The sequence below is a fragment of the Hymenobacter metallicola genome (genome assembly GCF_004745645.1).
GTDB lineage: Bacteria > Bacteroidota > Bacteroidia > Cytophagales > Hymenobacteraceae > Hymenobacter > Hymenobacter metallicola.
The window spans coordinates 228,520-286,190 of record NZ_SRMB01000002.1 but is presented as its reverse complement, the minus strand read 5'-3'; the positions used below and the strand labels follow the sequence as shown (position 1 = coordinate 286,190).

Here is a 57,671-nt window from a genome sequence, read left to right as displayed (position 1 = left end):
TGGCGTTGTATTTGCCAGCTCCGCTTCTATGACCATAATCCGAACCCTCAGAGCCTGGCGCCGCGCCGGCGTCCTGCTGGCCGTGTGGCTTTTGTTGGCTGTGCCCGCAGTAGCTCGTCCTTCGCAGGTGCAGGTGGCCCGGCAATTTCTGCTCGCGGTGCTGCGGGGCGACTACACCGTAGCGTATCGGCTGCTAGCGCCCGAAACCCAGGCTACGCTAACGGCCAAGGAGTTTCGGGCGGCAGCGCGGCCGTTGCACGCGCAGGGCCAGCGGCGTGGCCAGCCCATCGACCTGTATAAGCTTGGCTACCGCATCGGGGAAACCCACGAGGTGACTAGTTTCTACAGTTTCATGTTCAAGAGCGACACCCTGGCCCGCCTGCCCCAGGTGCAGCTCGATGTTACGTTCCGCGACTCTACGGCCACGGCCATCATGGGCTTTGGGCTGATTCCGGCTCCGCAAACCAAACGGAAGTAACCGGCTGCTTACTGCGGGAAGGATATTTTGCCAAGACTAACAGCAGGCACCGCCTGAATGCCGTTGCCAATGGGCAGCGCGTTGCCTACCAGGGTTTCATTGGCCAGAATAGCGAATAGCACGGCTTCTTTGGCATCGGGAGCAACACCCAAGTCGGCAGTAGTGGCGAAGCGGCAGTGGGGCAGCTCCCGTTGCAGGGTTTCCATCAGCGTGGGGTTGTGCATGCCGCCGCCACTGGCGTAGATGGTAAAAGGCCGGGCCGGGCCGAAAGCCTGCTGCACGGCCCGGCCTACGGCCGCGGCACTGAAAGCGGTTAGCGTGGCCAGCAAGTCGGTAGGAGGGAGGCTGAGCGTGTCGGTCTGGCGCTGAGCGGCCCGTACATAGTGCTTGCTGAAGAGCTCTGGTCCGGTTGTTTTGGGCAGGGGTTCCCGGAAAAAGCTGTGGCTTAGCAAGGCCTGTAATAACCCTTCGTGTACCCACCCCTGGGCTGCCAAGGCGCCATTTTCGTCGTATTGCGTGCCCGGGTACAGCTCGCGCACGAAGGCATCGAGCAGGGTATTGCCGGGGCCGGTATCGGTGCTGAACACCGCCGCCGCATCGAGGCTGCCCGCCAGGTACGTGAAGTTGGCAATGCCGCCCAGGTTAAGCAGCAGCCGGTCCTCCCCGGCCTGGGAGAAAATCAGGTAGTCGCCGTACACGGCCAACGGAGCGCCTTGCCCACCCGCGGCCACGTGTTTTTGGCGAAAGTCGCTCAGGGTAAGAATACCAGTGCGCACGGCGAGGTGGTCGGCGTCGCCGAGCTGCAGCGTGGCATTGGGCCACTCAGCTAGACCGTGCTGGTGTTGCGGGGCGTGAAACACCGTCTGGCCGTGGCTGGCTATAGCATCGACTTCGGCGGGCTGCACCTGCCACTGGTCCAGGCACCGCAGCACTAGGTCGGCGTGCAGGGTGCCCAGCCAGGCGTGAAGCAGAGTAAGGTGCTGCAGCTCAACCTGCGGCTGGGCAAACACCCGGCGAATTTCGTGGCGTATGGCCTCCGTATACGGCACCGTAGCAAAGTGCTCGACTCTTACCTGCGTGGCCGCGCCGTGGCCTGCAAACCGGCACAGGGCCACATCCAACCCGTCGAGCGAGGTGCCCGACATCAGCCCAATGATGCGGCGAACTGGCTTTTGCGCCGCCGCTACCAACCGGGTAAGATTTGCATTCATGGTAATGGCAGTGAAGTAGAAAAAGGGGGATACGACAAGAGGCGGTAAAACTTAAGGTGCCTTAAATTCTACCGCCTCTTATTGAGCATGTGCAGTCTATTCAATCTTTTTGCCGGTCATAGCCTGCTTGATGGAAATGTTCATCACCCGTTCGGCGAAGGGGCTGGTGAGGTGCTCCAGCTCGTCAACGGCCTTAAGAATGGTATCCTTATCGTTGGTTTCCAGGCTTTCGCGCAGCACCTGGGTCTGGGCGGCGGTCAGCGTGATTTCGTCTTCGGTCAGGTACTGGGAGTTTTTCTCCACGAAGCGCTCCACCTGATACAGCATCTGCTCGGCCACGGTGCGGGCCTCAATGACCATGCGGGCGGCCACATCCTCGCGGGCGTGGGTGAGCGAGTCCATCAGCATCTGCTCCACCTGCTCGTCGGTGAGGCCGTATTGGGGCTTAATTTCCACCGCCTGCCGGGTATTAGAGCGCAGCTCAATGGCTTCGACCTGCAGAATACCATCGGCGTTGAGCAGGAAGTTGACATCAACTTTCGGCAGGCCGGCGGGCATGGCCGGAATGCCGCGCAGGATAAACTCGGCCAGCTTGCGGTTTTCCTGCACCAAGTCCCGCTCGCCCTGATACACGGAGATTTTCAGATTCACTTGCCCGTCGACCGAAGTAGTATACTGCCGGCCGGCCTTGGTCGGAATCTTGGAATTGCGCGGAATAATGGAATCCATCAGTCCGCCCAGGGTTTCGATGCCCAGCGTCAGGGGCGTCACATCGAGCAGGAGCACGTCGCGGCGGTTGCCGGCCAGGATGTCGGCCTGAATGGCGGCCCCCAGGGCAACTACCTCGTCGGGGTTTAAAGAACTGTTGGCGGGCTGCTGAAAAAACTCGGACACCGAATCGTAAACCAGCGGCACCCGGGTAGAGCCGCCTACCAGCAATACGGCGTCGAGGTCGGCGGGCGTGAGTTTGGCGTCGGCCAGGGCCTGGCGGCAAGAGGCAATGGTGCGCTCTACCAACGGCTGCACCAGCTCGTTGAACCGGGCTTTGGTCAGGGGCAGGAGGGTGCCTTCAAAATCGGCTTCAAACGAATCGTTGCTGCTCAAGTGCCGCTTGGCCTGCTCGGCCAGTAGCCGCAGCTGCTGCTGGGCCTGGGGGTTCTGGTAAAGCACGGTGGCCAGCTGGTAGTCCCCGGTCCAGTAGTCGATAATGGCGCGGTCGAGGTCGTCGCCGCCCAGATAGGTGTCGCCGTTGGTGCTCAGGACTTCGAAAATGCCCTGCTGAATGCGCAGAATGCTGATATCGAAGGTGCCGCCGCCCAAATCGTACACGGCTACTGTTTTCTCCTCGTCGGGGCTCAGACCGATGCCGTAGGCCAGGGCTGCCGCTGTCGGCTCGTTCACGATGCGCAGCACTTCGAGGCCTGCCAGGCGGCCGGCGTCGCGGGTGGCTTGGCGCTGGGAGTCGTTGAAATACGCCGGCACGGTAATTACGGCCCGGTTGACGGGCGTTTTCAGGGCGTGTTCGGCCCGGGCCCGCAACTCTTTCAGAATCTCGGCCGATAGCTCGATAGGCGAGTAGAACCGGTCGCCGACCCGGATTTTAACCAAACCCTCCGAGTTGTCGTCGATTACTTTATAGCCCAGCTGAGCGGCCTGTTCGCCCAGGTCGCGGTACGACTTGCCCAGCAGGCGCTTAACCGAATAAATCGTGTTCTGAGGCTCGGTTAGCAGATATTGCTTGGCGTCGGTGCCCACAATCGGGTCGTTGGCATCGGCCGGGAAGTGCACGACCGACGGCACGATGGTGCCCCGGCCCTGGTCGTTGATGGCTAGCGGCTGGCGGCTGTCGGGATGGATATAGGCTACCAGGCTGTTGGTCGTGCCCAGGTCAATGCCGACGATAATTTCTTCCTGCTGAATGCTCCCCGTAGAGAGGTTGATTGCGACTTTGGCCATGGGGTAAATAAACCGGCGCGCCGAAACGCGCGATAAGCGAAACGAGAGAGAAAAGTAGTGCTACTTCTCCCTACGATGAGGGGGCAAAAGTAGCGAAGAAATGCGGCTAGGGCAGCTAACAAACCATTGACGGAGTTGGCTTTGCCGGCAGTTCTATTTTTTTAGAAAAAAAGTTCCATTCAACACAATCCAGGCACGGCAGTAGTTGCGTATAGCTCAACAACTCCGCCCCGCTTTCTCAGCACCCGAGTTGCTGAGCGCTATGCTCATGCCACTACGCTCACACCAGCGTGTGGCTTCTGCCCCAGTAAGGGCCTCACGGCCCGTTTTGCGCGTTTTTTCGGCTTCTTTTTTTAAATGCCTCCTGGCATGCCGGGAGGAGTACGCTTTCTTTTTTCCACTCAACCTTTTCACCATGAAGAAGACCTTTACGCGTCCCATACTCCATATGGGGTTAGCGGCCACTGCCATTGTCGGCGCCCTCGCCTGGAGCGGACAGAACACCCGAATAGAAGCTTCCAGCCACCGGGAAGCGCCGCTGATTGCCGACGACCCGCTGGCCGACAACACGGACTTGTACGCCTTCCGCGACCCGAACAACGCGGAGATGATCAATATCATCGCCAACTACATTCCGCTGGAGCTGCCCCAGGGTGGCCCGATTTACAACACGTTCGGCGAAAATATTCGCTATGAGATTCACATCAAGAACAAAACAACCACGACGGGTGATGACCTGACGTACCGGTTTACGTTCACGCGGACCAACGAGGACCCCACCACGTTTTTCCGCACCCGCTTGGGCAAGGAAAATCAGAAAACCACCTACCGGGCCGAGCTGAGCGTGAACGGTGGCGCCTTCACAACCATCGTCAACAACGGCGTGGTGCCTCCGCCCAACATCGGCCCCCGCTCCATTGAGGGGGCTGCCGGTCTGGGTACTCCCTACAATACGCTCATGACCAATGCTATTCAGACATTGGCCAATGGCACCAAGGTATTCTGCGGCCCGGTCGACGATCCGTTCTTCGTGGACCTGGGAGGTATTTTCGACCTGGGTGGCGTACGCCAGACCGGGGCCCGCGACGGGGTAGCGCGTAAAAACACCCACACCATTGCCCTGCAAATCCCGATTTCGGTGTTGCAGAAAGACGGCAAGACCGGTGCGCAGGCAGCCAACATTCTCGACTCGGATTACATCATCGGCGTATGGGCTTCGGCCAGCCGGCAGGCTATCCGCACGCTCAACGTGGACGGTACCCAGACGCAGTCGGGCAACTTTGTGCAGGTGTCGCGCCTGGGCATGCCGCTGACGAACGAAGTGGTGATTCCCATCGGGCAGAAAGACGAATGGAATGCGGGCAACCCGTACGGCGCCGTGGCTAAGTTTGACGAAAACGCCATGAACCCCGAGCTGGCCCTCTACATGGACGACAGCCGCTTCGGTGGGGCCGTGCCCGGCCTGGGGGATCTGCGCATCCAAACCAACTCGTTGCAGGCATTCGACTTCCGCAACGGCAAGGACGGCCTGGCCAACCTGACGGCCGCCCAACGCGCCAACACCGTATTTGCCGACCCCACGTTTGGCCCTTACCTGCTGCGCGCCGGCAAGCCCCGCTCGGTCGACATTCTGCCCATCTTCCACACGGGCGTGCCCAACCTGCCGCCCTACCAGCTGGCCACCGGCAAGCCCCTGCGTAATCCGCTGGCCGCTGGCAAGCCGTTTATCAACAACTTCCTGCCCACGTTGGGCGACATGCTGCGCCTGAACATGGCCGTGCCCGCCACGCCCCGCACCCTGGCCAACGGCACTCCGAACCCCGAGTTCAGCTCCGAAGGCCTGCTGGCCGCCGCCGTGCTGGGCCTGACGGACTCCCGCTTCAATGGTAGCGCGGCCCTGCAGGCTATTCCGAACATGGACGGCTTCCCCAACGGCCGCCGTCTGGAAGACGACGTAACCCGTATCGAGCTGCAGGCCGTGGGTGGCGCCGTACTGGCCGCCATTGGCCTGTTCTATGATGACTTCTCGGCCACGGCTGCGAGTCCGCTCACGCCCCAGCTGCTGCGCGTGGTGAACTTCCGGACCGGGGTGGAAGCCAACGACACGACCCTGCGGGCGGCTTTCCCCTACATGCAGACGCCTTGGCGCGGCACCAAAGCCCAGCCTACGGTTACCTCGCAGCGCGGCAACGTGGGCCTGGGCCTGATGGCCTCGCCCGTGGAAGTAGCCCAAAACTACCCCAACCCCTTCACCGATAAAACCACGATCCGCTACGAAGTGGGTGTGAAAGGCCCGCTGACCATCGTAATTACCGACATGATGGGCCGCCCGGTGAAGACACTGGTAGATAACAAGGAGCACAAGCCCGGCACCTACGAAATGTCGTGGAAAGTGCAGAACCTGGCCGCCGGTACCTACATTGCCACGGTGAAATCGGGTGAGACGGTGCTGCAGTCCATCAAGCTGGTGCACACCAACTAAGAAATTGACTGCTTCAGAACGGCCGGGTGAAGCTTGCTCCGGCCGGCCGTTTTGGAAGTAGCCTCTCTGCTAGCCGAACCCGGGTGAGTTCGGCTAGCTTGCTGGTAACTAGTGAGCCTGGCTTCGGCTGGGCTCATTTCCCATCTTCTAGCCCCTGCTGCTTTGCGTAAATATTTTTACCCTGTACTACTCGTTTGCTTTGGCCTGGCCGTAGCAGCGCTGTTTTTCTTCCGCAAGCCCGAGCCTATTCCAACCCTGAAGGAACGGCACGGCGACCTGGCGCTGGGCGGCGAGTGGCTGAACACCAAAAACGCCATTGGTGGTCTGCTGGCCCAACTGCGCGATAAGCCCGACGATAACAAGGCCAAGCTCATGCTGGCCCAGGCCTACATGCAGGAAGCCCGCGTCACCGGCGACCATCCGTACTACGACATGGCCGCCATGCAGCTGCTCAACGGCATTCTGCAACAGGAGCCCGAAAACTTTGAGGCCCTGTGCTGCAAGGCTTCCCTGTGCCTGACCCAGCACCACTTCTCCGAAGGCTTGGCTGTGGCCGAGCAGGCCGTGGCGCTGAACCCGCACAATGCCTTCGTGTACGGCTTGCTTTGCGACGCGAATGTAGAGCTGGGCCGCTACCCCGAAGCCGTGAAGATGGCCGACAAAATGAACCAGGTGCGCCCCGATTTACGCTCCTACTCCCGCGTGTCTTACCTGCGCGAAATCCACGGCGACTATCCGGGCTCCATCGAAGCCATGGACATGGCCGTGAAGGCCGGCTACCCGGGCCTGGAGCAAACCGAATGGTCGCGCACGACGCTGGGCCACCTCTACGAAAGCACCGGCGACCTGGCCAACGCTGAAAAGCAGTACCAGATGGCCCTGCTGCAGCGGCCCTACTACGCCTATGCCCTGGCGGGCCTGGGGCGGGTAGAAAAGGCCCGGAAAAACTACCCGGCCGCTATTGAGTACTTCCGCAAGGCCCGCGCCACGGTGCAGGACTACGCGTTTGCCGACGAGCTAACCGACTTGTATCGCCTCAACAAGGAGCCGGCCAAGGCTACTCAAATGGCCAAGGAAGCCATCAGCATGCTGGCGGATGATGCCAAAGAAGCCGATGACAACGAGCAGATGGGCCACTACGCCGACCGGGAGCTGGCCTATGCCTACCTGAAAGTAAACGAGCTGGATAAAGCCCTGGCGCACGCCAAAATTGAGTACGAGCGGCGGCCCGACAACATCGACGTCTGCGAAACCCTGGCTTGGGTGCATTACAAGCGGGGCGAGTACAAAGAGGCGCAGAAGCTGATAACAACGGCCCTACGGACTAACTCCCAGAACCCCACGCTGCTGTGCCGGGCCGGGCTGATTGCCTCCCGCAACGGGCAGGCCGAAAAAGGCCAGGCCTTGATCCGTCAGGCCCTGACCACGAATCCCTATCTGAACTTCGACCTGGCCGACGAGGGGAAGAAGCTGCTGGCGTTCAACTAACCGACTTGGCCTGACTGTTATGAAGGCAACCTCCGGGCAATTCTCCTGGCTCGTGCGTGGTGCGGGGCTGCTCCTGCTGGCGCTGTTGCTGCCCCAGCTGGCCGCGGCCCATGTGCTGGATGTCGACGTGAGCAAACTCTCCCGTACCGACATTATCAGTACCTACCTTAAGCTGGGCTACACCCACATTCTGCCGCTGGGGCTCGACCATATTCTGTTCGTGCTCAGTATTTTTTTTCTGGAACCCCGCCTCAAACCCGTACTCTGGCAGGCCACGGCTTTTACCATTGCGCACTCCATCACGCTGGGCCTGGCCATGTACGGACTGATTTCGCCACCAGCCTCCATCGTTGAGCCGATTATTGCGCTGTCCATCCTGTTTGTGGCCATCGAAAACATCATGGCCGACAAGCTCAACCCGTGGCGGGTGGCTATTGTCTTCGGCTTCGGGCTGATTCACGGCATGGGCTTCGCCAGCGTGCTGACCTCGCTCGGGCTGCCGCGGGCCATGTTTGTCGAGTCCCTGATTTCCTTTAACGTAGGCGTCGAGCTGGGGCAGGTAACGGTGATTCTGCTGGCCTGGCTGCTGGTGGGCCGCTGGTTTGCCGACAAGCCCTGGTACAAGCAGCGCGTGGTCGTGCCCATGTCGGTCCTGATTGGTCTTATTGCCGCCTACTGGACCGTAGAGCGGGTATTTTTTGCTTAAGCTAACCTTCTCCGATTCTATCTAATGCTGCGCTTCTGGCTCGTGTTGCTGTTGCTCGCCAACTACCTTCTGGTGGTAGGAGCCGGCCTCGTGAACCGGCCCGAAGCGCCGCGCTACTCCGCTGCCCACCCCTACGTGCACAGCGCCGACTGCCAGCAGAAGCATTATCTGATGGTCGACTGCTTTGACCAGTGCAACGGCGACCAACTAGAAATTCATAAGCGCACGGCTGGGCAAAATGCCCAACATCTGCTCTTGGTTAGCAAAGGTGTGGATGCGCATTGTCTGGGCGAAACGGTGCAGGTACCGTTAGGCCATTATCCTACTACCTCTCTCTTGCCCGCTGCCCGCCACGAAGCGGTAATAGCCGGGTACCGGGCGCTGCTAGATGCGCCGCCCCGTCGGGGATAAGCCGAGTCTGGTTCCAAACCGGACCAGCAGACTGCGCGTCGAGTTATCCGCGCGGCTCGTCTTATCTTAAAATTTGCTGTACTGACGGGCGAAGTATGCCCGCATTGCAGCGCATCTGCGACGGTATGAATTGCTTTGCTACTTCCTGCTCCTTTGGGGCTGCCTTCGGGCAACTTACGGTTTCTCAACACTCATCAATACCTTCCCAGGTAGTTTCGCCTTCGGGGCTGCCTACCACATCTCCCGTTCGGCAAGCCTACAAGTCGCGCGAATTTGCCAGCCAGGCAGCACACCGGGCGCAGGTGCTGGCCCGGCGCCGGGGGGCTATTCCTACGTCTGCTAAACGCTGGTAGGAATGAAGCCTGATTCTACTCTTGCCTCGCTGAAGGCCTTGCACCCACCCCTTGGCTGCGCCGCACTGTTAAGAAGTCTGTCGTTCCTCCTGCTGTTAAGCCTGACCAGCCTGCCTGCCTTGGCCCAGCGGGTAGCTGGCGCGGCCGTGCTGCGCGGTATCGTCGTCGACTCTACCTCCGGCCAACGTTTGCCTGGCGTGGGCATCCGGCTCGACGGGCAGTCGGCAGGTACGGCTTCGGATGCCTTGGGCGCTTTCCGGCTCGATAACCTGCCGGCCGGTAGCTACACCCTGCGGGCCACCGCGCTGGGCTACCGCAGCCCGGCCCTCACCGTGACGCTGGCTCCGGGAGCCACGCAAACCGTGACGCTACCCCTGGCCACGGTGGCCCTGAACCTGCGGGAAGTTACCGTGTCGCAGCCCCGCGACCCGAACCAGTCACTGGCCACCATCACCCAAATCGACCGGGTGCTGCGGCCCCTGAACTCGGCCCAGGATCTGTTGCCGCTCGTGCCGGGGCTCTTCATTGCCCAGCACGCGGGTGGGGGCAAGGCCGAGCAGATTTTCATCCGGGGCTTCGACGTAGACCACGGCACCGATTTCAACGTGAGCGTCGACGGGCTGCCGGTCAACATGGTCAGCCACGCCCACGGCCAGGGCTACGCCGACTTTCACTTCACGATTCCGGAAACGGTAGAGGCCTTGAAAGTTTACAAAGGACCCTACACAGCCCGGTTTGGTGATTTTGCCACGGCCGGGGCCGGCGAGTTCAGCACCAAAACCAGCCTGAGCCAAAGCCAGGTGAAGCTGGAAGTAGGCCAATTCGATACCCGGCGCGCCCTGGTACTGCTCGATTTGCTGCCCAAAGACAAGCACCTGCTCACCCAGAACACCGAAAGCGCCTATCTGGCCACCGAGTACTATTTCAGCAACTCCTACTTCGATGCCAAGCAGGACTTCAGGCGTTTCAACGGGCTGGCCAAGTACACCGGCCTGCTGTCCGACCGTACCTCGCTGATGGTACTGGGTTCTCATTTTACTTCCAGCTGGGATGCTTCGGGCCAGGTGCCGGAGCGGGCTATCCGGGAAGGCAAGATTTCGCGCTTCGGCAGCATCGACCCCAGTGAAGGGGGCCGTACCGACCGCACCAACGCCACGGCCGTGCTTACGACCACTTTGCCCCACGATGCCGTGCTGCGCCAGCAGGCCTACTTCGTCAACTACAACTTCAATCTATATTCCAACTTCACGTTCTTCCTGGAAAACCCTGACGATGGGGATGAAATTCGGCAGAAAGAGCACCGCAACATCTACGGCTATTCGGCCGCCTACGAGCGTGACACACCGGTGGGCAGCCGCACGCTGCACTCGGTGCTGGGCGTAGGCACCCGCCTCGACGACCTCGACGTGGCCCTGCAAAACACGGTGAATCGGGCGGTGCGCGACACCATCGTGTCGGGCCACGTCTACGAGCAGAACTTCAACGCCTACCTCGACGAAACCCTGTCCCTGACGGATCGGCTGACGCTGAACGCGGCCCTGCGCTTCGACTACTTTCGCTTCAACTTTCAGGAGCAGCGCGACCCGGCGCAATCGGGCCGGGCCGGTAAAGGTCGGGTTAGCCCCAAGCTGAATCTCTACTACGACGTGACGCCCGGCGTGCAGCTGTTTGCCCGCTCGGGTTTCGGGTTTCACTCCAACGATGCCCGGGCCGTTGTGGTAAACCCCGAGGCCAACGTGCTGCCCCGGGCCATTGGCTACGAGGTCGGCAGCACCTTCAAGCCCGTACCGAGCCTAGTGGTGAATACGGCGCTGTGGGCCTTGCACCTGCAGGACGAATTGGTGTACGTCGGCGACGGGGGCTTTACCGAAAGTGCCGGCCGCACCCGCCGCTACGGCCTGGACCTGGCCTTGCGCTACCAGCTGACCCGCACCCTGTTTCTGGATGCTGACCTCAACTACAACCACGGCCGCCTGGTGGAAGCTCACCCCGATTCCAACCGGATTCCGCTGGCGCCTACGTTCACCAGCATCGGCGGCCTCACGCTCAAGCAGCCTACGGGCCTGAGCGCCAGTCTGCGCTACCGTCACATCAACGACCGGCCCGCCAACGAATACAACTCAGTACGGGCCCGGGGCTACTTTTTGCTCGATGCCGTAGTGAGCTACACGCGCCGGCACTTCCAGGTGGGCGCCAGCATCGAGAATCTGCTGAACGTGGAGTGGAACCAGGCCCAGTTTGACACCCAAAGCCGCCTACCCGAGGAGGCCGCCGAAGGGGTATCCGAGCTACACTTCACGCCGGGTACGCCGTTTTTTCTCAAAGCCAACGTCAGCGTATTCTTCTAAACGCTGCGTATTCTGGTCGAAGAAGCAGGAGAAGTCGGAAACAAGGTTCGTACTTTGGGAGAGAATGAACCGCTTGCTTATGCCCGCCCTGTTGCCCCTGCCCCGAATCAGCCACCGTTGTCAGCCCGTAAAACAGCCCTTGCTGGTGCTGCTGGCGCTTGGCCTGGGTACAGTGCTGGCCGGATGCCAAGCCGTGGAAGACAACGGCCGGGAGGCAACGGCTGCCGGACACGCGGTGCAGCAGCTTCCTGTCGCCGCCGATACCTCCCGCGCGGTAGCCACTGCCGCCGTCGATTCTCTGCGGCCGGTAGCCCTGGCGCCGGTTCCGGATTTGCCGGCTTCGTTGCGGCAGGAAGTAGCGGCCTTGCACCAACAGTTGGGCCCCGAGGCCCAGGGACTGCGACTAAGTGTGCTGGAGCGGGCCTGCGTGGGCTATCTGGCGCTGCGCCAGCAAGGCCGGATTCAGCGCCCGGGTGTGCTGGCCGTGGCCGATATGGACCTGCCTTCCACGGAAAAGCGGCTGTGGGTGCTGGATTTGCGGGAGCAGAAAGTGCTGCACCATAGCTACGTGGCCCACGGCCGGGGCTCGGGGCAGCTGCGGGCCCGGCGCTTTTCCAACCGCATCAAGTCGGCCTGCACGGCCCTGGGCTTCTACCGCACGGCCGATACCTACGGCGGCAAGCACGGTTTGTCGCGCCGCCTGCACGGCCTCGACCCCGGCCAGAACAGCAATGCCCTGGACCGCTACGTCGTGCTGCACGGGGCCGACTACGCCGGGCCCGAATACATTCAGAGGCACGGACAGCTGGGCTACAGCCGGGGCTGCCCGGCCCTGCCGCCCGAGCAGTACCGCGCCATTATCAAATCGGTGGGAGAGGGAGCCTGTCTGTTGTTGAGCGGCCCTACCCTGGAATCGAAGTGGCTGGATGGGGCCGCGGCCGGCCGGCAGTTTGCGGCCCGGGGCTGGCGCTAGGTTTCCTGGCAAAAGCCATTTTCCGCTGTTCAGCTGCAAGCTGGGCCGTTGCAACTTCCGGTTTTTCAGGGCGTAAGCAGGTATTCAGATCTATATCCCCCACATCCAAAACCTGAATTGTCATGGCCCAGTTAAAAGATTTGCACGACCTGCTTTGTCACGAAGTACAGGCTATGTATAGCGCCGAAACCTTAATCGTAGCCGGCCTGCCCCGCATGATTGAGAAGGCCTACAACGAAGAACTCAAGCACGCCTTCCGCAAGCACCTGACCGAAACCCAGAAGCAAGTAGAGCGTCTGGAAGAAGTAGCCAAGCTGCTCGACATCGATGCCGATGGCGACGGTAACCCGGGTATGAAGGGCATCATTGCCGAAGGGGAAAAGGTGATGCAGCAAAACTCGGAATCGGAGGTGCTGGATGCCGCCCTGATTTGCGGCGCCCAGAAGATTGAGCACTACGAAATTGCCGGGTACGGTACGGCCGTTTACTTAGCCAAAGAACTCGGCCTGGACTCGGTAGCCCGGATTCTGGAAGCGACGCTGGAAGAAGAGAAAACGACCAACGAGATTCTCAACAACCTGGCTAAAAACACGGTAAACCCCATGGCTGAGTAGGTCCCGGCTCCTTGGGTGAAAACAAAAAAAGCCTCCCCGAAACCGGGGAGGCTTTTTTTTGAGTTGAAGCGGCTATTTTATTACCAGCTTCTGCGTCAGGCCAAACTCAGCTACCGTTACCTGATACACGCCAGCTGCCATGGTTTTGGCGGGCACCAGGTGTACCTGGTTGGAGCCGGGGTAGAGGCGTACCGTTTCTTGGTGCACCTGGCGGCCCATCACGTCGAAAAGACGCACCGTGGCCGTTTTCTCCAGGGTAGTTTGCAGCACCAGCTCGATGCGGTCGGCCGTGGTCGGGTTGGGGAAGAGCTGCATTTCCGCCTTCAACTGCGTGGATGCCGCGGCCGTCGGCGTCGAGGTGGCCAGCACTTCCCGGGCGCTCATCGAGCCGCTCACCACCGTGGGGGCCGTGTATGTGGCTTTCACAAAGGCCCGCTGAGCCGGGTTGGTCGATACAGCATTTTTGGCGCGTAGCGTAATCCAGCCAGCCGTCGTGGGTGTGTAGGTTCCCGTCAGGGTACCCGTGCCGGTTTTGCTGCTGACCAACGTACCGGCGCTGTTGTAGAGGCCCACAGTCAGGCTGCGCGTAGCATCGGTGGGAAACAGCGTATAGGTAATAGCTTTGTTGGCATCGGCGTAGATGCGGCCCGCCGTGCGCAGGGCCGTGGAGTTGGCCGGCAATTGCCCGCCCTGCTGCAACGAGCGGGTGTCACTATCGCCTAGGTCGTCGGCCAGCTCCCATTCCTGGGTGGTAGCCATGGCGGCCCGCACGTAGTTGGTGCCAATATTAACCGGTGCCCACACCGAGTAGCCCCGGCGCCCCCCGGTGGCAGTGCCATTGCAGGGCGGCGTGTTGATGGCCACCGTCTGCGAGCCGCTGACCGTTACAGTGGCCGTTCCGTTGGCGCCCGAGTAGTCCTTCAGCACGGTGCCCGGGGCAAAGTCGCACGAGACGGTGCTATTCTGCCAAGCCGAGAAGTTGTCGTTAATACCGATGATGGCTTTGGTGCTGCGTTCAATCACGAGGTGGTCGGCCGCCTGCCAGCGCACTTTGTAGGCGCCGTCCTTGAAGCGCAGGTTCTGGTGGCACCAGATCAGGTTTTCGATGTCGGAGCGGGTGGGCAGGTCTACGCTGCTCTTGGGGCTGTGCGAGTAGCGCTTGCCCGTGTTGCCGATGTTAAAGAGGTCTTCAAAGAAAATCTGGGGCGAACCATCCACGGCTAGGGCCGCCGCGTAAGCTGCCGACAGGCGCGGGTCGAAGGGGTCGATGTGGGGGGCCAGCTCCGAGCCCGTATTCCAGCCCGTGTAGTTACCGGTGCTGCTGACCTGGGGGCGGAAGGTGTCGTGGTTGTTGACAAACGGCACCGTGCGGTGCACGTACTGCCCGTTGATCAGCACCACGCGCGTGCCCTGCTGGTAGCCCGGCAGACTACCGATATCGAAGTTGCCGCCGCCGCTAACGATGTTATACAGGCCGTTGCGCAGGGAAAAGTCGAAAGTGCCGGCCCGGTTTTGCACGTTGCTTACCCAGCCGTCCATTTGGGCGCTGGAGCCTACCCATTCGCCTACGGCGTACATGCTGGTGCCGCCATTGGCCCAGCCGGCATTGCTTTGCAGGTTGTAGAGGAAGTCTTCCATGGCGAAGTCGGGGAAGTGCTTCACGGCATCGAGCCGCACGCCGTCGAAGCCGACCTGCTTTTTATACCACACCAGCCAGTTGCGGGTGTTGTTGCGCATGTAGTCGGCGCTCTGGGCCGGGTTAAACGTGGCGTTGGAGCTCGTGCCGTACGAGCCGTTGTAGTAGCTCACGTCGGGCCCGAAATACACGGCGTTCCAGTCGCCGGAGTACGAGTTGTTGCCGGGGTTGGGGTTGAAGTTCTGCCAGTTTTTGGAGAAGCGGCCGTTGCGGGCCAGGTAGTTGGCGGCCGTTTCGTCGGTGGCGGGCTTGGTGTAGCTCACGTACCGGAAGTTCTTGTACTTGCTGGTCGTGTAGTCTTCCCAGGCGGCCGGGTCCTGCCCGCCCTGGCCAGTAGCCGAACCAGCATTGTCGACGTGGTTGAGCACAATATCCTGCACGACCTCAATGCCGTTGGCGTGCAGAATGGCCACGCCGCGCAGGAGTTCATCCTTGGTGCCGAGGCGGGTGGGCAGAAAGCCCTTCTGGTACTTATCCCCGAGGTCGTAGTTGTCGAACGGGGAGTACCCGTTGCCCTGGTTGCCGTTCTTGATAGAGGGTGGCATCCAGACCGCGTCAATGCCCATGGCTTTCAGACGCGGAGCCAGATCGGCTATGTAGTTGGCCCAGCCGTTGGGGTAGTTGGTGTTCCAGTAGTCCCACCAGAAGCCCTGGAGTACTACTTTTTGGGCGCGTACCGGACTGCCGGTCAGCAACAGGAATAGGGAAAGTGCGGCCAGCAGCCAACGGCTGGGTCGGAGGGTAAATCTTTGCATGCGTATTGTGGGAATTGGGTTGGAAAAGGAGCGAGGCGAACTAGATTACTTGCGTAATTTATTTCGCCTGTAAGGTAATGCGTTATAGGAATAAAGCAATAAGCTAGGCTGCTAAAAAGATTATGTCGTCCCCCGCGTAACCCCTGGGTGGGGAATCATTTATATAGGGTCATCGTTGTATATCTGTGGCCTAGTGGTTTTCACCCTCGAGGCCTGTTTCTACGTATAGTCTGTTATTCAGGGCTTTTGCCCTCTATAGTGACTATATCTCGACAACTGAAATCGATTAGCTACATGGAAAAGCCAAGTGTAACCCAGCGTAAGCGACTCAAAATCCGGGCGCGTCGGCTGACCCGCCGGGTGCTGCCGTTTGTGGCTTCGTTGTTTATGGCTACTCCGCTGGCCTCGCCCATTGCCCACACGACGGCCGCCGGCATGGAAACCAAACTGCCTTCGCCCCGAGATCTGCAGGCTGCTTTCTTCGACCAGCGCCTGCACGACCTGTACCGCGACCTACAGGTAGAGCAGCAGGGCCTACGCTACGATGTATTTGAAAAGGCCGTAACGGGCTACTTCAACCTCAAAAACGAGGGCAAGCTTAATGAGAAGCAGCTGCTGACGGTGGTGGATTTTAGTCTGCCTTCCACGGAAAAGCGCCTGTGGGTGCTGGATCTGGCCGGCAAACAAGTTGTGTTCAATACCCTGGTAGCCCACGGCCACAATTCCGGCGAAAATATGGCAACCAACTTCTCTAATGAGAACGAGTCGAACATGAGCAGCCTGGGCTTCTACGTGACGCAGGCCGAGTACGTAGGTAAGCACGGCCGTTCGCTGAAGCTGAACGGCGTGGATGAAGGCTATAACGACAACGCGCTGATGCGGTCCGTCGTGATGCACGGCGCCGATTACGTGAGCGAGGAGTTTATTCGCCAGAATGGGCGCTTGGGTCGTAGCCTGGGCTGTCCGGCTTTGCCCATGGACCAGTATGCCCAAATTATTGATACGGTTGGTAATGGCACCTGCCTATTCCTGAACGGGAACGACACATCATACTCCTCGAAATACCTGGATCAGGCCACGGCCCAGGATGTAGCCGTAAATACGCTGCTGAGCTTCAATAGCTAAGAGTTGATTACGCAAAAAAAGGCTGCCCGTGCAAAACGGGCAGCCTTTTTTTGCGGGTCTGTTTCGGCTTCACAGCGCTACGCCAAACTTCTTACCTACGCTTTCCAGATCCTGAATTACTGGGTCGAGCAGGGGAATACCATCCAGCAGGCGTTGCTGGGCCATTACCCGTTCCGGGTCGCCGGGAATGATAACCTGCTTGCCTTCCACGGCCTGCGCCCCTCGGAAGGTGCTGATCCAATTATCCATATGGGCCTTGAACTCGGCGGCGGGCCGGAAGGCATCCACGCGCATGGCCCCGAAGAAGTGGCCGATGCCCTGACCAACCGGGTCGGCCGGGGGCTGCAGGAAGGCCACGAAGGGCGGTACCCAGGGCCCGTAATTAGCACCCGACAACACGGCCGAGAAAATATCGACAATGCTGCCCAGGCAATACCCCTTGTGGGAGCCGGTTTCGCCACCCAGCGGTAGCAGGGCACCCCCGTTTTTCACCGCGTTGGCATCCGTCGAACTGCTGCCGTCGGCATTCTGCACCCAGCCTTCGGGCACGGGAATCTGCTTGCGTTGGGCAATTTCCAGCTTACCGTTGGCCGCGGTGGTCGTCGCAAAGTCGGCCACAAAATCAGGCTGTTCCCCGGCCGGAATGGCTACGGCAATGGGGTTGGTGCCCAGCAGGCGGTCCAGGGAATAGGTAGGCGCTACCAGCGGGCTGGCGTTGGTCATGGCCATGCCGATCATGTCGTGGGCCAGGGCCTTCATGGCGTGGTAGCCGGCTATGCCGAAGTGGTTGGAGTTCTTGACCGACACCCAGCCCGTACCGGCCACCCGGGCTTTTTCCAGGGCAATGGTCATTGCCTTGGGTGCTACGACCAGCCCCAGGCCGCCGTCGCCGTCCACTACGGCCGTGCTGGGCGTTTCGTGCACAATACCCACGCGCGGCGTAGCATTGATCCGGCCGGCTTCCCAGAGGCGCACGTAACCGATGAGGCGGGCTACGCCATGCGAATCGATGCCGCGCAGGTCGGCGGAAAGCAGGACCTCGGTGGCGAGAGTAGCATCCTCGGCGGGGCAGCCGATGCTCAGAAAAACAGCCTCAGTGAAAGTGAAAAGCTGGTTGTAGGGAAGAATATGGGTCATAGAAAAGGGCAAAGGCAACGGGTAGAGCGTCGTGCTAAGCGCAGCCGGAGCATCTCCACCCTTTGTTGCAGTAATAGGTAATCAGCCTTGCGGGAGGTTTTGCTTCACAGGCAGCCGCCGAGGCTAGCAGGGCACAGGATTTGCTTACCTACTGCGTCAGCATTTCCTGCAGCAGGCCTTCTTTCAGCGCATAGGCCGAGGAGCGAATGTGGAGGAAGTCGTAGGTTTTGAGCACGAAGTCGATGAGCACGCAGGCTACCACTATCATATCAGCGCGCATGGGCGTCATGCCGGGCATAGCTACGCGCTGCTCGTGGGTGCTGTGCAGCACCTGGTGGTAGCTCTGGTAGAAGCTGTCGAGGGAAATCGGTGTTTCCGGGGGCAAGTTATTGCCGCGAGGCTGCCCGTCGCGGGCAGCCTGCAGGTCGCCGAGCGTGTCGAACGTACCGGAGGCACCTACCAGAGCCGAAGGGCGAAAGTGCTGCACGGCCGCGGTCAGGGCGGTGAGCTTGCTGGTCAGATATTCCTGCAGGTCGCGCACGTCCTCGGTGCTGAGCGGGTCGTGCTTGTAGAACTTGTCGAGCAGGCGCTGGGCTCCGATTTCAAAGCTCTGCTTCCAGAAAATGGTGTCCTGATTGGCCACGATAAACTCCACGCTGCCCCCACCAATATCCATAATAAGATGCGGCTCGGGGCCCAGCGGTACGGCCTGACGCACCCCCTGGCAAATCAGCTCGGCCTCGCGGGCCCCGGGAATAATTTCCACCCGAATACCGGTCTGCTCGAAAATGTCGTGCACCAAGGCCTGGCCGTTGTTGGCATTGCGCACGGCGCTGGTTGCGGTGGCCCGCACCTCCGTTGCTTGGTGCAACTCAATTTCCTCTTGAAAAGCGGCCAGGGTGTGCAAGGCCCGGGCGTAGGCCTCCGGCGCTATTTCGCCTTTGCTGATACCGTCTTCGCCCAGGCGCACGCCCACTTTGGTGCGCAGCAGCACTACCGGCTCGGGGTGGCGGGCTTCGGGCAGCTCTACGATCATCAGATGAAACGTATTGGTGCCCATATCAATCAGGGCCAGGCGTCGGTGTCTTGGCGTAGTCATTCAGGCAATACTTAGAGGCAGCAATAGCAACAACCTACCCTTGGATAGGGCAGCGCGGTTGCCGGCAAGGTACGTAGCCAGCAACCAACCCGGTAAGATTTAGTTTCCGGTGCTGAAGCGGCAGAACGTGCCCAGCGGTAGCTTGCGCTGGCCCCGGTCGTGCAGGTAGATTTCCCCGATTTCGCGGTTCGTGTACTTCTTAGGAAAGATTTCCGTCACCAGATTGTCCAGAATCAACGCTGAAAAGCCCAGGGAGTAGAGGTTAATCAGGAAGAAGTGGTCTTCCGGGTCGAGCAGCTGCTGGCAAAGCTTGAGCATCTCGTTGAGCTCATCTTCCAGCTGCCATTTCTCCCCATTAGGCCCCCGGCCATAGGCGGGCGGGTCCAAGATCAGGCCCTGGTATTTATTGCCGCGCTTTACTTCGCGCTGCACGTACTTCATAGCGTCTTCTACGAGCCAGCGCACCCCATCCAGGCCCGATGCCTCCATGTTGTCGCGGGCCCAGAAGTTGACTTGCTTCACCGAGTCGAGGTGGGTCACGTCAGCCCCGCCGGCGCGGGCGGCCAGGGTAGCGGCCCCGGTGTAGGCAAACAGATTCAGCACCCGCGGCACGGCGGCTTTGCGCTGCTTGGTTTGTTCGTAGATAAACTGCCAATTGGGGTCCTGCTCCGGAAATAACCCCACGTGCTTAAACGACGACATGCCCAGGCGAAACCGCAGCTTGAGCCCGTTTTGCCCGTAATTGATGATCCACTGCTCGGGCGTACCGGGCTTGATCTTCCACTGGCCTTTCTCCTGGCTGCCTTTTTCGCGGGTAAACGTAGCGTTGGCCCGCTGCCACTCGCTGGCGGGCAGGTGGGGGTCCCAGATGGCCTGGGGCTCGGGGCGGGCCAGGACGTGCTTGCCAAATCGTTCGAGCTTTTCGAAGTTGCCCGAGTCGATCAGCTCGTAATCAGGCCAGTTGCCGGTCGTCAGAAAGGAATACATACGGATGCGCTAAAATGCCGGGCTGCGGCCCCTCAAAGGTAGGGCATCCGATTTGAACGGCGGTTGTTGCCGCCCAAGGCAGTATATTGAGGTCAGCCCATACCCCGTGTTGTTTCCAGTACCAGCTACCCTTCTACCATGAGCGAAATCACCCGCATTCACGACCAGCTATGCGCGGCTTTCGACGGCGAACCGTGGTCGGGTCCTTCGCTGCTGGCCACACTGGCCCACCTTACGGCCAGCCAAGCCGCCGCCCGACCCGTTGCCGGGGCGCATAGCATCTGGGAAATCGTCCTGCATCTGACTTCCTGGCTGCATACTGTGCGGCAGCGCGTCGAGAGCCGAAGGGTGGTAGCATTGTCGGCCGCGCAGGACTGGCCCCCGCAGCCGACCACGCTCGACCAGGAACTGTGGGAAAATACCTTGCAGCAGCTGCGCGCAGCTCACCAGCAGTTGATTTCCTACTTGCTCTCCGTCCCGGATGCTGAGCTGCACGACAGCGTAAGAGAGGAGCCGGCCGGTGAACCGGGCACTGGCTACTCGGTTTATGTGTTGCTGCACGGGCTGGCGCAGCACAACCTCTACCACGCCGGCCAGATTGCCCTGCTGCGCAAAGCCCTGGGCCTGCCGCAGCCATCCTGAATTTGCTTCGCTCCAACCCGCCATTCCTGCCATCTTTGCACCTGTTATGACCATGACCACGCTTACCTTCCATAAATACCAGGGCACCGGCAACGACTTCGTGATGCTGGACGACCGCGCCCAACAGTTCGACGAGCACAACAACCGCCTCGTGCGCCACCTCTGCGACCGGCGCCTGGGCATCGGGGCCGACGGCCTGATCTTGCTGCGCAACCACAGTGAGTACGACTTTGAGATGGTGTACTTCAACGCCGACGGCTTTGTGGGCTCAATGTGTGGCAATGGGGGCCGCTGCACGGTGGCCTTTGCCAAATACCTGGGCGTGATTGAGGAGAAAACCCGGTTTCTGGCCGCTGACGGGCCCCACGAAGCCCATGTGGACGAGCAGGGGCTGGTGCACTTGCGCATGCAGGATGTGCACGGGCAGCAGGAAGTGGAGGGCCACGGTATTTTCCTCGACACCGGCTCGCCTCACCTTATCCGGTTTATGCCCAACAGCTCTTTGGTTGATTTGAATGTTTTTGCTGAAGGCCGGGCCATTCGCTACAGTGAGTTGTTTCGCGAGAAAGGCACCAATGTCAACTTCGTGGAAACGCCCGTTACGGCCGACCAACCCTGGCAGGTGCGGACTTACGAGCGGGGTGTGGAAGACGAGACCATGTCCTGCGGTACGGGCGTTACGGCGGTGGCGCTGGCCGCTTCCCGGCGCGGGGCCAGCAGCCCGGTGCACCTGCGCACCCGGGGCGGCGATTTGCACGTGGCCTTCGAAGCCCGGCCCGATGGCTCCTTTACCAATGTGTACCTCAGCGGCCCCGCGTTGCGGGTGTTTGGCGGCACTATTGAAGTTTGACTGAGTAAGGTGCACCTGCCCCGGAGGCGCTTAGGTTCTAAGGCTGCCTCTGGGGGCTTTTTATATCTGGAATAATGCTGCAGCGCGGAGACATATCCTTACGAGCACTGGAAGAGTCTGACCTAGACTTTCTCTATGCCCTGGAAAACGACCCCAGTATCTGGGGCGTTTCCGATACGCTGGCACCGGTTTCGCGCTTTACGCTACGCCAGTATCTGCAGCACGCCGGCGCTGATTTCTACGAAGTGCGCCAATTGCGTCTCGTTGTCTGCGCCGGGGGCGCGGCGGTGGGAATAGTGGATTTATTTGGTTTTGAGCCCTTGCATCAGCGGGCTGGTATTGGGATTACTATTATAAAAAGTGCGCGTCGTCGGGGATATGCGCAACGCGCGTTAGGACTTATGCTAGAATATGCCCAAACTACTTTGCGTCTGCATCAATTGTACTGTACCGTGGCGCTTGACAATAAACCTAGCCTAAAGCTGTTTCGGCAGGCCGGGTTTCGACGGGTTGGAGTCCGGAAAGAGTGGCTACGCAAAGATTTTTTCTGGCAGGACGCCGTAGAACTGCAATATATTCTTGGCAAAAACTCAGCTGATACCGAATAAGTTAAGCTATGGCTCTGCCTAACCCTAAGTGGTAGTGTCGAGCTTGTATTATATGAAGATTACCGCTCGTGGGTCGAGCATGTATCCTTTTTAGAAGTCTTTGCGTAAAAAAGTGTGCCGCGGGGATTGGACTTGTGTTGAACACTTTTTCCGCGGCGCATCTACCTTTCCAGCTTCTTTGATATGCCGCTATCTACTCCGGCGGAGGCACCACCACGCGCTTCCTCGACTACCACAGCCAACCCGAATTCTGCCGCTAAGGCAGCTGTTGTTTCTTCCGAATTTACATATACGCTACCCGATTTTGTGTGCTTTGCGCACTTGTATTGGGATTTTGTATGGCAGCGGCCTCAGCATTTGTTGTCGCGCTTCGCCCAGCACGGGCGGGTGTTCTACGTGGAAGAGCCTTTTCTGCACCACGACCAGACCGCGCCGGAATTTGCGCATTTCGAAGTCAAAGAGCGTCAGGACGGCCAGATTAAGGTGCTGGTGGCCCACTTGCCAGTCGGCTTATCCGAAGAGCAGGCTGACGAGTTGCAGGCCCAGTTGCTGACCAAGTATTTTGCCGACAACAATATCAACCAGTACGTTTTCTGGTACTATACGCCGATGGCGCTGAGCAAGTCGCGTCATCTGAAGCCCTTGCTTACCGTGTACGACTGCATGGACGAGTTGGCGGCTTTCAAGTTTGCCCCGCCCAAGCTGCGCGAGTTGGAGCAGGAACTGTTTAAAAAGGCCGATTTGGTGTACACCGGCGGTCAGAGCCTCTACGAAGCCAAGAGCTTGCAGCACCACGATGCCCACTCTTTTCCCAGCAGCATCGACAAGGCTCACTTTGGCCAGGCCCGTACCAACCTGCCCGAGCCTGCCGACCAGGCCAGCATTGCTCACCCCCGCGTTGGGTTCTTCGGCGTAGTCGACGAGCGTCTGGACATCGAATTATTGGGAAAATTAGCGGAGGCGCATCCCGAGTGGCAATTCGTCATTATTGGCCCCGTAGTCAAGATTGACCCCGCGGTACTGCCTCGCTTCGCCAACATTCATTACCTCGGCGGTAAAGAGTACAAGGAACTCCCGGCATATTTATGTGGTTGGGATGTAGCAACGCTTCTTTTCGCCGACAACGAAAGCACGAAGTTTATCTCACCCACCAAGACGCCCGAATACCTCGCGGCCGGTAAACCAGTGGTGAGTACTCCTATCCGCGACGTTGTCCGCCCCTACGGCGACCTGAACCTGGTTCATATCGCCTCTACTGCCGAGGAATTCGGCCAAGCCATTGCCAAAGCCCTCGTTCAAAAAGACGACCAGGACTGGCAGAAGCGTACCGACGACTATCTGGCCACCATTTCCTGGGATCTGACCTGGCAACGTATGGTAGAGCTCATGCAGGACAAGCTGAAGCACAAACAGTAAGCTCGACCGAACAGAGACTTCATATCCTTCGTATTGCCTTCAACTATCCTTTCCACAACTGCACTTTTCAGCCACCAAGACACGCAGCACTATGTTTGACTATCTCATCGTTGGGGCCGGATTTGCCGGCAGTGTACTAGCCGAGCGGCTTGCTACGCGTTCAAATAAGAAAGTGCTTATCCTGGATAAGCGCAACCACATTGCTGGTAATGCCTACGACCACTACAACGAAGAAGGCATTCTGGTCCATAAATACGGTCCGCACATCTTCCACACCAATTCCAAGGACGTATTCGAATACCTCTCCAATTTCACTGACTGGCGCCCCTACGAACACCGGGTACTGGCCTCCGTTGACGGCCAGATGGTGCCCATGCCCATCAACCTCGACACCATCAACAAACTGTACGGCCTCTCGCTGAACAGCTTCGAAGTAGAGCAGTTCCTGGAGTCCTTGGCCGAACAGATTCCGGTTATCAAAACGTCGGAAGACGTGGTAGTTAGCAAAGTAGGCCGCGAGTTGTACGAGAAGTTCTTCCGCAACTACACCCGCAAGCAGTGGGGCATGGACCCCTCGGAGCTGGATAAGTCGGTAACGAGCCGCGTACCTACCCGCACCAACCGCGACGACCGGTACTTTACCGACACCTACCAGGCCATGCCCCTGCACGGCTACACCCGCATGTTTGAGCGGATGCTGGACCACCCCAACATCAGCATCATGCTGAACACCGACTACCACGACGTGGTGGATTTCATTCCCTTCAAGGAAATTATCTTCACCGGCCCAGTAGACGAGTACTTCGACTTCAAGTTCGGCAAGCTGCCCTACCGTTCGCTCGAGTTCAAGCACGAAACGCTGAACACCGAGAAGTTCCTGGCCGCCCCGGTCGTGAACTACCCCAACGAGCACCTCTACACCCGCATTACGGAGTTCAAGGCCCTCACCGGCCAGCAGCACCCCAAGACCAGCGTGGTGTACGAGTATCCCAAAGCCGAGGGCGACCCTTACTACCCCATTCCACGCCTCGAAAACGCCGAGTTGTACAACAAGTACAAGAAGCTGGCCGACGAGACGCCCAACGTACACTTCGTAGGCCGTTTGGCTACCTACAAGTACTACAACATGGATCAGGTGGTAGCGCAAGCCCTGACCCTGTACAAGAAGCTCACCGATAAGGCCGAGAAAGTGGCCGATAAGCCCTCAATCACCGGTTCGGCTTCCATTATGGAGAAGCTCGTACCCCGTGACCCGGCCAAAGAGTAATATTTAAATACACCGACGTATGTCGGCCGCAGGTGTACTGTCATCCTGCGCAGCAAGCAGCACTTTTTCTGCGTCCTGAAGTAAAATCAGCGCAGAAAGCAGGACTGTAGGGCTGCGCAGGATGACAGTCCTGTTTTCTGCCCGCCTTAACTGAACACTACGGCAGGGTCGACACACCACTACGAACCGACAACTGTGATGGAGAAAGTAGAAGTATGGGGTGGAGTAGAGTGTACCATTCGGCGGGTTGGCAATGGCTACACCGACCAACTCGTGAGCAGTGGCCACCGCACCCGCATTGAAGACCTCGACGCGTTTGCCGAGCTCGGCATCCGCAAGCTCCGCTACCCCATCCTGTGGGAGCAGGTGGCTCCTGAGAGCCTCGATACCCCCGACTGGACCTGGGCCGATGAGCGTATGAACCGCCTGCGGGAGCTGGGTATCGACCCAATTGTAACTTTGCTGCACCATGGTAGCGGCCCGCGCTATACGGCGCTGAACAAAAAGAACTTTGTGCCGCTGCTGGCCCGCTTTGCCCGTATGGTAGCCGAACGCTACCCCTGGATCAAGCACTACACGCCCGTCAACGAGCCCCTGACGACAGCCCGGTTCAGCGGCCTCTACGGCATCTGGTACCCGCACGCCCTGGACGACAAGACTTTCGTCCGCATCCAGCTCAACCACATCAAGGGCACCCGGGCCGCCATGCAGGCCATTCGGGAAGTGACGCCCGATGCCCTGCTGGTGCAAACCGAAGACCTGGGCAAAACCCACTGCACGCCTAAACTGGCCGAGCAGGCCGAGTTTGAAAATAACCGCCGCTGGCTCACCTACGATTTACTGTGCGGTAGGCTCGGCGAAAGTCACCCGCTGTGGGGATACCTGCGTCAGCACGGCGCATCCCAGCGCGAACTGCTCGATTTAAAGGCAACACCTTGCCCCCCGGATATTCTGGGAATCAACCACTACGTCACCAGTGAGCGGTTTCTGGACGAAAACCACCACTACTTCCCAGCCCACCACCTCTGCCAAAGCGAAGCCCGCGTGGATTACGCCGATGTGGAAGCCGTGCGCGTGCGGCTCGTGCAGATGGCGGGTTTCCACGACCTGCTACTCGAAGCCTGGGAGCGGTACCGCCTTCCGATTGCTATTACGGAAGTGCACCTCGACTGCACCCGGGAAGAACAGATGCGCTGGGTACAGTATGCCTGGGATGCGGCTAATAAGCTCAAAGAAGAAGGCGTGGACATGCGCGCCATTACCATCTGGTCGTTGCTCGGCGCCTACGACTGGAACACGCTGCTAACCCAGGAAGGAGCCTTTTACGAAAGCGGCGTATTCGATATGCGCGGCGGTAAGCCTCGACCTACGGCGCTGTTTAAAATGGTCAAAGGCCTGGCTACGCAAGGTTACTACAATCACCCTCTGCTCCAGGGCAAAGGGTGGTGGGAACGGGATGACCGTTTCCTCTACCACCACCTCAGTCCCACTTCCCAATCCACCACCTAAGCTATGAAAATTCTTGATCTACAGGAGTTGAATACGGGGCCCGTGCAGCCTCCCGTTCAACCGCTGCTCATCACCGGTGCCAACGGTACCCTCGGGCGGGCTTTTCAACGCATTTGTGCCATCCGGGGCATCGAAACCGTGGCCCTAGGCCGGCAGGAGCTTGATATTACTGATCCGCAATCGGTAGAGCGGGCCCTGACCCAGCACAATCCCTGGGCCGTGGTCAACACGGCCGGCTACGTAAAGGTAGATGAGGCCGAAAAAGACTTTGCCCGCTGCTACCGCGAAAACACGACCGGCCCGGCCATTCTGGCGGCCACCTGCGCCTACCGCGACCTGCATTTCCTGACTTTCTCTTCCGACCTGGTCTTTGACGGGAATAAGTCGGCAGCCTACGTGGAAAGCGACACGCCCCGCCCGCTTAACGTGTATGGCAACAGCAAGCGCCTGGCCGAGCGCGACGTGCTGGGTTGTATGTCCAAGGCTCTGGTGGTGCGTACCAGCGCCTTTTTCGGACCCTGGGATGAGTACAACTTCGTGTACAACGCCCTGAAAGCCGGCCATCAGAAACAAGCCTTCGAAGCGGCCGACGACGTGCTCATCTCGCCTACTTACGTGCCTGACCTGGTAAATGTAGCCCTGGACTTGCTCATCGACGAGGAGCGGGGCGTGTGGCACTTGGCCAACCAGGGCTCTTATACCTGGGCTGATCTGGCCCGGCTGGCCGCTGATATGGGCGGCCTGGATACCTCCTTCGTCACGCCTCGCTCTATGCGAACCTTTGGGCTGGCCGCCGCCCGGCCCGTATACAGCGTGCTGGGCAGCAAGCAGGGAAATTTGCTGCCCAGCGTAGAACAGCGGCTCCATGGCTGTGTAACTGAAATGATGCACCTGCTCCGCACGACGCCGGAAGAGCCGATGGCCGTGGCCTCCTAAGCCTAAAGCCCGTCATTTCTAGCATAAACTGCCTTCCCGACCTTAAAATACCTGACATCTTTTCTTTCGCAGAAACCCCGCACACTCTTTGAGGTGGCGGGGTTTTGTCGTTTAAAGGGTCGGAGCGACGCTATGGCCGGGGAATTCCCAAAAAACGCCGTAAATTTGGAGTACGCCCCGGCGTTTCAGTTAAAAACTAGCAGCATGTTTGATTTTTTTGGGAAGACCGTCGCCAAGCTTTTCGGTACCAAAGCGGACCGGGACTTGAAGGAGATTATCCCGTATGTGGCACTCGTTAATGCCGAATATGCCAAACTGGCACAGCTATCCGACGATGAGCTCCGCCAGCAGACCGACGACGTGCGCAGCCGTATCGATGCGCACCTGAAGGGTATCGACGACCAGATCGGGGCATTGCACCAGCGCATCGCCGATGATCCAAATCTGGATATCACGCAGAAGGAGCAGGTCTTTGACCAGATCGACGCCCTGGAAAAGCAGCGCAACAAGGAGCTCGAAGTAGTCTTGTTGCAGGTACTGCCCAATGCGTTTGCTATTGTAAAAGAAACGGCCCGCCGCTACACCCAAAACGGGCAGCTGGTAGTAACGGCCACTGATTTTGACCGCGAAATTGCTTCGCGCAAAAGCAATGTTACCATTCAGGGTGACAAGGCCATTTGGTCGAACAAGTGGACCGCGGCCGGCGCTGAAATCACCTGGGACATGGTGCACTACGACGTGCAGCTCATTGGCGGCGTAGCACTGCACCAAGGCAAGATTTCGGAAATGGCCACGGGTGAAGGTAAAACCCTGGTTTCGACCCTGCCTTCGTTCCTGAACGCCCTGGCCCGCCGCGGCGTGCACGTAGTAACGGTGAACGACTACCTGGCCAAGCGGGACTCGGAGTGGAACGCGCCCTTGTTCGAGTTCCACAAAATCACCGTGGACTGCATCGACAAGCACCAGCCCAACACCGATGCCCGCCGCAAGGCCTACGCTGCCGACATCACCTACGGTACCAACAACGAATTCGGCTTCGACTACCTGCGCGACAACATGGCCCGCGAAACCAGCGAGCTGGTGCAGCGCAAGCACCACTACGCCATGGTCGACGAAGTGGACTCGGTGCTGATTGACGACGCCCGGACCCCGCTCATCATCTCGGGCCCCGTGCCCCGCGGCGACGTGCACGAGTTCTACCAGCTCAAGCCCCGCATTCAGATGCTGGTGGACGCCCAGCGCAAGCTGGTGCAGAATTACCTCGTCGAAGCCCGCAAGCTTATCAAAGAGGGCAAAGACGGCGTGAAGGAAGGGGAGGGCGGCCTGGCCTTGTTCCGCGCCTACCGCGGCCTGCCCAAGAGCAAGCCCCTGATTAAGTTCCTGTCGGAAACGGGGGTGCGCTCGGTGCTGCAAAAGGTGGAAAACCACTTCCTGCAGGACAACTCCCGCATGATGCCCGAGGCCGACCTGCCGCTGTACTTCACCATCGACGAGAAGAACAACCAGATTGAGCTGACCGAAAAAGGCATCGACCTGATTACGGCCCAGGGTGAGGATCCGCACCTGTTCATCATGCCCGACATCGGGATGGAAATTGCGGCCATCGAAAACAACAAAACCCTCAACAACGAGGACAAGCTGCACCAGAAGGAGCAGCTCATGGCCGACTACAACGAGAAGTCGGAGCGGGTACACACCGTGAACCAGCTGCTGAAGGCCTACACCCTGTTTGAGCGCGACGACCAGTACATCCTGACCGAAGACGGCAAGGTGAAAATCGTGGACGAGCAGACCGGCCGCGTAATGGAAGGCCGCCGCTACTCCGACGGCCTGCACCAGGCTATTGAGGCCAAGGAAAACGTGCGCGTGGAAGACGCTACCCAGACCTACGCCACCGTAACGCTGCAGAACTACTTCCGCATGTACCACAAGCTCTCGGGCATGACGGGTACGGCCGAAACGGAAGCCGGCGAATTCTGGGAAATCTACAAGCTGGACGTGGTGGTCATCCCGACCAACCGCGGCATTCAGCGCAAAGACGAGCACGACAAGGTTTACAAGACCGTGCGTGAGAAGTACAATGCCGTAGCCGAGGAAATCCAGACGCTGGTGAAAGCCGGCCGCCCGGTACTGGTAGGTACCACGTCGGTCGAAATTTCGGAGCTGGTGAGCCGCATGCTCAAGCTGCGCAACATCCCGCACCAGGTTCTGAACGCCAAGCAAAACCAGCGCGAAGCCGAAATCGTGGCCGCCGCCGGCTACCCCGGTACCGTGACCATTGCCACCAACATGGCCGGCCGGGGTACCGACATCAAGCTGCGCGAAACCTCGAAAGAGTCGGGTGGTTTGGCCATCATCGGTACCGAGCGCCACGAAAGCCGCCGCGTGGACCGGCAGCTGCGGGGCCGCGCCGGCCGCCAGGGCGACCCGGGCTCTTCGCAGTTCTTCGTGTCGTTGGAAGACAACCTGATGCGCCTGTTCGGCTCCGACCGCATTGCCAAGCTCATGGACCGCATGGGCCTGGAAGAGGGCGAAGTGATTCAGCATTCGATGATTACGAGCAGCATCGAGCGGGCCCAGAAGAAAGTCGAGGAAAACAACTTCGGCACCCGTAAGCGCCTGCTCGAGTACGACGACGTGATGAACGCCCAGCGCGAGGTGGTGTACAAGCGCCGCCGCAACGCCCTCTTCGGGGAGCGTTTGGAACTGGACATCTGGAACATGATTTACGACGTCTGCGAAGACATCGTAACGGGCCACAAGGTGTCGGGCGACTACGAAGACTTCAAGCTGGCCATCATCCGCGTATTTGGCTACGATACCTACATTACCCCGCAGGTATTCGGCTCGCTGCAGGTTCCGGCCCTGGTGCAGAAGCTCTACGACGAGGCCATGGGCTACTACCAGAGCAAGAACGAGCACATTGCCGGTAACACCCTGCCCCTGGTGAACGACTTGCTGGCCAATAACGCTCCTTACGAGAATATTGCCATTCCCTTCACCGACGGCCGCAAACAGGTAACGGCCGTCGCCAACCTGCGCAAGGCCCAGGCCAACGGCGGCCACGAGGCCATCCGGGGCATGGAAAAAGTCGTGGTGCTGGCCATCATCGACGAGGCCTGGACCAAGCACCTGCGTGCCATGGACGACCTGAAGCAAGTGGTGCAAAACGCCGTGTACGAGCAGAAGGACCCGCTGCTGGTGTACAAGTTCGAGTCGTTTGAGCTCTTCAAGCAGATGATTGGCAAAGTGAACGAGGAAACTGTATCCTTCCTCTTCAAGGCCGACATTCCGATGAACCAGGAAGCCGGCCACACCGACGAGGTAGAGTACTTCGTGGAGGATGAGCTGCCGGCCCCAGCTCCCGCACCCAAGCTGAAGGCGCAGAAAGAAGTTTCTTCTGTGTCGCTTGGCGCGGGCCCCGAGGACATTGGGCCCGAAGACATGCCGGTAGCCGAAAAGCAGGTGCCTATACGCAGTCAGAAAGTGGCCAACCGCAACGACAAGGTGAACGTGCAGTACATGGACGGCCGCATCGTGCGCGACGTGAAGTACAAGAGCGTAGAGGACGACCTGCTCAACGAGCGGTGCGTGCTGGTCGACTAAGGTAAGAGTCGGCGCTTTTCGCCAGCAGTAAAGCAAGGCCGGTGGTTTCTTCGGAAGCCACCGGCCTTTTTGTGCATCTTACTCTCAAATTTCATTTTTATACAGCGCGCTTATGAATCAGAGCTACGCACAGTGGTGGTACTTTGTCCGGATCCTGACGCTGCTGCTGCTTGGCCCCGTCGTGGCCCACGCCCAGGCCCCTGCGTGGCAAGGCCTCGTTACCCCGACCCAGGCGTATGGGGAAAACACAGCCTTTGTGGAAGGAACCGCGGCGGATGCTAATGGAAACGTCTACATGGTGGGGACGTTCAGGGGCACCGTAAAGTTTGGTACTGTTACGCTGGTAGGAGGTGGCCCCACAAATGCAAAGCTTTTTGTTGCCAAGTGGAGCAAGTCCAGCAACTCCTTTGTGTGGGCACAGGCTATAGGGGGCAACAGCGGCATTAATATATACGACGTGGCCGTCGATGGAGCCAACGTTTTCATCACGGGTTCTTTCAGCCAGGGCAACGTGCAGTTTGGGGCTACTACACTAACCTTGACAACGCCCTCTGGCAGCGCGTTGTATGTGGCCAAGCTGGTGGATGCTGGCAGCACCGCCAGCTTCACCTGGGCCCAGCAGTCGGCCAGTTCCAGCACAGGTTCCATTTCGGCGGGCTCCATAGCCGTAGCTGGCACCAATGTGTACCTGGCCGGTTCGCTGCGCGGAACTATTGACCTCGGAGGGGAAGCCCTGAGCACGTCTACCCCTGATGACGTCAGTTCCGGTGCCGATACCGATGGATTTGTCGCTAAGTTCACGGATGCTGGAACTACGGGCAGTTTTGTATGGGCCCAGCAGATCCGTGGCGTATCCACTGCCGTGATTGGCGATGTGGCCACGGGCCGCAACGGACTGGTGTACATCTGCGGCTCGTTTAGCGGTCAGGCTAGTCTTGGTAGCTTAAGCCTAACCAGCGCCGGGGACTATGATGGGTGCGTGGCCAAGCTCACTGACAATGGTGCAAGCGGCAGCTTTACCTGGGCCCAGCGCCTGGGTGGCCCCGAAACAGATATGGCCAGGGCACTGGCTGTTAGCGGTTCGGCAGTATACGTTGCGGGTTCTGCCGAGCAAAACGCTGAGTTTGGAAGCATCCGGCTAAGTAATCAAACAGGCGAGCAGATGTTTGCCGCCAAGCTTACCGATGAAGATGCTACCAGCAGCTTTACTTGGGTTCAGGAAGCGTATGCCGAATGCAACGATATTGCCGTAAAGGACAACAACGTTTACCTCACGGGTCGCACAGGATATCCGGGCTATTTTGGTACTATCTACTCTCCTCGCTCCGGCGATATATACATAGCCAAGCTCAAGGATAGTGGCAGCACCAGTGAATTTACGTGGTTGCAGACTGCACAGGGCGGCTCCTTATATGCGTTCAACCTGGCTATAAGCGGGGCCGATGTGTACGTCAGCGGAGTGGTGTCTTTTTTGAGCCTCAAGTTTGGCACCTTGCCTCTAATCACTGTACCGAAGTCATTTATTCCGCTCAGTTATCTGGCTTACCTAACGGACAACACGTTGCTGGCCAGCAAAACAGCAGTTCGTTCGGAGGTCAGTGTGTATCCCAATCCGGCGCATGGAACGGTACAGATACCCGGGGCCAATGCGGCCACAGTCCTGCGGCTGCTCGACAACCTGGGCCGCGTGGTGCGGCAGGGTAGTGGCACTACGCTGTCGATACTGGGTGTAGCGCCAGGGCTTTACGTGCTGCACGCCAATACCCCTGGCCAACTGGCCCGCACGGCCCGCCTAGTGGTGGAGTAGGGCGGCATTATCTTTGTGCCGGGCGGGCAGCCCCGCGTCTCAACCTTCTCAAAAGCTCTTCCCCCCTCCGGCTTGCCGGAAAATGAGTAGTATTAAGTGGCAGGCGGCTCGTCAGGAAGCTGTCTGCCACTCTTCTTTTTACCTCCCACCCCGCCCTATGAGTCAAAATTCTACGAATGGATTAGCTGCCCGCATCGACCACACCCTGCTGCGGCCCGATGCTACCGAAGCGCAGATTACCCAGCTTTGTCAGGAAGCCGCCCAGGCCCGGTTTGCCTCCGTGTGCGTGCCGCCCTGCTACGTGCGGTTTGCCGCCGACAAGTTGCAGGGCTCGGGCGTGCCCGTGTGCACCGTTGTGGGCTTTCCGCTGGGCTACCAGATTACCAAAGTCAAGTTCTTTGAAACCCACCAGGCCCTGGCCGATGGGGCCACCGAAATCGACATGGTTATCAACGTGGCCGCGTTTAAGTCGGGGCGGCTGACGGAGGTGCAGGACGAAATCGGGCAGCTAGCCGAACTGTGCCACGTCAAGAAGGCCATTCTCAAGGTCATCATCGAAACAGCTCTGCTCACGCCCGAGGAAATTATTACCGCCTGCCAGCTTTGCGAGTCGGCCGGGGCCGACTTCGTAAAGACCTCTACGGGCTTTGCCAGCCGCGGTGCTTCCGTGGAGGATATTGCCCTGATGCGGCGCCATTTGCCGGCCCACATGCGTATCAAGGCGGCGGGGGGCATCCGGACCCGCACGGCGGCGCTGGCCCTGGTTATGGCCGGCGCCGACCGGTTGGGTTCTTCAAATAGCCTAGCTTTGCTGGAAGAAAATGATACACTTAGTTCGTAACGTGCTGCTGTTCTCCGCTTTTTTGTCGTTGGCGGCCTGTGCTGCGTCGGCTCCGGCCGGTTCGGTGGCGGCTCCCGACACGGCTCGTAAGCCTGCTTCCCAAACCGCCCCGGAAGATTTGAGCCGTTTCCGGCCGGTGTTTACCCCGCCCAAAGCCTCGGTTGTGCCCGCAGCTCCGGTCAGCCGTACTCCCGTCACGCCGCTTAGCCACGTCAACCCGCAGATTGAGCAGCGGCTGCGCGACCAGGCCTACACCAACCAGAACGTGAAGTATGCCCAGGGCTACCGGATTCTGGCCTACGTAGGCTTGGAGCGGGAGCAGGCTATGGCCGTTCGGCGCAGCATTATTAGCCGTTACCCCGAGGAAACCGACTACATCACCTTCAAGCAGCCGGTCTTCCGCCTCTGGATCGGGGACTACCTCACCCGGCTGGAAGCGGAGCAGGCCATGCTGCGTATCCGGCCCATCGCCCCGAAGGCCGAGCTACAGGCCGCTCAGGTGTTGTTAAACAAAACGGCCTACTAGAACAATACGCCGCCCCGCCGTGCCCGGCCTGCTCAACGCCCTGAGCAGGCCGGCTTTTTTATACCGCTTGCCAACTGAGGTAGCAGGGGAGCGTTCAGTTGCCCTGTACTACTGTTAGCCGGCTATAACCTATTTCGGATGTACTTTTGCGCGCCGCCCCACAGGTGGTATGTTTGAGAAAATACCATCCTTTTCAGCTGCGAAACGCATGTCTTCTGCCGAATCTGTGCTCCACAAGATAAAGTCCCTGGCCGCCGCTGCTGCCGCCGATACCAATGCCATCCGCCAGCACCTGCATGCCCACCCGGAGCTTTCCTTCGCCGAAGTAAATACGGCCGCTTTCGTAACCGAGCAGTTGCGGCAACTAGGTCTGCAGCCCACACCGATGGCCAACACCGGCGTAGTAGCGCTGATTGAGGGTCGCAACCCCGGCGCCCGGACCGTAGCCCTGCGCGCCGACATGGACGCCCTGCCGATTCAGGAACAGAATGACGTACCGTACAAATCGACAAACCCGGGTGTGATGCATGCCTGTGGCCACGATGTGCACACGTCTTCCTTGCTGGGCACGGCCCGTATTCTGAGCCAGTTGCGCGACGAGTTTGAGGGAACCGTGAAGCTGATTTTTCAGCCCGGCGAAGAATTATTGCCCGGGGGCGCTTCGCTGATGATCAAGGAAGGCGTGCTGGAAAACCCCAGGCCGGCCAGCGTCATGGGCCAGCATGTGTTCCCGATGCTGCCCGCCGGCAAGGTCGGGCTGCGGCCCGGGCGCTACATGGCCAGCACCGATGAGCTCTACCTGACCGTGCGCGGCAAGGGCGGCCACGGCGCCATGCCCGAACAAAACTTGGACCCGGTGCTAGTGGCGGCGCACATTATAGTAGCGGCCCAGCAGATTGTAAGCCGCCGGGCCAGCCCCAAGCTCCCTTCGGTACTCTCGTTCGGGAAGGTTATTGCCAACGGCGCCACCAACGTGATTCCCAACGAGGTGTATATCGAAGGCACTTTCCGCACGCTCAACGAGGAATGGCGCCGCGAAGCCCACGGCCACTTGCGCAAGCTGGTCGAGGGCTTGGCCGAGTCGATGGGCGCCACGGCCGAGCTGGAAATCCGCTACGGCTACCCCTATCTGGAAAACGAGCCCGCGCTAACGGCCCGTACCCGCGCCGCCGCCGAAGCTTACTTAGGCGCCGAAAATGTAATTGAGCTGGACCAGTGGATGGCCGCCGAAGATTTTGCCTATTTCTCGCAGGCCGCCGACGCCTGTTTTTACCGCCTGGGCACCCGTAGCGAAGACGGCCGCCATGCCTCTTCCGTGCACACGCCCACCTTTGATATTGACCCCAAGGCCCTGGAAGTAGGGCCGGGCCTGATGGCCTGGCTGACTCTGCAGGAGCTGGCTCAGTAGCTACTCCGTCTATCTATTCTTACTACTCGTTTCCCCCGCAATGCGCTATTTCCGCTGGTTTACGCTTGGTTCCTGTGTTCTATTCTGCGGTGGAGCCGCCACGGCCCAGCGGCGGAGCGTGAGCGACCTGACTCTGGCGCCCGAAGTGCAGGTAGAAGTAGCCCTGGCCGGCGACGACTACCTGTTTGTGGGATACCACAGCCTGCTGCTCCCTAACCAAAGCGGCCTGGATGGCGGGCAAATACGGGCGGGGTACGAGCATTTCTGGAATGAGAACTGGAGCGGCGGCGCTACGCTCCGTTTCCTGGGCAGCAGCCGGGAAGGCCTGGGTGATTTTCTGGGCCAGCCGGGTTTTGTGCTGCCCGGTCTGCTGCTGCGCCACCGAAGCAGCCTTGGCAAGTTCACCTTGGGGCAGCGCCTGGGCGCGGAATACGGCATCGGAAGCAATACGCGCAACAGCCAGGGCCAAGCCGAGGCCCGTTCGCTGGTCCGGTTGCGCCTGGATGTGGAACGGATGCTGCCCCTGGGCGCAACCGTAGCCTTGCGCCCCCGCCTGGCCTATGAGCCAGCCGCGTACTTGCGTTTGCAGCGCGACGACGAAGAAACCAAAGAGCGGGTACTTGACTTTGGAGCCTTGCGGGCCGAAGTGGGCGTACGCGTAGGTGCCCACGTCGAGGTCACGCCCTGGGTAGCTACCCAAACCCGCTACCTGAACACGCTGGCTCAGTTTGATGCCGATGGAAACCAAACCGGCGGCGGCCGCACTAATCTGGTTACGCCCCTGGTCGGCTTGGATGTGCGCTTTACTGTATTGCCAATGAGCAGCACCGAGCGACGGCAGTTGCCGACCCAGCACTAACAAGCGGTAAGCAAAAGTTCAGTTTAAATGACAAAAAGTCATTGCTGGCTAGTGTCTATAAATGGCCTTGGGTTGTTGCAAATAACATTTTACTAAAGCCTGTCACGAGTGTTCGGATAGTAAGTTTTATTTTATAGGACTTTTTGTCATGTAAGAGCACTGGGTTTGCGACTGGTACAGAATTTATAGTGTAAGGGTGTCCTCAGATGGGGACAAGCAACCCACAACAACATTAAATTCTTACTACCATGGCCACTATTCTGTATAACAACCAGCCTGCTCTGCGGCCTGCCCGCGCTTTCAATAAAGTACTCAACGATTTGTTGCGCGACACGCTACCCACGGTAGCCGAGCCCACCCAGAGCTTCGTTCCGCTGGCCGACATCCTCGAATCGGAGCAGGGCTTTGAACTGCACCTGGCCTTGCCCGGTGTGGCAAAAGAAGATGTCAAGATTGACTTTCAGGACGGGAATCTCGTAATTAGCGGAGAGCGCAAAGCCCCGGTAGCCGAGGAAAACGGTCCGAAGTTCCGCCGCATGGAAATGGCCTACGGTACCTTCACCCGGTCGTTCCGCCTGCCCGACACGGTCGAGATTACCGCTATTGAGGCCCAGCTCGCCGACGGTGTGCTCCGCCTGAAGCTGCCCTTCGACAGCAAAAAGGTGACGAAACATCATATCGAGATTCAGTAATCGCCCAGCGGTCTGCAAAAAAGACACCCGGCGTGGTGTCTTTTTTGTTGGCGCGGGTGTTGTAGATAAAAAGAGGCCTGATGCAACCCCTATACCAGCAATTGCATCTTCTGCGTTAGTGGCGTAAGGTTCATTGAGGCCTCATTTTCCTACCCTAGATTCACTCGTCTTTTTCTTAAAACCATCTTTTTATTACCCATGCAAGCAAAACAAATGATGCTCGGCCTACTCGGTTCTGCCATTCTTGGTGGCGGTGTGGCTGTGGGTGGGTATAAGCTGCTGGAGCCTGAGCGTAACAATGCCAATCAGGTAGTGGCGGCTGACCCCAATGTGCGTTACACCAGTGAGTTGCGTAACAGCAACTACGTGGTGCCGGAAGGCCTCAACTTTGTAGCGGCGGCCTCTTCGGTGACGCCCGCAGTCGTGCACGTAATGACTGAGTACGCTCCGAAGATGAGCAGCAACAATGCCCAGCGCATGGATCCCTTCCTGCGCCAGTTCTTCGGGGATGACTACGACCAGTATCATTCGCCCCAGGCGGGCCCGCAGGTAGGGTCTGGCTCCGGCGTTATCATTGCTGCCAACGGTTATATCGTGACGAATAACCACGTGATTGACAAGGCCGACAAGATTGAAGTCGTGCTCGATGATAAGCGCAAATACAAAGCTGAGCTGGTGGGTGCCGACCCAACCACCGACTTGGCTCTGCTGAAAGTAGAAGCCACCAGCCTGCCTTTTATTCGCTACGGCAACTCCGATAACGTGAAAGTAGGGGAGTGGGTATTGGCCGTGGGCAACCCCTTCAACCTGAACTCGACCGTTACGGCCGGTATTATCTCAGCTAAAGGACGCAACATCAACATCCTGCGCCGCGAGGACAATATGGGCATCGAGTCCTTCCTGCAGACCGACGCCGTGGTAAACCCCGGTAACTCGGGTGGGGCCCTGGTCAACCTGAACGGGGACCTGGTTGGCATCAACTCGGCCATTGCCTCGCGCTCTGGCGCTTTCGAAGGCTATTCCTTTGCCGTACCCAGCTCCATTGTAAGCAAGGTTGTCGACGACTTGCTCAAGTACAAAGTGGTGCAGCGGGCCCTGCTCGGCGTCAATATCCGGGAGGTGGACGCTACGCTGGCTTCGGAGAAAAAGCTGGCTACCCTGAACGGCGTATACGTGATGGGCATGAGCAAGAACAGCGCCGCTGCCGATGCCGGTATCAAGGAGGGCGACATCATCACCGAAATCAACGGGGTGAAAGTGAATACCTCCTCGCAACTGCAGGAGCAAGTGGCCCGCTTCCGGCCTGGCGACAAAATCAAGGTAGCACTGTTGCGCGGCAACGACACGAAGACCGTGACGGCCACCCTGCGCAACTCGACCGGCACTACCGACATCGTGCGCGAGGAAGTAGCCAAGTCTATCAAGTATGAAGGCGCAGTGCTGGCCCCGGTATCGAAGCAGGAGCTGAGCAAGCTTGGCATCGAGGGGGGCGCTAAAATCAGCGGCATCAAGGGCTCTAACTTCAAGGAAACGGGCATCGACGACGGCTTCATTATCACCCGCATCGACAAGAGCAAGGTGACCAAGCCCCAGGATGTGCAGCAGTACCTGGAAGCCGCCAAGGAAAACCAGGGAGCCCTGGTGGAGGGCGTGTACCCCGACGGCCGCAAAGCGTACTACCCAATTGGGCAGAACTAAGCAGCCTTAAGATCCAGTTCTCAAAAAGCCTCACCCCGCGGTGGGGCTTTTTGTTTGGGGGCGCAGGTGGCTGGGCTGCTTGCTCACATGCGGCCGTCCGCCACTGCCTTTAAGCCGGGCCGGTGTGTTGAAGCCCTTTTTGCTAGCTTTGTTCACCCTTTCAGAACTCCCATCCATTCCTTTCTCTGATATGAAATTAGCCATCGAAGAAGCTGCCGCTACCGGCACCGACGTGCAGGAACACGATCCGCACAATATTCAGCAAGTACTGCGCGAGCTGGGTGTAGAGGCCGAAAATGCCGCGTATAGCACTGGTTTGCAGTGGGGCGGGGCTGGTCAGAACCTAAAGACCATCTATTCGCCCACCGACGGCCGCAAGATTGCCGCCGTGGCCATGGCCACCGAAGCCGACTACGACGCGGTGGTACGCACGGCCCAGGAGGCCTTCAAGACGTGGCGCCTGGTGCCGGCCCCCAAACGGGGTGAAATCGTGCGCCAGATCGGCAATAAGCTCCGCGAGTACAAGGAACCCCTGGGCAAGCTGGTCAGCTACGAGATGGGCAAAATCCTGCAGGAAGGCCTGGGCGAAGTGCAGGAAATGATTGACATCTGCGACTTTGCCGTAGGCCTCTCGCGCCAGCTCCACGGCCTGACCATGCACTCGGAGCGGCCTGCCCACCGCATGTACGAGCAGTATCACCCGCTGGGCCTCATCGGCATCATCTCGGCCTTCAACTTCCCGGTGGCCGTGTGGAGCTGGAATGCCATGCTGGCCGCCGTTTGCGGCGACGTGAGCATCTGGAAGCCTTCGGAGAAAACCCCGCTGGTAGCTGTAGCCGTGCAGCACATCATCAAGGACGTGCTGCGCGAGAATGAGCTGCCCGAGGGTATCTTCAACGTCATTATCGGTGGGCCCGAGGTAGGTGCCGCTATGGCCGCCGACACCCGCGTACCGCTGGTATCGGCTACGGGCAGCACGCGCATGGGCAAGAAGGTAGGCGAAGTAGTCGGAGCCCGCCTGGGCCGCGCCTTGCTCGAGCTGGGCGGCAACAACGCCATCATCCTGACCCAGCACGCCGACCTCGACATGGCCATGCGGGCCGTGGTATTCGGGGCCGTAGGCACGGCCGGGCAGCGCTGCACCACCACGCGCCGCCTCATCATTCACGACTCAATCTACGAGGACGTGAAAAATCGTCTCATGGCTATTTACCCCAAGCTGCCTATCGGTAACCCCTTGCAGGAAGGCAATCTGGTGGGTCCGCTCATCGACAAGCAGGCTGTGGAAGGCTTTACCAATGCTCTGAAGGCCGTGCAGGCTGAGGGCGGCACCTTGCTCACCGGCGGCCAGGTGCTGGAAGGCGAGCAATATGCCACCGGTACCTATGTGCAGCCCGCCCTGGTAGAAGCCAAAAACGAGTACCACACGGTGCAGGAAGAAACCTTCGCGCCCATCCTCTACCTGATTAAGTACTCGGGTGGAGTAGAAGAGGCGCTGGAAGTGCAGAACGGCGTGAAGCAGGGCTTGTCGTCCAGCATTTTCACCCTGAACATGCGCGAAGCCGAAGCCTTCCTGGCCGCCACCGGCTCCGACTGCGGCATTGCCAACGTGAATATCGGTACCTCCGGCGCCGAAATCGGCGGGGCGTTTGGGGGTGAGAAGGAAACTGGCGGCGGCCGGGAGTCGGGCTCCGATGCCTGGAAGATCTACATGCGCCGCCAGACCAACACCATCAACTACTCCGACCAGCTCCCGCTGGCCCAGGGCATCAAGTTCGACGTGTAAGGTGGCTTAGCGACAATAAGAAAAGGCCCGTTCGGATATCCGAACGGGCCTTTTTTGATAAAAACAGGTTATTGCTGATGCACAAATACGTCGCCGTGGCCTTTGTACACCAGAGTGCCGTCGGGTTTGTAGAGCACGTAGTAGAGCCGGTATTTGTGCTCTCTGGGAAAAGTGCTTTCTGGGAAACTGTCCTGGACCACTAATCCGGATCCGGCCGCTATGGGGAATTTTCGATTACTGATAATTTTATAATTCTTGTTGACCCATATCAGGTTTGCCGTTGCCCCGTGGAGGGAATTGCCAAGGTTAAAGTTCCCTTTGCCACCGGGCGCTACCGGATTGGGAAAATAGCTCAGATATGAAATACCGCCTGCCTGTGGCCCATCCAGGTTAACGGGAACATCTAAGCTGAACAGGCTTTTTTCCTGTGCCTGCCACTGCCCATCCGAAACCCAGTCGGAGGCGTCGCCTTTCCCCATTGGGTAGTTTTGTCGGTCGCGGTAAAAGATGCCTTCTCCGGGCCCAAAATCAATCGTTGCTGCCGGAGTATCTTTTTTACAAGCCCCGGTCAAGGGCAATAGAAGGAATAGCAACGGGATTGTTTTTCTCATAAACGGAGTTGACGCATCGTAAAATACCGTGCAAGGTAGCGAGCCAATGCCTCCAGCCACAACTTCTGCAAGTATGTGCAACTTCTTGGCCTCCACGTTGTCTTTCTCCTGCTTACCCGTCATCACTAGCAGCTTAGCCCGGAAAGGTGGATATTTACGATCCTTCTGATACTACCCTTCCGCCAACCGAACAGCATATGGAGGCATTCGCGTACACTGATATCAACGCCCCCCTGGTGGAGCGCTGCCGCCTGGGCGACCGGCGCGCCCAGGCCGAGATTTACAAACGGTATGCTAAGGCGATGTTCAACGCGTCGCTGCGCATCACCGGCGACTATGCCGAGGCCGAAGACGTGCTGCAGGAGTCGTTCCTGAGTGCTTTTCGGGAGCTGCATAGCTACAAAGGCGATTCTTCGTTTGGCTCCTGGCTCAAGCGAATTGTTATCAACAAAAGCATCAACTGCCTGCGCAACCGGCGCTTGCAACTGGTGCCCCTGGCCGACCAGCACGACTCCGTGGGGCCGGAGCTGGAAAGCGGCGAGTATGACGCGGAAGAGCTGGGCTGGCGGGCCGATGTGGTGCGCCGCTGCGTGCAGGAGCTGCCCGACGGCTACCGCGTGGTGTTGTCGCTCTACTTACTGGAGGGCTACGACCACGCCGAAATAGCCGGCATCCTGAACATCACTGAGTCGACGTCCAAATCACAATACAGCCGGGCCCGTAAGAAGCTGTTGGAGCTGGCCCGGCAGCACGGTCTTTAACGAATCAACGTAGTAACAGAGTAGCCGCTGCCAGCCACCCAACCCAGCTAGCAGTAGGCTAAGGGGAGAAACGTGCGAATAACCACCTGTATGAAAGAGAAGAAAACCGGACTTGAGGACTTTGTTGAGCGCCACCGCGCCGACTTCGACGCGTTCGAGCCCCGCCCGGATTTGTGGGATGCCATTGAGCGCCAACTGGGCACGTCAGCTTCGCTGGGTGAGGCCGAGGAAGCCCCATTGCGCATTGTGAAACTGCAGCCCGAGGAAGAAACTACTACTTCAATTGCCACCAAGCCCCGCCGCTACGCCTACGGCGTGGCTGCTACCATTGCCCTGCTTATTCTGGCTGGGGTAGGAATCTTCTGGTCGAAAACGACCCAGCCCCAATCCTGGATGCGGACTGGCTCGGCGCCTTTGGTACTAACTGCACCCGAGGAGGCTTCGTCTGCGGGCTCCGCCGAGTTTGGGGCCTCTACCGTAGGCATCGAAGCTGCCAATCCGCAGAAGCGGCTGGCCGTAGCCGTGCAGCGGATGGAAGAGTACTACGCTACGCAGATTGAGGAGAAAAAAGCCGAAATCAGCCATGGAAGCGGTGCTGCCACGCCCGCCGCCGACCTGAGCCGGGAGCTGGCCACGCTGGACTCGACCTACCGGCAGCTGAAAGTAGAGCTCTACCGCAACCCCGAGCCCGACGTGGTGCTGGAGGCCATGAACCGCAACATGCAGATTCGGCTGGATATTTTGAACCAGCAAGTGCGCTTGCAGGAGCGGATGAAAGAATACGATGCCTCCGCCTCGGCGGCCGACAGTCAGCCCAAGCCATGAAAACCAGCGCCCTAACCTCCCGCAATACGTGGTGCCGGCTGCTGCTGAGTGCTGGGCTGGTAACCGGCTCCCTGGCTGGCTTTGCCCAAAGCTCGGACGCAGTGGCTGGGCAGTACAGCTACCTGGCCAGCCCCGAAACAGAAGCCTTTCTGCACCGCGCCGACAGGGAGCCGGACCCGGAGCAAACGGCCCAGACAGGGCAGAATGGCACCCAGGGCCCCCAGCAAGGCCCCCAGGACGAGGCCAACAGCTCGGTGCCGGCCGTAGAAAAAAGCCGGAAGCTGAGCCGCACTTACGCCGCCAACAACCGGCCTTACAACCTGGAAACCCGCTACGGCCGCGTCCAGATTAACACCTGGAGCCGCAACGAGGTCAGAACCGACGTTGAGGTTATCACGCGGGCCGACACGGACGAAAAGGCCCAGCAGCTGCTGGACATGATTCAGGTGCAGATGACCGAGACGGATGCGGCTACCGGCGGCATTTCGTTTCGCTCGAAATTCGGCGCTATGCCCCGGGAGTGTTGGAGCCGCACCAAACTTTACGAAGTAAACTACACGGTGTGGCTGCCCAAAAACACGGCGCTGCGGGTGTACAATACCTTTGGGGATATCAGCATTCCGAACGACTTAAGTGGCTCGACGGAATTGGCTGTGGAGTACGGCATTCTGCGCGTAGCCCGGCTGGAAGGCCCGCAAAACCTGCTGCGGGTGGGCAATGGGCAGGGCGCCATCAGCTACGCCCGCAAAGCCAGCATCGATGCCTCTTACTCTAAGCTTCGCCTCGACCAGGGGGAAACAGTAGACCTGCGCAACAACTATTCTGATATTGACGTGGGCACGGTGCAGGACCTGACGGTGCACAGCAAGTATGGGGACGTGGCCTTGGGTACCGTGCGCAACCTGCGGGGCTCGTCGGGTTATTCCAAGTTCAGTATCGACAAAATCAGTGAGCGGCTGGATATGACCGTGCAGTTCTGTCCTTCATTTGAAGTGCGCAATACGGGGCGCAATTTCCGGCAAATCAACGTGGATGGAGGGTATAGCACCATTCTGCTCAATTTCCCGGATGGGGCCGGCTTTAACTTCGACGTAAATACTCAGCACGGTAAGCTACTGCTCGACAAGCGGCTGGTAAAAGTGGAATCGGAGGAGAACAGCCCTTCTTCGAGTGATATGCAGGGTAAGTTTGGTGCCATTACGGTCCGCAACCCGGCCAACGTCAACATTAAAGTGCGCTACAGTGATGTGCGCTTCAACCGGTAGCCCCCACGGCTTCCTGGTCCTGTAGTAAGAGCCGACTCATGTCGGCTCTTTTTTATTGCCTAATCTTGCCGGTAGTTTCGCCCGCTTGCCGAGTCAGCCCGCTTGGCAGCGTCTATCCTGCCGCCGTTAGTATGCGTATCGTACTTTTCTTGTCCTTATTGTGGCTGAGCACCTCAGCTGCGCTGGCCCAACACCCCATGGCTCCTGTGGCTCCTTCGGCTTTGTCCTCATCCATGCGCAGCTACGCCCTGCGGCTCGGGCCGGGACAAGACCTGCGCCAGCAGCTCACCGCTTTTACCGAGGCGCACCAGCTCAAGGCTGCGGCCATCGTCACCTGTGTGGGCAGCCTGACGACGACAACCCTGCGCCTGGCGAATCAGAGCGGGCCGACGGTGTACAAAGGGCATTTCGAGATTGTATCGTTGGTCGGCACGTTGTCGGTAAATGGCAGCCACTTGCACCTGGCCGTGTCCGATTCTACGGGCCGCACCTTGGGCGGGCACCTGCTCGATGGCAATATCATCTACACCACGGCTGAGCTGGTAATTGGCGTATTGGAGGAGCTGGATTTCCGGCGGGAAACGGATCCGGTGTCAACGTATAAGGAATTGCGGGTCTATCCGGCCAAAAAACCGGCCCGGTCGGGTCCCCGGGCTTCCCCCAAAAAGCCCTAACTTCCCCGGCTTCTTTCTCCCTGCTCATGTCTGCTGATACCACTTCCTCCCGCGTACCGGCCCCGGCCGATACTCCCCAAGCCGCCGCGTTTCGCCGCACCATTGCCAACCCGCTGAAGCTGCGCCTGTTTATGCTGCGCAGCCTGCCTATGGCCTACCTGGCGGGTTTGCGGGTGCGCGAAATCACCCCGGCCCGGGCTACGGTGACAGTGCCCTTCAAATACCTGACGAAAAACCCGTTTCGCAGCATTTACTTCGCCTGCCTGAGCATGGCGGCCGAAATGGCCAGCGGGGTGCTTTCGATGATGAATACCCGTAGTGGCTCCCCCGTGTCGATGCTGGTGGTGGGCATGGAGGCTGAGTTTACCAAAAAAGCCGTGGGGCTGATTGCCTTCACCAGCGAAGATGGGCTGCGCATTGCCCAGGCCATTGCCGAAAGCCGGGCCACGGGCGAGGGCCGCACCGTCGTGTGCACCAGCACCGGCACCGACGAAGCCGGCGACACGGTAGCCGTGTTCCGCATCACCTGGTCGTTCCGGGCTAAGAAATAGTAGCGGGTTTCTGCTTTTGCTGGCAAGCCTAGGCGCGGCCCAGCTTATACAGCATGCGGTAGTGGGACTGGAGAGCCCCGACAAACGAGGGGTTTTCCAGGTACGGTAGCCCGAATTCCTGAGCCGTGTCGCGCACAATAACGGCCAGCGCCGGGTAGTGAATGTGGCAGATGCGGGGGAAAAGGTGGTGCTCAATCTGCCGGTTCAGGCCGCCGCACAGAAAGCTGGCCAGCTTGCTCCGGGGCGAAAAGTTGGCCGTAGTCTGCAACTGATGCACTGCCCAGGCCTCCTGAATCTCGCCTTGCTCATCGGGTAGCGGAAACGCCGTGCCTTCTACCACGTGGGCCAGCTGAAACACCAGGCCCAGGACGAGGCCTTCTACGAAATGCAGGAACAGGAAGCCCAGCACAAATTGCCACCAGGTGATGGGCAGCAGTACCAGGGGCAGCACAATAAACAGCAGGTAGTACAGGGCTTTGTAAAAGAACAGGTTGAAGTATTCTCTCCGGGGATGGTTAGAAACCTGCTCCCCGATTTTAGGTTGAAAGAACTTCACGTAGTCTTTGCGCAGCACCCAGGACAGGGAGGCCAAGCCATAGAGAGGAAACGCGTAGAACTGCTGAAACCGCTGCCAGGGGCGCAGTGGCTCATCAGTCGACAGACGAACCAAGCCGGGCGCTACTTCAATGTCTTCGTCGTGGCCCGGAATGTTGGTGTAGGTGTGGTGCACGATGTTGTGCGTGATGGTCCACACGTAGGGATTGGCCCCAATCAGGTTGAAGAGCAGACTAAAGGCCCGGTTCACGCGCTTGTTGGCCGAAAACGACCCGTGTAGCGCATCATGACAAATATTGAAGCCAATAAAGGCGCAGGTAGCCCCCAGGAGCCCGGCTAAAACTAACATGGTCCACAGCCCAAACTGCCCGGAAATAATAAGGGCGTAGAGCGCTACGAAGCAAGACAGGAAAAGAATGGTTTTGAACCACATGGCCGCGTTGGCGTGCCGGGAAATCTGCTGGCCCTGGAAGTAGGCATCGACCCGCTCCCGCACCGTGGCAAAGAAAGTGGAGCGCTGGGTATTGGTAAACTTCAGGGATTTTGACATCGAAACGGTACTGGGCTAGAGCAGTACAGACCGCTTCGGCTATGAAAACTAGGAACTCGCAAAACTAGCCTTTTAACAGCAAAGCCCGGAAAAAGCTCCGTGGTAACACGTTTTTACTGTCATAATTATTGTGGGGCTTGCGTCATGCCCTATCTCAACTACAGCTGACGGGGGATGTTGTTCAAACATTTAGCAGAATTAGGCGCCACTATAACGAAACAAAGCCCTGGCTGGGCAATACCAACCAAGGCTTTAGGTATGTGGGCAAACGCCTGGGCAGCCCAGCTTACTCCCGCTCCAGTAGGTTGTCTTTGGTAATCACATCGACCAAGCCGTCTTCGCTGACCACAATGGCCATGCAAGGGTAGGGGCTGCTTTCCACGTAGCGGATAGCCGAGTTGTAACGGGCTCCGCGGGTACTGGTACCGTGGCCCGAAGCCTTGCCGTCCAGAATAACCCCGATGGAATAGCAGTACGCGTCCGGATCGACGAGCACGGCCCCGTCGATGGCCGTCACCAGGCGGGTAATGAGCGGGGTCAGGGGTACGGGCTCGATGAGGGTGCACTGCAGCTTGAGGCGGTCGGCTTCGGCCAGGGCTTCCGTCGTGACGACCACCAGGGTGCCGTGTTTCTGACGGCTGGCTTCAACGACGACATCCCAGAGGCGCTCTATTTTTTCGGGAGCGGTCAGGTTGAAGATGCGGCGCAGGTCTTTGCGGAACTGCAGGCGGTTGAGCCGGGGGCGGGGCAGGCTGGGCTGGCCGTAGTGGCTGCGCATGAGCACCTTACCGTCGTGCTGAAACTCCCAGGCGTAGTGAGTCACGAAGTTAATCATAAACAAATCCTCGCGGCTGGCATCGTAGGTGCCCACCAGGCGGCCCAGGGCATACACATTCTCGCCGTCGGCCAGCAGGCTCACGTCCGCCGTCGTCATTTCGAGCAGCTTGCGTACGGCCCGGTAATCGGTGAGGGGAGTAGGGCAGGTAAGGGCGAATACTTCTTCCAGATTGGGATGGCGCCGCCGGGCCAGCAGCAGCTTGCCGATGCCTTCGGCGCCTTCGTAGCGCAGGGAGGAAATGGTATTGCAGGTAGCAAACAGCTTGGCCGTGGACGGCGGAATGCCCAGGGCCTGGGCGGGCGTATCCATTAGCAGCTTGCCCGCGGCGCGCACCAGCTCGTCGGTTTCGCGGGGGCGCACCAGCATCCCCGAGCCGGGCTCGGGCTCGGTCAGGGCCTTTACGCACTCTTCCTGGAAGCGCAATACGGCAGCCAGCACCAGTGAGGGAGCCAGGGGCTTGCCGTCAGTGTAATAGCGGTTGGGGTGCAGCGACTGGTGAATCTTCAGGGCCTTGCGGTTGAGCTGCAATACCGTCACGACGAAAAACTTGCCCACCAGCACCGGCCAGCCGGCAAAATACTGATTCTTGCTGCCGACCGCGTCCAGGGCTTCCTGCATGGCCATGCGCAGCCCTACGCCTTGGTAGCGCCGCCGAATGGTTTCCTCGGTCAGGTGTTCCCGGTCGGAAGGAGCCCAGGCGTAGCTATGCTGCATTTCCTGGCCCCGGGCCAGAATGTTGCCGAAATGCTGAAAGTCCAGGCCGCAGTCGGCGGGCTCCAGGCATACCACTTCCTCCGTGCGGCCCTGTTCGGTCGGAATGCCGATGAGGGTGACTTTGGGCTCCAGGTCATCATCCAAGGCATTGAAAATTCCTTCGGCCATGGCCTGGGCCGCCTGCTGAAACCGCGCCTGGTAGGGCCAGATGGTGAGCGGACCAGAAACCGGTGGAGCAGGAATAGGAGCTACCGGCGGGGCTGATAACAGGGGTAAAGGGGCCAACATAACAGGAATAGAAAGCAGGTGAAGGAAGCAGCAGCGCGGAAAAGGGCAAGGTCGTACTCACTAACCGAGTCGAAAACTAGCCAGTGGTATGTGGGCAGACGACCCAAACAGAAGGATATTTTACAGCAACGTGAATAGAACCGGTAAAACCATCTTTTGCTTTACCGGCTGCCCCTGGTAGAGGGCGGGTTCCCACTTGGGGGCGGCTTTAATCAGGCGCAGGGCCTCTTCGTCGCAGCCCGCGCCCAGGCGCTTCACCAGCTTTACGTCGGTCAGGGACCCGTCTTTCTGCACCATAAACTCGACCAGCACCTTGCCCTGAATATTCTTTTTGCGGGCCAGGGCCGGGTAGCGCAGGTTCTGCTGAATCCAGGCGAAAAAGGCGTCGGTGCCGCCCACGGGCCGGGCCGGCTGCTCGGCTTTAACCACGGTAGCCCCGCCAGGCCCAGTAGGCTTGAGCTCCTCATTGGCATCGGAAGTAGCGGGGGCGGGGCCGCCGGCGCCCAGAGGCAAGTGGAAGGTGATGGGCACCGTAACCCGCTGCCGGACCTTGGCACCCTTGTTTTCGGCGGGCGTCCACTTGGGGCCGCCTTTTATCAGCCGAATGGCTTCGGCATCCAGGGCCGGGTCCACGGAGTTCTTGGCTACGACGTTGGATACGCCCCCCGATTTTTCAATGACGAAGCTTACTTCCACCGTGCCTTCCCGCCCGCCTTGCAAAGCCGCAGTGGGGTACTGCTGGTTTTTCTCCAGGTAGTCGGCGTAGGCCTGCAACCCGCCTACGGGCACGGCCGGCTTAGCCACCGCGTCGTAGATCTGGTCGGACTGGGTTTTCGGGTATTTCAACTTTTGCTGGGCTTGGGCGGCAGTAAGGGACACGGCGCTCAGGGCAAGCAGCAAGGCAATACGACGGGCAGTAGAAGGCATAGCAAGTGGGGATTAAGGCGAGCAGCTGAACGGCGAGGCAACAACCGCACCAGCTCAGAAACGGACTAATATCCTACGCATTGCGTCCGAAATCGGTAGTTTTGACGGTATGCAACCTGACGAAACCTCTACCGCACACAATTCTTCCCGGGCCCCCGAGCCCGTTGGACTATATCCGCACGCCCGCCGCGTGGGCAACCTGCTGTTCCTGTCGGGCGTGGGGCCGCGGCAGCGGGGCCAGAAAGCCATTCCAGGCGTGGAGCTGGGGGAAGATAGTAAAATCTTGCGCTACGACTTTGAAAGCCAGTGTCATGCCGTGTTTCAGAATGTGCGCTACATCCTGGAAGAAGCCGGCTCCCGCTGGGAAGACCTAGTGGACGTCACCGTATTTCTGACCAACATGAAGGATGATTTCGCCACCTACAACCGACTCTACGCCGAATATTTCCAAACCAACCAGCCCTGCCGCACCACGGTAGAAATCAACTGCCTGCCCACGCCCATTGCCATTGAGCTAAAATGCATAGCGGTGGTGGGAGAGGGGCGTTGATCTTCGGCGGTTATGCGTACTTTTAAGGTTAAGGAAACGATACCGTCGATGAAAAAAACTATACCGTTCGTATTTGCCACTTTATTCGGGTTTGAGCAGGCCCAGGCCCAAACCAGCAACCCCGACACGCTGCGCGTTATTGGCTTGAGCGAAGTAGTAGTGTCGGCCAACCGCGTGCAGGAGCGCAAGGCCGACGTGCCCCAGCAGATTGACGTGCTGCGGGCAACCCAGATCCGGCTGCAGAACCCGATAAACACCGCCGATGCGCTGCTTAATACCGGGCAGGTGTTCGTGCAGAAATCCCAGTTTGGGGGCGGCAGTCCGGTGCTCCGCGGCTTCGAGGCCAATAAGATTCTGCTCGTCGTGGACGGGGTGCGCATGAACAACGCCATTTACCGGGCCGGCCACTTGCAGAACATTCTCAGCACCGACGCCAACAGCGTCGAGCGGATAGAAGTGCTCAGCGGCGCGGGCTCAGTGCTCTACGGCACCGACGCGCTGGGTGGGGTTATCAGCATCCTGACCAAGAACCCCTTGCTCTCGGACAGCGCCACGGCCACACTGCCGCGGGTGCGCACCGGCAGCTTTGTGCGCTACGGCACGGCGGCCCAGGAAAAAACGGCCCATGCCGACCTGAGCCTGGGCTGGCAGAAATTCGGCTCCCTGACCAGCATTACCGCCTCCGATTTCGACGACCTGCGCAAGGGCCGCCGCGACTATAAGTCCTTCCCGGGCTTCGGCGAAAACCTGCGCTACGTGGAACGCCAGGACGGCAAAGACGTGGTAGTGGAAAATGATAACGTGAACATTCAGCGGCAGTCGGGCTACCGGCAGCTGTCGGTGCTGCAAAAGTTTCTGTACCGGCCCAGCGCGGCCCAGCAGCACACCGTGAATGTGCAGTACTCGACCACCTCCAACGTGCCGCGCTACGACCGGTTGCAGACCTACCGCAACGGGGCGCTGCGCTACGCCGAGTGGAACTACGGCCCCGAAAAGCGCTTTTTTGCCAGCTACCAGTACCAGTACACCGGGGCCACCAAGCTCTTCGACATGGTTCGGTTTACGCCCGCCGTGCAGAAGGTAAACGAAAGCCGCCTGGTGCGCGACTTCGGCAAAGACCTGCGCGACGAAAACCTGGAGGAAGTGCGCATCGGCTCGCTCAACCTGGATTTGTTTAAGCAAATCGGCCGGCACGAGCTGCGCTACGGGGCCGAGGCAACCCACAACAAGGTGGAAAGTACTGGCCGGCGCGTCAATATTGTAAGTGGGGCCAGCACGGGCATTGCCACGCGCTACCCCAACGGCTCGACCTATGCCACCAAGGGCGTGTACGTGTCGCACAACTGGGAAATTACGCCCCAACTGATTCTCTCCGACGGTTTGCGCTACAGCTCGGTACGGCTCAAGGCCAACTTCAACCCCGAGTTTTTCAAGTCCAACCTGTTGAACTCCGACCAGGAGTCTTCGTCGCTAAACGGCAACCTGGGCCTGGTCTGGATGCTGCCGGCGGGTTTCCGGGTGAGTGGGCTGGTATCGACCGGCTTCCGCAACCCCAACCTGGATGACGTGAGCAAGACCTTCGAGCAGAACAACGGCACGCTCATCATTCCTAATACCAGCCTGAAGCCCGAGCAGATTTTCTACCGCGAAGCCGAGCTCTCGAACACTATTGAAGGCAAGCTGCACGTGGCCGTAACTGGCTTCTACAGCACCCTGACCGACGCCATAGTGGTGCGCCCCTACACGGCCCCCGACGGCAGCACAACCACCGTCTACAACGGCCAGGCCTTCACGACTGTGGCCAACACTAACACCGGTAAAGCCCGGGTGTACGGCTTCAGCGGGCGCTTCAACGCCGCCCTGGCCCGGCACTGGGGCGCCCAGGCTTCGGTCACCTACACCAAGGGCCGGGACCTGAGCCTCGACGTTCCGCTAGACCACATTCCGCCCGTGTACGGCCGCGGCGCTATTACTTACCAAAACCGCAAGTTCACGGCCGAGGGCTCCATGCTCTTCAACGGCCGCAAGGGCATAGCCGAGTACAGTCCCTCGGGCGAAGACAACCTGATTCAGAATACGCCGGTGGGTGCTTTGGGCTGGCAAACCTTCAACCTGCGCACTACTTACCAGCTCACCAAGAGCTGGAGCGTGCAGTCGGGCCTGGAGAATATTCTGGACCAGAGCTACCGGGCCTTTGCCTCGGGCATCAACGGGGCCGGCCGCAATTTCTACCTGACGGTGCGGTTTGAGCGGTAAACCAAGCCGCGCCGCGTACTAGGGAGGGTGAGAGTGTTACTTTTGACGCTCTCACCCTCTTTTGCGTTGTGCCCGTAGCCTCTTCCGCCTTCCGCCCGCTTACCGTTGCCCCGGCCGAGCTGTATACTGAAAACCTGACCGCCCATACGGCCCGGGAACGCTACTACGCCACCCGGCACCGCGTGGTAGCCTGGGTACGGGTAGCGGCCTTTGGCGCCAGCATAGCGGCCGTGTGGTGGCTGTTTTCGCAGGGGCAGTTGCGGGCTGCTTTTGCCGTGGTGGGCCTGGCCTACGTCGTGTTTCTGCTGCTGGTGCGCTGGCACAGCACCGTGGGCTACCAGCGGGAACACTACCGCCTGCTGGCCCAGCTCAATCAGGACGAGCTGGCCCGCCTCGAGGGGAAGCTCACCAGCTTCGACCCCGGTACCCGCTACCTCGACCCGGCCCATCCCTACACCGCCGACCTGGACGTGTTTGGCCCCCATTCCTTGTACCAGCTCCTGAACCGGGCTACCTCCCGCCTGGGCCATGACTGGCTGGCCGGCTGGCTGCTGGCCGGCGCGGCCCCGGCCGTCGTAGCGCAACGGCAGCAGGCCGTGGCCGAGCTGGCCCCCGATGTGGCCTGGCAGCAGGAGTGGCAGGCCCGGGCCCGGCATTACCCCAAGCAGGATACCGACCCGCGCCGCTTTACCGAGTGGCTGCGGCAGCCTGATTTCTTTCAGGGCAAAGCTTGGTTGAAAGTGTTGCTGCTGATACTGCCACCCTTGGCTACGGCCAGCGTGTTGCTCTGGCTGCTGGGCTACTCGGCCCGGCCGGTACTGCTGGCCGTGTTGGTACTGGGTGGTCTGAACGCCGTGTTCGGGCAGGCCCGGGCCGAGTACTTCCGCCACAGCTCCTCCATGCGCGACGCCCTGCGCGCCTACCGTGACCAGCTGGCTTGGTTTGAAGCCCAAACCTGGACCTCGCCCCGCCTGCGCGAGCTGCACACCACGCTGCACGCCAGCACCGACCAGAAGCCCGCTTCCCAGCTTATCGGACAGCTCACGCGCATTGCCGGGCTGTTTTCTTTGCGCGAGAGTCCCTTGGTAGCAGTAGTCATCAACAACATTCTGCTCTGGGACCTGGGCTGCATGTGGCTGCTGGAGCGGTGGAAAAAGCGCCTCGGCGGCCAGCTGGATGCCATGCTGGAAGTAGGGGCCGAGCTGGAAGCTCTGGTAAGCCTAGCCGGGTTTCAGGCGGCCAACCCCACGTATGCCGTACCCGCGCTGAGCACCACCCCGCTGGAAGTAACGGCCCAGGCCCTGGGGCATCCGCTGATTTTCACCCGGCAGCGCATCAGCAATGATTTCAGCACCAAAGGCGCGGGCCAAACCGGCGTTATCACCGGCTCGAATATGTCGGGCAAAAGCACGTTTCTGCGCACCGTGGGCCTGAACATGGTGCTGGCCCAGGCTGGTGCCGTGGTGTGCGCCCGCGCCATGCGTTTGGCCCCGGCCCAGGTGTACACGGCCATGCGCACCCAGGACAACCTGGCCGAAAGCACTTCCTCGTTTTACGCCGAGCTCAAGCGCCTACGCCTGCTGCTGGAGCTGACGGCCACCGGGCAGCCCGTGTTGTACCTGCTCGACGAGATTCTGAAAGGCACCAACTCGCTGGACCGGCACCGCGGGGCCCAGGCCCTGATTCGGCAGTTGCACCAGCGCCCGGCCAGCGGCCTGGTGAGTACCCACGACCTGGAGCTGTCGGCCATGGCCGAGGAGCTGCCCGGCGCCGTGACTAACTACAGTTTCAACAGTACCATTGAGGGCGACGAAATCCGCTTCGACTACCGCCTCACCCCCGGTCCCTGCCGCGAGTTCAACGCCAGCAAGCTGATGCAGCTCATGGGCATCGACGTACAGCTCTAGGGCCCGAAAGTCGAACTCCAAAGCTTGCCTTTCGGGCTGGCGCCTGTTAAACGCTACACCAGCACCCTGCGTAAGCGTACCTACTTCAACACAGACGAGCTGTTAGCCAGTATTGAGTTGACAACCCGTTCTTTCCACCTCCTCCTAACTGCCTGCTTGTGTACATCCGTGAAAATCTTCGTTGGCGCGTAATCTGGAAATATGCCTGGCGTAGCGTGCTGCTTTTTACGCTGTATTCCCTCTTTATCTGCTTTCTGTACGCCTCGGTAGGCATGCGCTTCATTGCCATTCCCTGGCAGCCCGTGGCTACGCTCGGCATTGCTGTGTCGTTTTACATCGGCTTCAAGAACAACGGCTCCTACGACCGGTTCTGGGAAGGGCGGCAGCTGTGGGGTGGTATCGTGAATGCCAGCCGCACCTGGGCCATCAAGGCGCTGGAATTTGTTACCTCAGTGGTTGATGCGCCCAACGTGCAGGCGCCGGCCGCCAGTGCCCACGAGCTTAGCCACCGCCACCGTCAGCTCGTGTACCGCCACATTGCCTGGTGCAACGCCTTGCGCATCCACCTGCGCCGGCAGCCCGAGCTGTGGGACGATGAAGTGGCGCCCTTTCTGGACCCGGAGGAGTCGGAGGTGATGCGGCGCAAGCAGAATCCGCCGGCTCACCTGGTGCGCCAGCAGGCCGCCGAGTTGCGCATCCTGCGCGAGGAGCGGGGCCTGCTCAACGACTTTCAGCACGTCTCGATGGTCGAAACCCTGGAGCAGCTCTACAACTTGCAAGGCGGTTGTGAGCGAATTAAGAATACCCCGTTTCCGCGGCAGTACGCCTTTTTTAGCTACGTGTTCGTGTGGCTGTTTACGGCCCTGCTGCCCCTGGGCCTGCTGGGCGAATTCTCCAAGCTGGGCCCTTCGCACGTGTGGCTTACCGTGCCGTTTTCCGTGCTGGTATCCTGGGTATTCAACACAATTGAAGTGGTGGGGCACACCAGCGAAAATCCGTTCGACAACCTGATGAACGACGTGCCCATGACGGCGTTGTGCCGCAGCATTGAAATCGACCTGCGCGAAATGCTGGGCGAAACCAAGCTGCCTGGCCGCCTCGAGCCCATCGACGACATTCTCTACTAGCCCGCTGGGCGCCTGATTGGGTATTATATAGAATATGAACTATATGCACGGCTGATGTTTTCAGCTGCTCGGCCTGGGTGTGCCCTGGTAATAATCTGATTATCCGGCTAATAGGGCTGCTTTTGGAGTAAGCAGGCACCGGGTACAAAGCCAATAGAAAGGGCGCGGTGCCAAGTTGTAATTATCTAAGTAAATATGTGACCAGGAAACTATTAATTTAATAATGAACGTCTTACGTCTGAAAATTATACCTTGGGCATCTCAGACTAATCACTGCCAAAATCGTATTTAGGGTGCCAATTGTAGTCGACTGAGAGCTGATTTTTTCCTCGGTACTGTTGCCACGCCCTCGGCTGATTTTTCCGCTCTGCCTCCTTCTCCAAACCCCGCCAACCATTCTTGACAAGTACGCATGGAAGTTTATCGAGAGATTCTGCCGGAAAGCTACCTCCTGATTCTGGCCGACGATGTGCCCACCTCCCCCGACCACGAGGATGATGCCCTGGACCGCGCCCTGAGCCGGGCGGCCCGGAGTGGCAAATCTAGCGTCTGGGTCGACTGCAGCCACCTGCACCACTTGCCCTCCGATTCCGCCGAGCTTCTTACCTATTATTATCATAAACTCAGCAAGCACGGCATGAGCCTGGTGTTGTGCCACCTTAACGACACGGTGCGGCAAGAACTGACCGTGCTGACGCCTTCTCTGAACCTGCCTATTGTTCCGACACTCCTGGATGCCGAGAAGTACTGCCAGCAACACGTGAACCTGCGCAGTTCACAGTCCGACGCGGCATAATCCATCAGTGGCCCATGTTGCAAACCCCGCCCTCATCCGGCGGGGTTTTTTGTGGGGCCTGGGTAGGAGTGGGTCACCACCATTCTAGTTCCGTCGCGAGCAGCCAGTTGCAAGCATTACCTTAAGTATAGCCAACAGCGCTTACCTTGCCGGCCGTATAAGGAGCCATTCCAGCACCCACCCGATACGCCGCCGTAATGAACGAGCAAACCCGAAAAATCCACTACTTCTTCTTTGGACAGGATTTTTCCGACGGTTTGCGCATCACCTTCGCTATTCTGCTCCCTGCCCTCGTGTTTGCCCGCCTGGGGCAGTTCGAAACCGGGTTGGCCCTCTCTACCGGCGCCGTCTGCATCAGCATCACCGATTTGCCCGGGCCCATTGAGCACAAGCGCAACGGCATGCTCTACGGTAACCTCTGCATTTTTCTGGTGGCCCTGCTCACCGGTTTGGTACAGCACTCCAACCTGCTGCTGGGCCTGGAAGTAGCCACCCTGACGTTCATCTTCACGATGTTTCTGGTGTATGGAGCCCGGGCCGGAGCACTGGGCTCGGCGGCTTTGCTCATTATGATTCTGCTGATGGACCAGCCCCGTACGCCGGCCCAGATACTGCCTCACGCTGCGCTGGTGCTGGCTGGGGGCGCGTGGTATATGGTGCTGAGCCTGTTGCTGCACCAGGTACGGCCCCACCGGGCGGCCCGCCAGGCCCTGGCCGAGTGCATTCACGCCATTGCCCAGTTCCTGACCGTGAAAGCGGACTTTTATACGCTGGAAACCTCTTTGCAGGAAGATTACCGCCACCTGATAGCCCAGCAGGTAATTGTCAGTGAAAAGCAGGATGCCGTGCGGGAGGTGCTTTTTAAAAGTCGGCAGATTGTAAACGAGTCGACGAACCGGGGGCGGCGCCTGGTGGTCACTTTTATCGACGTAGTCGACCTCTACGAGCATATCACGGCTACCTACTACGACTACGCCGCCCTGCGCGCCCAGTTTGGTCATACCGGAGTGCTGGGGGAAGTAGCCCAGATGATCCGGCACATGGCCGTAGAGCTGGACCACATCGGGGCCGCCATTCAAGCCAACCGCCCCTATACCACCCGCGCCGACCTGAAAGGCCAGCTGGAAGCCCTGAAAACGCACATCGATGCCATCGGGGAGGCCGGCACCGCGGGCAGCAACCTGGTACTGAAGAAGATTCTGGTGAACCTGCGCAACCTCACCCAGCGCGTCAACGACATCCTGAAGTACTTCGACCCGGCCAAAGCCGGGCAGGTCCAGGGCCGGGAGCTGGAATTCTCGCGCTTCGTGTCGCACAACGAGTTTGAACTCAAATCCCTGCGCGACAACCTCACATTCAATTCCTCCGTGTTTCGCCACGCCGTGCGCATGACGCTGGCTTGCTCCGTGGGCTTTATTGCCTCCAAGCTGCTGTTTCCGGGCTACCACAGCTACTGGATTCTGATGACGACGACCTACATGCTCAAGCCCGGCTTTAGCCTGACCAAGGAGCGCAACTATCAACGGATTCTGGGCACTCTGGCCGGCGGGGCCCTTGGGGTGTTGATTCTGCTGCTCATTCCCGACCAGACGGTGCAGTTTGTGTGCATGGTGGTGCTGATGGTCATTTCCTACAGCTTCCAGCGCACCAACTACATCGTCACCGTCACCTGCCTCACACCCTTTATCCTGATTATGTTCAGTCTGCTGGGCGTGGGCTACGTGGGCGTTGTCGAGGAGCGCATCCTCGACACGTTTATCGGTTGCGCCATTGCTTTCTCGGCGGGCTATTTCCTGTTTCCAAAGTGGGAATCGGAGCAGTTGGAGGACTTTATGCGGGCCGTGCTGCGGGCCAACCTGCACTACCTGCACAAGCTGGCGGAGAGTATTTCGGGCGTCTCCTTCCGCCAAACCGACTACAAGCTGGTGCGCAAGGAAGTGTACGTCAGCTCGGCCAACCTCTCGGCCGCGTTTCAGCGCATGCTCTCCGAGCCCAAAAGTACCCGGCGCAGCAGCAACGAAGTGCACGAGTTTGTGGTCCTGAACCACATTCTGGCCTCCAATATTGCCTCCATTACCTCAGCCGCCACCGCCCAGCCTATGGTGCCCGTGGTGCGCAAGCCCCTACGCCTGGCCCTCTCGACGCTGGTGCGCAGCCTGAAAAAGCTGGACCCCGAAGCTCAGGAGCCCGCCACCGATTTTCTGGC

The 57,671-nt window shown here is 59.4% G+C and carries 46 protein-coding genes (1 of these 46 running past the window's edge); 36 read left to right on the top strand and 10 right to left on the bottom strand.

Going from position 1 to position 57,671, the window contains the following annotated elements; all coding sequences use genetic code 11:
- Positions 1-28: 28 nt before the first annotated feature.
- Complete coding sequence (locus E5K02_RS11985; RefSeq protein ID WP_135395047.1) at positions 29-478, top strand: hypothetical protein; 450 nt, start codon at positions 29-31, stop codon at positions 476-478.
- A gap of 8 nt (positions 479-486) precedes the next feature.
- On the opposite strand, the gene E5K02_RS11980 is transcribed toward E5K02_RS11985, so the two are convergent.
- Positions 487-1,689, bottom strand: coding sequence for an anhydro-N-acetylmuramic acid kinase (locus E5K02_RS11980; protein ID WP_135395046.1), 1,203 nt, complete (start codon positions 1,687-1,689; stop codon positions 487-489).
- 96 nt (positions 1,690-1,785) lie between these two features.
- A complete protein-coding gene (hscA, locus tag E5K02_RS11975; RefSeq protein WP_135395045.1) occupies positions 1,786-3,645 on the bottom strand; it encodes a Fe-S protein assembly chaperone HscA in 1,860 nt (619 codons plus the stop codon).
- 415 nt (positions 3,646-4,060) lie between these two features.
- On the opposite strand from hscA, the gene E5K02_RS11970 reads away from it, so the two are divergent.
- The 7 genes from E5K02_RS11970 to E5K02_RS11940 all read left to right on the top strand — a co-directional run bounded on the left by E5K02_RS11970 (position 4,061) and on the right by E5K02_RS11940 (position 13,020).
- Positions 4,061-6,127 (top strand): DUF4331 family protein, encoded by a 2,067-nt coding sequence (locus E5K02_RS11970; protein WP_135395044.1) that lies wholly within the window; start codon positions 4,061-4,063, stop codon positions 6,125-6,127.
- A gap of 162 nt (positions 6,128-6,289) precedes the next feature.
- Positions 6,290-7,615: a tetratricopeptide repeat protein gene (locus E5K02_RS11965; RefSeq protein ID WP_135395043.1), complete on the top strand. Its 1,326-nt coding sequence runs from the start codon at positions 6,290-6,292 to the stop codon at positions 7,613-7,615.
- Between the two features lie 19 nt (positions 7,616-7,634).
- Complete coding sequence (locus E5K02_RS11960) at positions 7,635-8,321, top strand: HupE/UreJ family protein (RefSeq protein ID WP_240737261.1); 687 nt, start codon at positions 7,635-7,637, stop codon at positions 8,319-8,321.
- Between the two features lie 24 nt (positions 8,322-8,345).
- Positions 8,346-8,732 carry a hypothetical protein gene (locus E5K02_RS11955; RefSeq protein ID WP_135395042.1) on the top strand — a complete coding sequence of 129 codons (387 nt, stop codon included), beginning with the start codon at positions 8,346-8,348 and terminating at the stop codon, positions 8,730-8,732.
- Positions 8,733-9,087: 355 nt separating this feature from the next.
- A complete protein-coding gene (locus tag E5K02_RS11950) occupies positions 9,088-11,433 on the top strand; it encodes a TonB-dependent receptor (protein ID WP_135395041.1) in 2,346 nt (781 codons plus the stop codon).
- Between the two features lie 64 nt (positions 11,434-11,497).
- Complete coding sequence (locus tag E5K02_RS11945) at positions 11,498-12,406, top strand: murein L,D-transpeptidase catalytic domain family protein (protein ID WP_135395040.1); 909 nt, start codon at positions 11,498-11,500, stop codon at positions 12,404-12,406.
- Between the two features lie 122 nt (positions 12,407-12,528).
- Positions 12,529-13,020 (top strand): YciE/YciF ferroxidase family protein, encoded by a 492-nt coding sequence (locus E5K02_RS11940; RefSeq protein ID WP_135395039.1) that lies wholly within the window; start codon positions 12,529-12,531, stop codon positions 13,018-13,020.
- 72 nt (positions 13,021-13,092) lie between these two features.
- On the opposite strand, the gene E5K02_RS11935 is transcribed toward E5K02_RS11940, so the two are convergent.
- The gene (locus E5K02_RS11935) at positions 13,093-15,471 is read right to left on the bottom strand and encodes an alpha-amylase family glycosyl hydrolase (RefSeq protein ID WP_135395038.1); all 2,379 of its coding nucleotides are present in this window, start codon (positions 15,469-15,471) and stop codon (positions 13,093-13,095) included.
- A gap of 294 nt (positions 15,472-15,765) precedes the next feature.
- On the opposite strand from E5K02_RS11935, the gene E5K02_RS11930 reads away from it, so the two are divergent.
- The gene (locus E5K02_RS11930) at positions 15,766-16,596 is read left to right on the top strand and encodes a murein L,D-transpeptidase catalytic domain family protein (RefSeq protein WP_135395037.1); all 831 of its coding nucleotides are present in this window, start codon (positions 15,766-15,768) and stop codon (positions 16,594-16,596) included.
- A gap of 69 nt (positions 16,597-16,665) precedes the next feature.
- On the opposite strand, the gene E5K02_RS11925 is transcribed toward E5K02_RS11930, so the two are convergent.
- The 3 genes from E5K02_RS11925 to E5K02_RS11915 form a co-directional block, all read right to left on the bottom strand.
- Positions 16,666-17,733 (bottom strand): Ldh family oxidoreductase, encoded by a 1,068-nt coding sequence (locus E5K02_RS11925; protein ID WP_135395036.1) that lies wholly within the window; start codon positions 17,731-17,733, stop codon positions 16,666-16,668.
- Positions 17,734-17,881: 148 nt separating this feature from the next.
- A complete protein-coding gene (locus tag E5K02_RS11920) occupies positions 17,882-18,832 on the bottom strand; it encodes a Ppx/GppA phosphatase family protein (RefSeq protein ID WP_135395035.1) in 951 nt (316 codons plus the stop codon).
- A 99-nt stretch (positions 18,833-18,931) separates the two neighbouring features.
- Positions 18,932-19,819 carry a class I SAM-dependent methyltransferase gene (locus tag E5K02_RS11915; RefSeq protein WP_135395034.1) on the bottom strand — a complete coding sequence of 296 codons (888 nt, stop codon included), beginning with the start codon at positions 19,817-19,819 and terminating at the stop codon, positions 18,932-18,934.
- 138 nt (positions 19,820-19,957) lie between these two features.
- Here E5K02_RS11915 and E5K02_RS11910 point away from each other — a divergent pair, with 138 nt between their 5' ends.
- From E5K02_RS11910 to amaB, 16 genes are all read left to right on the top strand, one after another.
- Complete coding sequence (locus E5K02_RS11910) at positions 19,958-20,461, top strand: DinB family protein (RefSeq protein ID WP_135395033.1); 504 nt, start codon at positions 19,958-19,960, stop codon at positions 20,459-20,461.
- Positions 20,462-20,513: 52 nt separating this feature from the next.
- Entirely contained in the window at positions 20,514-21,311 is a 798-nt protein-coding gene (dapF, locus tag E5K02_RS11905) for a diaminopimelate epimerase (RefSeq protein ID WP_135395032.1), read from the top strand.
- Positions 21,312-21,385: 74 nt separating this feature from the next.
- Complete coding sequence (locus E5K02_RS11900) at positions 21,386-21,919, top strand: GNAT family N-acetyltransferase (protein ID WP_135395031.1); 534 nt, start codon at positions 21,386-21,388, stop codon at positions 21,917-21,919.
- 321 nt (positions 21,920-22,240) lie between these two features.
- Positions 22,241-23,335 carry a glycosyltransferase family 1 protein gene (locus E5K02_RS11895; RefSeq protein WP_240737260.1) on the top strand — a complete coding sequence of 365 codons (1,095 nt, stop codon included), beginning with the start codon at positions 22,241-22,243 and terminating at the stop codon, positions 23,333-23,335.
- A gap of 91 nt (positions 23,336-23,426) precedes the next feature.
- Positions 23,427-24,602 carry a UDP-galactopyranose mutase gene (gene glf, locus E5K02_RS11890; protein ID WP_135395029.1) on the top strand — a complete coding sequence of 392 codons (1,176 nt, stop codon included), beginning with the start codon at positions 23,427-23,429 and terminating at the stop codon, positions 24,600-24,602.
- A 198-nt stretch (positions 24,603-24,800) separates the two neighbouring features.
- The gene (locus E5K02_RS25775; RefSeq protein ID WP_206025952.1) at positions 24,801-26,111 is read left to right on the top strand and encodes a family 1 glycosylhydrolase; all 1,311 of its coding nucleotides are present in this window, start codon (positions 24,801-24,803) and stop codon (positions 26,109-26,111) included.
- Between the two features lie 3 nt (positions 26,112-26,114).
- A complete protein-coding gene (locus E5K02_RS25770; RefSeq protein WP_206025951.1) occupies positions 26,115-27,047 on the top strand; it encodes an SDR family oxidoreductase in 933 nt (310 codons plus the stop codon).
- Between the two features lie 204 nt (positions 27,048-27,251).
- Positions 27,252-30,653, top strand: coding sequence for a preprotein translocase subunit SecA (secA, locus tag E5K02_RS11880; protein WP_135395028.1), 3,402 nt, complete (start codon positions 27,252-27,254; stop codon positions 30,651-30,653).
- A gap of 112 nt (positions 30,654-30,765) precedes the next feature.
- On the top strand, positions 30,766-32,460 hold the full coding sequence (locus tag E5K02_RS11875) for a T9SS type A sorting domain-containing protein (protein ID WP_135395027.1): 1,695 nt from the start codon (positions 30,766-30,768) through the stop codon (positions 32,458-32,460).
- 157 nt (positions 32,461-32,617) lie between these two features.
- Positions 32,618-33,301: a deoxyribose-phosphate aldolase gene (gene deoC, locus E5K02_RS11870; RefSeq protein ID WP_135395026.1), complete on the top strand. Its 684-nt coding sequence runs from the start codon at positions 32,618-32,620 to the stop codon at positions 33,299-33,301.
- Positions 33,282-33,827: a sporulation protein gene (locus E5K02_RS11865; RefSeq protein WP_135395025.1), complete on the top strand. Its 546-nt coding sequence runs from the start codon at positions 33,282-33,284 to the stop codon at positions 33,825-33,827. Before deoC ends, E5K02_RS11865 begins: the two co-directional genes overlap by 20 nt.
- A gap of 208 nt (positions 33,828-34,035) precedes the next feature.
- Positions 34,036-35,235, top strand: coding sequence for a M20 metallopeptidase family protein (locus tag E5K02_RS11860; RefSeq protein ID WP_135395024.1), 1,200 nt, complete (start codon positions 34,036-34,038; stop codon positions 35,233-35,235).
- Positions 35,236-35,275: 40 nt separating this feature from the next.
- Positions 35,276-36,094, top strand: a complete 819-nt coding sequence (locus E5K02_RS11855) for a hypothetical protein (RefSeq protein WP_135395023.1) — start codon at positions 35,276-35,278, stop codon at positions 36,092-36,094.
- 248 nt (positions 36,095-36,342) lie between these two features.
- Positions 36,343-36,786 (top strand): Hsp20/alpha crystallin family protein, encoded by a 444-nt coding sequence (locus tag E5K02_RS11850; RefSeq protein WP_135395022.1) that lies wholly within the window; start codon positions 36,343-36,345, stop codon positions 36,784-36,786.
- A gap of 198 nt (positions 36,787-36,984) precedes the next feature.
- On the top strand, positions 36,985-38,484 hold the full coding sequence (locus tag E5K02_RS11845; RefSeq protein WP_167856380.1) for a Do family serine endopeptidase: 1,500 nt from the start codon (positions 36,985-36,987) through the stop codon (positions 38,482-38,484).
- Between the two features lie 190 nt (positions 38,485-38,674).
- Positions 38,675-40,270 (top strand): L-piperidine-6-carboxylate dehydrogenase, encoded by a 1,596-nt coding sequence (gene amaB, locus E5K02_RS11840; protein ID WP_135395021.1) that lies wholly within the window; start codon positions 38,675-38,677, stop codon positions 40,268-40,270.
- A gap of 68 nt (positions 40,271-40,338) precedes the next feature.
- Here amaB and E5K02_RS11835 read toward each other — a convergent pair whose 3' ends face one another.
- Positions 40,339-41,004: a hypothetical protein gene (locus tag E5K02_RS11835; RefSeq protein ID WP_135395020.1), complete on the bottom strand. Its 666-nt coding sequence runs from the start codon at positions 41,002-41,004 to the stop codon at positions 40,339-40,341.
- Positions 41,005-41,078: 74 nt separating this feature from the next.
- Here E5K02_RS11835 and E5K02_RS11830 point away from each other — a divergent pair, with 74 nt between their 5' ends.
- The 5 genes from E5K02_RS11830 to E5K02_RS11810 all read left to right on the top strand — a co-directional run bounded on the left by E5K02_RS11830 (position 41,079) and on the right by E5K02_RS11810 (position 44,957).
- On the top strand, positions 41,079-41,642 hold the full coding sequence (locus E5K02_RS11830) for an RNA polymerase sigma factor (protein WP_135395019.1): 564 nt from the start codon (positions 41,079-41,081) through the stop codon (positions 41,640-41,642).
- Positions 41,643-41,732: 90 nt separating this feature from the next.
- A complete protein-coding gene (locus E5K02_RS11825; RefSeq protein ID WP_135395018.1) occupies positions 41,733-42,467 on the top strand; it encodes a hypothetical protein in 735 nt (244 codons plus the stop codon).
- Positions 42,464-43,732, top strand: a complete 1,269-nt coding sequence (locus tag E5K02_RS11820; protein WP_135395017.1) for a hypothetical protein — start codon at positions 42,464-42,466, stop codon at positions 43,730-43,732. The genes E5K02_RS11825 and E5K02_RS11820 overlap by 4 nt, the downstream gene beginning before the upstream one ends.
- A gap of 131 nt (positions 43,733-43,863) precedes the next feature.
- Positions 43,864-44,406 (top strand): PPC domain-containing DNA-binding protein, encoded by a 543-nt coding sequence (locus tag E5K02_RS11815; protein ID WP_135395016.1) that lies wholly within the window; start codon positions 43,864-43,866, stop codon positions 44,404-44,406.
- A 26-nt stretch (positions 44,407-44,432) separates the two neighbouring features.
- On the top strand, positions 44,433-44,957 hold the full coding sequence (locus tag E5K02_RS11810) for a DUF4442 domain-containing protein (protein WP_240737259.1): 525 nt from the start codon (positions 44,433-44,435) through the stop codon (positions 44,955-44,957).
- Between the two features lie 28 nt (positions 44,958-44,985).
- Here the strand turns inward: E5K02_RS11810 and E5K02_RS11805 are convergent, their stop codons facing one another.
- The 3 genes from E5K02_RS11805 to E5K02_RS11795 form a co-directional block, all read right to left on the bottom strand.
- Positions 44,986-46,062 carry a fatty acid desaturase family protein gene (locus tag E5K02_RS11805; protein WP_135395015.1) on the bottom strand — a complete coding sequence of 359 codons (1,077 nt, stop codon included), beginning with the start codon at positions 46,060-46,062 and terminating at the stop codon, positions 44,986-44,988.
- 286 nt (positions 46,063-46,348) lie between these two features.
- Positions 46,349-47,902, bottom strand: a complete 1,554-nt coding sequence (locus E5K02_RS11800) for a DNA integrity scanning protein DisA nucleotide-binding domain protein (protein WP_135395014.1) — start codon at positions 47,900-47,902, stop codon at positions 46,349-46,351.
- A gap of 120 nt (positions 47,903-48,022) precedes the next feature.
- Entirely contained in the window at positions 48,023-48,829 is an 807-nt protein-coding gene (locus tag E5K02_RS11795) for an energy transducer TonB (RefSeq protein WP_135395013.1), read from the bottom strand.
- Positions 48,830-48,938: 109 nt separating this feature from the next.
- On the opposite strand from E5K02_RS11795, the gene E5K02_RS11790 reads away from it, so the two are divergent.
- The 6 genes from E5K02_RS11790 to E5K02_RS11765 form a co-directional block, all read left to right on the top strand.
- Entirely contained in the window at positions 48,939-49,379 is a 441-nt protein-coding gene (locus E5K02_RS11790; RefSeq protein ID WP_135395012.1) for a RidA family protein, read from the top strand.
- Between the two features lie 48 nt (positions 49,380-49,427).
- Positions 49,428-51,635 carry a TonB-dependent receptor gene (locus tag E5K02_RS11785; RefSeq protein ID WP_167856379.1) on the top strand — a complete coding sequence of 736 codons (2,208 nt, stop codon included), beginning with the start codon at positions 49,428-49,430 and terminating at the stop codon, positions 51,633-51,635.
- Positions 51,636-51,703: 68 nt separating this feature from the next.
- Complete coding sequence (locus tag E5K02_RS11780; protein ID WP_240737258.1) at positions 51,704-53,542, top strand: MutS-related protein; 1,839 nt, start codon at positions 51,704-51,706, stop codon at positions 53,540-53,542.
- A 215-nt stretch (positions 53,543-53,757) separates the two neighbouring features.
- A complete protein-coding gene (locus E5K02_RS11775) occupies positions 53,758-54,669 on the top strand; it encodes a bestrophin family ion channel (RefSeq protein WP_240737257.1) in 912 nt (303 codons plus the stop codon).
- 412 nt (positions 54,670-55,081) lie between these two features.
- Positions 55,082-55,465, top strand: a complete 384-nt coding sequence (locus E5K02_RS11770) for an STAS domain-containing protein (RefSeq protein WP_135395009.1) — start codon at positions 55,082-55,084, stop codon at positions 55,463-55,465.
- 197 nt (positions 55,466-55,662) lie between these two features.
- A protein-coding gene (locus E5K02_RS11765) for an FUSC family membrane protein (protein ID WP_135395008.1) crosses the window boundary here: on the top strand, positions 55,663-57,671 show its 5' portion. The gene runs 130 nt beyond the window's last position; the window shows 2,009 of its 2,139 coding nt (coding positions 1-2,009); it begins with the start codon at positions 55,663-55,665; its stop codon lies off the right edge, out of view.

Bases quoted from the DNA above. Each gene is read 5' to 3' on its own strand.
- E5K02_RS11985 (WP_135395047.1), top strand. From the start codon at position 29: ATGACCATAATCCGAACCCTCAGAGCCTGGCGCCGCGCCGGCGTCCTG.
- E5K02_RS11980 (WP_135395046.1), bottom strand. From the start codon at position 1,689: ATGAATGCAAATCTTACCCGGTTGGTAGCGGCGGCGCAAAAGCCAGTT.
- hscA (WP_135395045.1), bottom strand. From the start codon at position 3,645: ATGGCCAAAGTCGCAATCAACCTCTCTACGGGGAGCATTCAGCAGGAA.
- E5K02_RS11970 (WP_135395044.1), top strand. From the start codon at position 4,061: ATGAAGAAGACCTTTACGCGTCCCATACTCCATATGGGGTTAGCGGCC.
- E5K02_RS11960 (WP_240737261.1), top strand. From the start codon at position 7,635: ATGAAGGCAACCTCCGGGCAATTCTCCTGGCTCGTGCGTGGTGCGGGG.
- E5K02_RS11955 (WP_135395042.1), top strand. From the start codon at position 8,346: ATGCTGCGCTTCTGGCTCGTGTTGCTGTTGCTCGCCAACTACCTTCTG.
- E5K02_RS11950 (WP_135395041.1), top strand. From the start codon at position 9,088: ATGAAGCCTGATTCTACTCTTGCCTCGCTGAAGGCCTTGCACCCACCC.
- E5K02_RS11945 (WP_135395040.1), top strand. From the start codon at position 11,498: ATGAACCGCTTGCTTATGCCCGCCCTGTTGCCCCTGCCCCGAATCAGC.
- E5K02_RS11940 (WP_135395039.1), top strand. From the start codon at position 12,529: ATGGCCCAGTTAAAAGATTTGCACGACCTGCTTTGTCACGAAGTACAG.
- E5K02_RS11935 (WP_135395038.1), bottom strand. From the start codon at position 15,471: ATGCAAAGATTTACCCTCCGACCCAGCCGTTGGCTGCTGGCCGCACTT.
- E5K02_RS11930 (WP_135395037.1), top strand. From the start codon at position 15,766: ATGGAAAAGCCAAGTGTAACCCAGCGTAAGCGACTCAAAATCCGGGCG.
- E5K02_RS11925 (WP_135395036.1), bottom strand. From the start codon at position 17,733: ATGACCCATATTCTTCCCTACAACCAGCTTTTCACTTTCACTGAGGCT.
- E5K02_RS11920 (WP_135395035.1), bottom strand. From the start codon at position 18,832: ATGACTACGCCAAGACACCGACGCCTGGCCCTGATTGATATGGGCACC.
- E5K02_RS11915 (WP_135395034.1), bottom strand. From the start codon at position 19,819: ATGTATTCCTTTCTGACGACCGGCAACTGGCCTGATTACGAGCTGATC.
- E5K02_RS11910 (WP_135395033.1), top strand. From the start codon at position 19,958: ATGAGCGAAATCACCCGCATTCACGACCAGCTATGCGCGGCTTTCGAC.
- dapF (WP_135395032.1), top strand. From the start codon at position 20,514: ATGACCACGCTTACCTTCCATAAATACCAGGGCACCGGCAACGACTTC.
- E5K02_RS11900 (WP_135395031.1), top strand. From the start codon at position 21,386: ATGCTGCAGCGCGGAGACATATCCTTACGAGCACTGGAAGAGTCTGAC.
- glf (WP_135395029.1), top strand. From the start codon at position 23,427: ATGTTTGACTATCTCATCGTTGGGGCCGGATTTGCCGGCAGTGTACTA.
- E5K02_RS25775 (WP_206025952.1), top strand. From the start codon at position 24,801: ATGGAGAAAGTAGAAGTATGGGGTGGAGTAGAGTGTACCATTCGGCGG.
- E5K02_RS25770 (WP_206025951.1), top strand. From the start codon at position 26,115: ATGAAAATTCTTGATCTACAGGAGTTGAATACGGGGCCCGTGCAGCCT.
- secA (WP_135395028.1), top strand. From the start codon at position 27,252: ATGTTTGATTTTTTTGGGAAGACCGTCGCCAAGCTTTTCGGTACCAAA.
- E5K02_RS11875 (WP_135395027.1), top strand. From the start codon at position 30,766: ATGAATCAGAGCTACGCACAGTGGTGGTACTTTGTCCGGATCCTGACG.
- deoC (WP_135395026.1), top strand. From the start codon at position 32,618: ATGAGTCAAAATTCTACGAATGGATTAGCTGCCCGCATCGACCACACC.
- E5K02_RS11865 (WP_135395025.1), top strand. From the start codon at position 33,282: ATGATACACTTAGTTCGTAACGTGCTGCTGTTCTCCGCTTTTTTGTCG.
- E5K02_RS11860 (WP_135395024.1), top strand. From the start codon at position 34,036: ATGTCTTCTGCCGAATCTGTGCTCCACAAGATAAAGTCCCTGGCCGCC.
- E5K02_RS11855 (WP_135395023.1), top strand. From the start codon at position 35,276: ATGCGCTATTTCCGCTGGTTTACGCTTGGTTCCTGTGTTCTATTCTGC.
- E5K02_RS11850 (WP_135395022.1), top strand. From the start codon at position 36,343: ATGGCCACTATTCTGTATAACAACCAGCCTGCTCTGCGGCCTGCCCGC.
- E5K02_RS11845 (WP_167856380.1), top strand. From the start codon at position 36,985: ATGCAAGCAAAACAAATGATGCTCGGCCTACTCGGTTCTGCCATTCTT.
- amaB (WP_135395021.1), top strand. From the start codon at position 38,675: ATGAAATTAGCCATCGAAGAAGCTGCCGCTACCGGCACCGACGTGCAG.
- E5K02_RS11835 (WP_135395020.1), bottom strand. From the start codon at position 41,004: ATGACGGGTAAGCAGGAGAAAGACAACGTGGAGGCCAAGAAGTTGCAC.
- E5K02_RS11830 (WP_135395019.1), top strand. From the start codon at position 41,079: ATGGAGGCATTCGCGTACACTGATATCAACGCCCCCCTGGTGGAGCGC.
- E5K02_RS11825 (WP_135395018.1), top strand. From the start codon at position 41,733: ATGAAAGAGAAGAAAACCGGACTTGAGGACTTTGTTGAGCGCCACCGC.
- E5K02_RS11820 (WP_135395017.1), top strand. From the start codon at position 42,464: ATGAAAACCAGCGCCCTAACCTCCCGCAATACGTGGTGCCGGCTGCTG.
- E5K02_RS11815 (WP_135395016.1), top strand. From the start codon at position 43,864: ATGCGTATCGTACTTTTCTTGTCCTTATTGTGGCTGAGCACCTCAGCT.
- E5K02_RS11810 (WP_240737259.1), top strand. From the start codon at position 44,433: ATGTCTGCTGATACCACTTCCTCCCGCGTACCGGCCCCGGCCGATACT.
- E5K02_RS11805 (WP_135395015.1), bottom strand. From the start codon at position 46,062: ATGTCAAAATCCCTGAAGTTTACCAATACCCAGCGCTCCACTTTCTTT.
- E5K02_RS11800 (WP_135395014.1), bottom strand. From the start codon at position 47,902: ATGTTGGCCCCTTTACCCCTGTTATCAGCCCCGCCGGTAGCTCCTATT.
- E5K02_RS11795 (WP_135395013.1), bottom strand. From the start codon at position 48,829: ATGCCTTCTACTGCCCGTCGTATTGCCTTGCTGCTTGCCCTGAGCGCC.
- E5K02_RS11790 (WP_135395012.1), top strand. From the start codon at position 48,939: ATGCAACCTGACGAAACCTCTACCGCACACAATTCTTCCCGGGCCCCC.
- E5K02_RS11785 (WP_167856379.1), top strand. From the start codon at position 49,428: ATGAAAAAAACTATACCGTTCGTATTTGCCACTTTATTCGGGTTTGAG.
- E5K02_RS11770 (WP_135395009.1), top strand. From the start codon at position 55,082: ATGGAAGTTTATCGAGAGATTCTGCCGGAAAGCTACCTCCTGATTCTG.